The 57,671-nt window shown below is 38.0% G+C and carries 51 protein-coding genes (2 of these 51 running past the window's edge); 25 read left to right on the top strand and 26 right to left on the bottom strand.

Going from position 1 to position 57,671, the window contains the following annotated elements; all coding sequences use genetic code 11:
* On the top strand, positions 1–268 hold the 3' end of the coding sequence (locus IPM92_01430; protein MBK9107062.1) for a T9SS type A sorting domain-containing protein. It extends 1,175 nt beyond the left edge of the window; only the last 268 of its 1,443 coding nucleotides appear in the window; its start codon lies off the left edge, out of view; it ends in the stop codon at positions 266–268.
* A 103-nt stretch (positions 269–371) separates the two neighbouring features.
* Here the strand turns inward: IPM92_01430 and IPM92_01425 are convergent, their stop codons facing one another.
* Both IPM92_01425 and IPM92_01420 read right to left on the bottom strand, forming a co-directional pair.
* Positions 372–1,019 carry a PspC domain-containing protein gene (locus tag IPM92_01425; protein ID MBK9107061.1) on the bottom strand — a complete coding sequence of 216 codons (648 nt, stop codon included), beginning with the start codon at positions 1,017–1,019 and terminating at the stop codon, positions 372–374.
* Positions 1,012–1,353 carry a PadR family transcriptional regulator gene (locus IPM92_01420; GenBank protein MBK9107060.1) on the bottom strand — a complete coding sequence of 114 codons (342 nt, stop codon included), beginning with the start codon at positions 1,351–1,353 and terminating at the stop codon, positions 1,012–1,014. Before IPM92_01420 ends, IPM92_01425 begins: the two co-directional genes overlap by 8 nt.
* Before the next feature lie 199 nt (positions 1,354–1,552).
* On the opposite strand from IPM92_01420, the gene IPM92_01415 reads away from it, so the two are divergent.
* The 3 genes from IPM92_01415 (at position 1,553) to IPM92_01405 (ending at position 5,061) form a co-directional block, all read left to right on the top strand.
* Positions 1,553–2,419 carry a YegS/Rv2252/BmrU family lipid kinase gene (locus IPM92_01415; protein ID MBK9107059.1) on the top strand — a complete coding sequence of 289 codons (867 nt, stop codon included), beginning with the start codon at positions 1,553–1,555 and terminating at the stop codon, positions 2,417–2,419.
* An 8-nt stretch (positions 2,420–2,427) separates the two neighbouring features.
* Positions 2,428–3,330, top strand: coding sequence for an ROK family protein (locus IPM92_01410; GenBank protein MBK9107058.1), 903 nt, complete (start codon positions 2,428–2,430; stop codon positions 3,328–3,330).
* A gap of 162 nt (positions 3,331–3,492) precedes the next feature.
* Positions 3,493–5,061: a mucoidy inhibitor MuiA family protein gene (locus IPM92_01405; protein MBK9107057.1), complete on the top strand. Its 1,569-nt coding sequence runs from the start codon at positions 3,493–3,495 to the stop codon at positions 5,059–5,061.
* Positions 5,062–5,185: 124 nt separating this feature from the next.
* Here the strand turns inward: IPM92_01405 and IPM92_01400 are convergent, their stop codons facing one another.
* Together IPM92_01400 and IPM92_01395 are read right to left on the bottom strand one after the other, a co-directional pair.
* A complete protein-coding gene (locus IPM92_01400) occupies positions 5,186–6,784 on the bottom strand; it encodes a DUF1501 domain-containing protein (GenBank protein MBK9107056.1) in 1,599 nt (532 codons plus the stop codon).
* Between the two features lie 53 nt (positions 6,785–6,837).
* On the bottom strand, positions 6,838–8,502 hold the full coding sequence (locus IPM92_01395; protein MBK9107055.1) for a DUF1800 domain-containing protein: 1,665 nt from the start codon (positions 8,500–8,502) through the stop codon (positions 6,838–6,840).
* Positions 8,503–8,668: 166 nt separating this feature from the next.
* Between IPM92_01395 and IPM92_01390 the strand changes: the two genes are divergently transcribed.
* Positions 8,669–9,337 carry a hypothetical protein gene (locus tag IPM92_01390; GenBank protein ID MBK9107054.1) on the top strand — a complete coding sequence of 223 codons (669 nt, stop codon included), beginning with the start codon at positions 8,669–8,671 and terminating at the stop codon, positions 9,335–9,337.
* Here the strand turns inward: IPM92_01390 and IPM92_01385 are convergent, their stop codons facing one another.
* The 10 genes from IPM92_01385 to IPM92_01340 all read right to left on the bottom strand — a co-directional run bounded on the left by IPM92_01385 (position 9,338) and on the right by IPM92_01340 (position 22,468).
* A complete protein-coding gene (locus tag IPM92_01385; protein MBK9107053.1) occupies positions 9,338–10,522 on the bottom strand; it encodes an amidohydrolase family protein in 1,185 nt (394 codons plus the stop codon). It lies immediately after the preceding gene.
* 224 nt (positions 10,523–10,746) lie between these two features.
* Positions 10,747–11,865: a DUF1015 domain-containing protein gene (locus IPM92_01380; GenBank protein ID MBK9107052.1), complete on the bottom strand. Its 1,119-nt coding sequence runs from the start codon at positions 11,863–11,865 to the stop codon at positions 10,747–10,749.
* 44 nt (positions 11,866–11,909) lie between these two features.
* Entirely contained in the window at positions 11,910–12,407 is a 498-nt protein-coding gene (locus IPM92_01375; GenBank protein ID MBK9107051.1) for a transcriptional regulator, read from the bottom strand.
* 63 nt (positions 12,408–12,470) lie between these two features.
* The gene (gcvT, locus tag IPM92_01370; protein MBK9107050.1) at positions 12,471–13,580 is read right to left on the bottom strand and encodes a glycine cleavage system aminomethyltransferase GcvT; all 1,110 of its coding nucleotides are present in this window, start codon (positions 13,578–13,580) and stop codon (positions 12,471–12,473) included.
* A 17-nt stretch (positions 13,581–13,597) separates the two neighbouring features.
* Complete coding sequence (locus tag IPM92_01365) at positions 13,598–15,637, bottom strand: peptidylprolyl isomerase (protein MBK9107049.1); 2,040 nt, start codon at positions 15,635–15,637, stop codon at positions 13,598–13,600.
* Complete coding sequence (locus IPM92_01360; protein ID MBK9107048.1) at positions 15,624–15,977, bottom strand: hypothetical protein; 354 nt, start codon at positions 15,975–15,977, stop codon at positions 15,624–15,626. Before IPM92_01360 ends, IPM92_01365 begins: the two co-directional genes overlap by 14 nt.
* A 132-nt stretch (positions 15,978–16,109) precedes the next feature.
* Positions 16,110–18,734 (bottom strand): transglycosylase domain-containing protein, encoded by a 2,625-nt coding sequence (locus IPM92_01355; GenBank protein ID MBK9107047.1) that lies wholly within the window; start codon positions 18,732–18,734, stop codon positions 16,110–16,112.
* Between the two features lies 1 nt (position 18,735).
* Positions 18,736–19,815, bottom strand: coding sequence for a 3-dehydroquinate synthase (locus IPM92_01350; protein MBK9107046.1), 1,080 nt, complete (start codon positions 19,813–19,815; stop codon positions 18,736–18,738).
* Positions 19,815–20,267 carry a 3-dehydroquinate dehydratase gene (locus IPM92_01345; protein ID MBK9107045.1) on the bottom strand — a complete coding sequence of 151 codons (453 nt, stop codon included), beginning with the start codon at positions 20,265–20,267 and terminating at the stop codon, positions 19,815–19,817. The genes IPM92_01350 and IPM92_01345 overlap by 1 nt, the downstream gene beginning before the upstream one ends.
* Positions 20,267–22,468 (bottom strand): ATP-dependent DNA helicase RecQ, encoded by a 2,202-nt coding sequence (locus IPM92_01340; GenBank protein MBK9107044.1) that lies wholly within the window; start codon positions 22,466–22,468, stop codon positions 20,267–20,269. The genes IPM92_01345 and IPM92_01340 overlap by 1 nt, the downstream gene beginning before the upstream one ends.
* Positions 22,469–22,842: 374 nt before the next feature.
* Here IPM92_01340 and IPM92_01335 point away from each other — a divergent pair, with 374 nt between their 5' ends.
* From IPM92_01335 to IPM92_01310, 6 genes are all read left to right on the top strand, one after another.
* Positions 22,843–24,324 (top strand): aminotransferase class V-fold PLP-dependent enzyme, encoded by a 1,482-nt coding sequence (locus tag IPM92_01335; protein MBK9107043.1) that lies wholly within the window; start codon positions 22,843–22,845, stop codon positions 24,322–24,324.
* Positions 24,325–24,406: 82 nt separating this feature from the next.
* Complete coding sequence (gene rpsF / locus IPM92_01330) at positions 24,407–24,856, top strand: 30S ribosomal protein S6 (GenBank protein ID MBK9107042.1); 450 nt, start codon at positions 24,407–24,409, stop codon at positions 24,854–24,856.
* A 26-nt stretch (positions 24,857–24,882) separates the two neighbouring features.
* Positions 24,883–25,152: a 30S ribosomal protein S18 gene (locus IPM92_01325; GenBank protein ID MBK9107041.1), complete on the top strand. Its 270-nt coding sequence runs from the start codon at positions 24,883–24,885 to the stop codon at positions 25,150–25,152.
* Positions 25,153–25,169: 17 nt separating this feature from the next.
* Positions 25,170–25,616: a 50S ribosomal protein L9 gene (locus IPM92_01320; protein MBK9107040.1), complete on the top strand. Its 447-nt coding sequence runs from the start codon at positions 25,170–25,172 to the stop codon at positions 25,614–25,616.
* 233 nt (positions 25,617–25,849) lie between these two features.
* Positions 25,850–27,244 carry a gliding motility-associated C-terminal domain-containing protein gene (locus tag IPM92_01315; GenBank protein ID MBK9107039.1) on the top strand — a complete coding sequence of 465 codons (1,395 nt, stop codon included), beginning with the start codon at positions 25,850–25,852 and terminating at the stop codon, positions 27,242–27,244.
* Complete coding sequence (locus tag IPM92_01310) at positions 27,244–28,032, top strand: SDR family oxidoreductase (GenBank protein MBK9107038.1); 789 nt, start codon at positions 27,244–27,246, stop codon at positions 28,030–28,032. Before IPM92_01315 ends, IPM92_01310 begins: the two co-directional genes overlap by 1 nt.
* A 321-nt stretch (positions 28,033–28,353) precedes the next feature.
* On the opposite strand, the gene IPM92_01305 is transcribed toward IPM92_01310, so the two are convergent.
* Complete coding sequence (locus IPM92_01305; GenBank protein MBK9107037.1) at positions 28,354–31,416, bottom strand: glycosyl hydrolase; 3,063 nt, start codon at positions 31,414–31,416, stop codon at positions 28,354–28,356.
* Between the two features lie 206 nt (positions 31,417–31,622).
* Between IPM92_01305 and IPM92_01300 the strand changes: the two genes are divergently transcribed.
* From IPM92_01300 to IPM92_01290, 3 genes are read left to right on the top strand one after another with little or no spacing between them, the layout of a single operon-like run.
* Complete coding sequence (locus tag IPM92_01300; GenBank protein MBK9107036.1) at positions 31,623–32,939, top strand: hypothetical protein; 1,317 nt, start codon at positions 31,623–31,625, stop codon at positions 32,937–32,939.
* Between the two features lie 57 nt (positions 32,940–32,996).
* A complete protein-coding gene (locus tag IPM92_01295; protein MBK9107035.1) occupies positions 32,997–34,088 on the top strand; it encodes an AAA family ATPase in 1,092 nt (363 codons plus the stop codon).
* An 18-nt stretch (positions 34,089–34,106) separates the two neighbouring features.
* Positions 34,107–36,326, top strand: coding sequence for a hypothetical protein (locus tag IPM92_01290; protein MBK9107034.1), 2,220 nt, complete (start codon positions 34,107–34,109; stop codon positions 36,324–36,326).
* Positions 36,327–36,586: 260 nt separating this feature from the next.
* Here IPM92_01290 and IPM92_01285 read toward each other — a convergent pair whose 3' ends face one another.
* Positions 36,587–37,348, bottom strand: coding sequence for a segregation/condensation protein A (locus tag IPM92_01285; protein ID MBK9107033.1), 762 nt, complete (start codon positions 37,346–37,348; stop codon positions 36,587–36,589).
* 80 nt (positions 37,349–37,428) lie between these two features.
* Here IPM92_01285 and IPM92_01280 point away from each other — a divergent pair, with 80 nt between their 5' ends.
* Positions 37,429–38,136: an SAM-dependent methyltransferase gene (locus IPM92_01280; GenBank protein MBK9107032.1), complete on the top strand. Its 708-nt coding sequence runs from the start codon at positions 37,429–37,431 to the stop codon at positions 38,134–38,136.
* The gene (locus tag IPM92_01275; protein ID MBK9107031.1) at positions 38,133–38,822 is read left to right on the top strand and encodes a glycoside hydrolase family 16 protein; all 690 of its coding nucleotides are present in this window, start codon (positions 38,133–38,135) and stop codon (positions 38,820–38,822) included. The genes IPM92_01280 and IPM92_01275 overlap by 4 nt, the downstream gene beginning before the upstream one ends.
* Here IPM92_01275 and IPM92_01270 read toward each other — a convergent pair.
* A complete protein-coding gene (locus tag IPM92_01270) occupies positions 38,747–39,337 on the bottom strand; it encodes a polysaccharide deacetylase family protein (GenBank protein MBK9107030.1) in 591 nt (196 codons plus the stop codon). The genes IPM92_01275 and IPM92_01270 overlap by 76 nt on opposite strands.
* A gap of 128 nt (positions 39,338–39,465) precedes the next feature.
* Between IPM92_01270 and IPM92_01265 the strand changes: the two genes are divergently transcribed.
* Both IPM92_01265 and IPM92_01260 read left to right on the top strand, forming a co-directional pair.
* Positions 39,466–40,995, top strand: a complete 1,530-nt coding sequence (locus IPM92_01265; protein MBK9107029.1) for a glutamate--tRNA ligase — start codon at positions 39,466–39,468, stop codon at positions 40,993–40,995.
* A complete protein-coding gene (locus IPM92_01260; protein MBK9107028.1) occupies positions 40,992–42,419 on the top strand; it encodes an MBL fold metallo-hydrolase in 1,428 nt (475 codons plus the stop codon). Before IPM92_01265 ends, IPM92_01260 begins: the two co-directional genes overlap by 4 nt.
* A 415-nt stretch (positions 42,420–42,834) precedes the next feature.
* On the opposite strand, the gene IPM92_01255 is transcribed toward IPM92_01260, so the two are convergent.
* Genes IPM92_01255 through IPM92_01245 form a run of 3 tightly spaced genes read right to left on the bottom strand, consistent with a single transcriptional unit; the run spans position 42,835 to position 45,263 of the window.
* Positions 42,835–43,587, bottom strand: coding sequence for a metal ABC transporter ATP-binding protein (locus IPM92_01255; protein MBK9107027.1), 753 nt, complete (start codon positions 43,585–43,587; stop codon positions 42,835–42,837).
* On the bottom strand, positions 43,584–44,597 hold the full coding sequence (locus IPM92_01250; protein ID MBK9107026.1) for a zinc ABC transporter substrate-binding protein: 1,014 nt from the start codon (positions 44,595–44,597) through the stop codon (positions 43,584–43,586). Before IPM92_01250 ends, IPM92_01255 begins: the two co-directional genes overlap by 4 nt.
* Positions 44,598–44,600: 3 nt before the next feature.
* Positions 44,601–45,263: a metal-dependent transcriptional regulator gene (locus tag IPM92_01245; GenBank protein ID MBK9107025.1), complete on the bottom strand. Its 663-nt coding sequence runs from the start codon at positions 45,261–45,263 to the stop codon at positions 44,601–44,603.
* A gap of 54 nt (positions 45,264–45,317) precedes the next feature.
* Between IPM92_01245 and IPM92_01240 the strand changes: the two genes are divergently transcribed.
* Complete coding sequence (locus IPM92_01240; protein MBK9107024.1) at positions 45,318–45,893, top strand: nitroreductase; 576 nt, start codon at positions 45,318–45,320, stop codon at positions 45,891–45,893.
* A 274-nt stretch (positions 45,894–46,167) separates the two neighbouring features.
* Here IPM92_01240 and IPM92_01235 read toward each other — a convergent pair whose 3' ends face one another.
* The 5 genes from IPM92_01235 to IPM92_01215 form a co-directional block, all read right to left on the bottom strand.
* The gene (locus IPM92_01235; protein MBK9107023.1) at positions 46,168–47,478 is read right to left on the bottom strand and encodes a hypothetical protein; all 1,311 of its coding nucleotides are present in this window, start codon (positions 47,476–47,478) and stop codon (positions 46,168–46,170) included.
* On the bottom strand, positions 47,478–48,914 hold the full coding sequence (locus IPM92_01230; protein ID MBK9107022.1) for an MBOAT family protein: 1,437 nt from the start codon (positions 48,912–48,914) through the stop codon (positions 47,478–47,480). The genes IPM92_01235 and IPM92_01230 overlap by 1 nt, the downstream gene beginning before the upstream one ends.
* 88 nt (positions 48,915–49,002) lie before the next feature.
* Entirely contained in the window at positions 49,003–49,698 is a 696-nt protein-coding gene (rsmI, locus tag IPM92_01225) for a 16S rRNA (cytidine(1402)-2'-O)-methyltransferase (GenBank protein MBK9107021.1), read from the bottom strand.
* Between the two features lie 24 nt (positions 49,699–49,722).
* Complete coding sequence (gene purS, locus IPM92_01220) at positions 49,723–49,977, bottom strand: phosphoribosylformylglycinamidine synthase subunit PurS (protein ID MBK9107020.1); 255 nt, start codon at positions 49,975–49,977, stop codon at positions 49,723–49,725.
* Positions 49,974–50,675 carry a CDP-alcohol phosphatidyltransferase family protein gene (locus IPM92_01215; protein ID MBK9107019.1) on the bottom strand — a complete coding sequence of 234 codons (702 nt, stop codon included), beginning with the start codon at positions 50,673–50,675 and terminating at the stop codon, positions 49,974–49,976. The genes purS and IPM92_01215 overlap by 4 nt, the downstream gene beginning before the upstream one ends.
* A gap of 172 nt (positions 50,676–50,847) precedes the next feature.
* Between IPM92_01215 and IPM92_01210 the strand changes: the two genes are divergently transcribed.
* From IPM92_01210 to IPM92_01200, 3 genes are all read left to right on the top strand, one after another.
* Positions 50,848–52,938, top strand: coding sequence for a gliding motility-associated C-terminal domain-containing protein (locus IPM92_01210; protein MBK9107018.1), 2,091 nt, complete (start codon positions 50,848–50,850; stop codon positions 52,936–52,938).
* Positions 52,935–53,489, top strand: coding sequence for an LPS export ABC transporter periplasmic protein LptC (gene lptC / locus IPM92_01205; GenBank protein ID MBK9107017.1), 555 nt, complete (start codon positions 52,935–52,937; stop codon positions 53,487–53,489). The genes IPM92_01210 and lptC overlap by 4 nt, the downstream gene beginning before the upstream one ends.
* A 277-nt stretch (positions 53,490–53,766) precedes the next feature.
* Positions 53,767–54,999: an HlyC/CorC family transporter gene (locus tag IPM92_01200; GenBank protein MBK9107016.1), complete on the top strand. Its 1,233-nt coding sequence runs from the start codon at positions 53,767–53,769 to the stop codon at positions 54,997–54,999.
* A gap of 520 nt (positions 55,000–55,519) precedes the next feature.
* Here the strand turns inward: IPM92_01200 and IPM92_01195 are convergent.
* The gene (locus IPM92_01195; protein MBK9107015.1) at positions 55,520–55,942 is read right to left on the bottom strand and encodes an SET domain-containing protein-lysine N-methyltransferase; all 423 of its coding nucleotides are present in this window, start codon (positions 55,940–55,942) and stop codon (positions 55,520–55,522) included.
* A gap of 54 nt (positions 55,943–55,996) precedes the next feature.
* Between IPM92_01195 and IPM92_01190 the strand changes: the two genes are divergently transcribed.
* From IPM92_01190 to IPM92_01180, 3 genes are all read left to right on the top strand, one after another.
* Positions 55,997–56,929 (top strand): ribose-phosphate pyrophosphokinase, encoded by a 933-nt coding sequence (locus tag IPM92_01190; GenBank protein ID MBK9107014.1) that lies wholly within the window; start codon positions 55,997–55,999, stop codon positions 56,927–56,929.
* A 65-nt stretch (positions 56,930–56,994) separates the two neighbouring features.
* Complete coding sequence (locus tag IPM92_01185; GenBank protein MBK9107013.1) at positions 56,995–57,600, top strand: 50S ribosomal protein L25; 606 nt, start codon at positions 56,995–56,997, stop codon at positions 57,598–57,600.
* Between the two features lie 68 nt (positions 57,601–57,668).
* Positions 57,669–57,671, top strand: partial view of a hypothetical protein gene (locus tag IPM92_01180; protein MBK9107012.1) — the 5' portion only. The gene runs 777 nt beyond the window's last position; 3 of the gene's 780 nt are visible here — the first part of the coding sequence; the start codon lies at positions 57,669–57,671; its stop codon lies off the right edge, out of view.

Below are 57,671 nucleotides of genomic sequence, written 5' to 3'. Positions count from 1 at the left end.
TGATGTTCAAACTGTTGGTACAAACAATTCCACCGCTTCCGAAATATGGGTATATCCAAATCCGGCTCAAGATGTGTTGTATATTAGAAATTACCCTGAGCCATCCAACATTCATTTCAAATTGTTGAGCGCTGATGGTGTGGAGCTGATCAACAAAACACAAACAAGTAATGCTTTTATTTTACCCGATGACCTGGTTCGCGGCATTTATTTCTACACTATTACTGATCAAAAGAAAATACATACCGGAAAAATCTATAAAGAATAATTCAGGATGTTAAAATTTTCAGGGTAGACAGTTACTTTCTTAAAAAAAACGCACTGCAGTTAATCTTCCACAGTGCGCTATGATCAAACGAATAAAGGATCTTCTAATACCGCTTATGCCATTTTTTATTTTTCTTATTTCTCCATTTTTCGCGCCAGTCATCAAATCGATTGGTGATGTCGTCAAATTCCTCCTCCACTTTGTCGGCAATATTTTGAATGTTGATTGGTTTTCCTTTCATGGAAAGCCTGTCTGAGGGACTTATTGCCGAAGGCAAAACAAACATCATGATCAGATATAAAATGATTCCAAATCCCCAAAAACCAAAGAATACAAATGCTACCCGTACCCAGGTTGGATCTTCAATTCCAAAGTAATGCGCGATTCCCGAACACACCCCAGCAATCTTTTTATCATAAGGATCTTTGAATAACCTTTTACCAGTATAATAATTCCACGAATCGCCAGGGATCTCTTCATTTGAAGCTGTTGAATCGACCAGGTTTTCCACGGTACCCATAATTCCAATCATTTTTTCAACATGTTCAAGGGAGAGTATCTTTTGTGAGCCTAAATCTTCCAGCAGTAATTCTGCTATGCGAGATTCTATGTCCTGCATGATTTCTTTGTGGCCCTCTGATGCCACAAAATGTCTATCCAACTTAGACAAATAAGTGTCCAGTTTATGAAATGCATCCTCATTGATCGAAAAAGGATACCCACCGACATTGATGTATTGAATTTTATTCATTTTCTGATTTGTTTTGAATGGATTGATTGACACAATTTACAAAATGATCCCAGCTTTCAAGCATGACCATTAAAGCTTGTTTCCCGGATTCGGTGACCGTAAAATATTTCCTCGGCGGACCAGCTTGAGACTCCTTCCAATGGTATTCCAAATAAGAGCTGTTCTTCAGCCTGCTGAGGATCGGATACAAGGTTCCTTCTACAACAATCAGCTCTGAAGCTCTTAGTTTTTGGATGATGTCTGAAGGATAAGCTGCCTCCTGATTGATTATGCTCAGTATGCACATCTCTAAGACTCCTTTTTTCATTTGGGCTATGGCATTGTCTGTTTTCATCATGGTGCAAATATACTGCATAAACAAGTACTATGCTATACATAGTTCTAAATTATACCGAATAAACGACCAATCGCAACAAATGATCGCCAAACGGCCCTACATTCATCGATATAACTATAATAAATCCAATTAGTTAGCATTCATTTACCCGAATGAGCCCTTGCTTCTTTCAATTTCCATTATTTTTGAGCCTCCCATGAAGAATGTACCTAAGCATTTTGTTTTTATCATCAATCCCAATTCCGGAAGTCAACGATTGCGCGATTGGGAAAAACTCATATCCAGGTTTTTTGAACCCCAATCTTTCGAAATTTTATATACTCGCTATGCTGGTCATAGTCATAGCATTTTAGCTAATTACGAAAAGCGACCGGATCTATGCGTGGTTGCTGTTGGGGGCGATGGTACTGTGAGCGAATTGATTCCTGCTCTAATGCACATCGGCTGTGCAATGGGAATAGTGCCTACGGGTTCCGGTAACGGACTTGCTAGACACCTAAAAATACCCATGCAAGCTTCAAAGGCTTTGCAAAAGCTAGCACGTGGCGATATTCACTCCCTGGATGTATTAAATGTTAATGATAAATATTGTTGCAATACCTGCGGAGTCGGATTCAGCGCAATGGTGACGCGATATTTTGGAAGAGACGGCAATAGAGGTTTTTGGAATTATTTTAAACTCGCCTTTACTTTACATCAACAAAGCAGCACTTTTTCTGTGAACATAAATGGCGAAAGCTTTCAGGATGTTTGGGCTCTTGAAATTGCCAATTCTTCGCAGTTAGGCAACAATGCAGTCATCTCACCATTGGCTTCTGTCAATGATGGTATTATGGATATCCTGATTTTGAAAAAGCCAAAAATGTGGCAAGCTCCGTATATGATTTTTATGGTTTTTAGTAAAAATATTCTCAACTCCAAATTGAGCCAATACAGAAGAGCTGAAGCACTGGAAGTACAGTTCGAGGAAGAGCTTTACTACCACATTGATGGTGATTATCAGGGCCAATGTTCTCAATTACAAGTAAAAATGATCCCTTCAGCCATTCAAATTATTGCTTAACTTTCGACATGAGTCCATATTTAATAGGAATAGATCTCGGTGGCACAAAGATCGAAGCAGCCCTGATCGACGTGAATGGCCCTCTTCAAATCCTTGAAAGATTGCGCCTTCCAACTGAAGCGGATAAGGGATATGATCATATCCTTTTGCAAATTCAAAAAATACTTCATTCCCTTACTGATAAATATTCCTTCATACCCAAGCACATTGGGATAGGGACGCCGGGCATTATCGATAAAGACACCCAATTGATCAAAAACAGCAATACCCTGGGCTTAATCGGCAGACCCATGCAAAAAGACCTCGAAAAAATTTTAGGTTACGAAGTGCGGATGGCCAATGATGCCAATTGTTTTGCCATGGCAGAAAATCATCATGGCGCCGTTCCAGATTACATCAAAGATCCGGAAGTGGTATTTGGAGTCATTATGGGCACTGGTGTCGGGTCGGGAATTGTTGTGCGGGGAAAAGTCATACATGGTAAACATGGAATTGGTGGCGAGTGGGGACATAATATTCTCGATCCCTCCGGAGATTCCTGTTATTGCGGTAAAAAGGGATGTGTTGAAACTTTTATATCCGGACCGGCTTGTGAGAAATATTATCGAAAAATTTCTGATACGTCTGTTCCTATGGCAGAAATATATAAACGCTTTCTGTTAGGGGAAAAAAATGCAGTTGAAACGATCGAAAGATTGATCCATTATTTTGGAAAGGCGATGGCTACTGTTATTAATATCATAGATCCCGATATTGTCGTCTTGGGTGGAGGATTGGGAAATTTAGAAATACTCTACACCAGAGGAAAAGAAGAAATCAAACCCTATGTTTTTAATTACGAACTGAAAACACTTTTTGTAAAACCCAAATTGGGAGATAGTGCCGGGGTTGTTGGAGCTGCACTGTTATAGAAAAACTATGTTTTGTTTATCTTGAAGAAAACAAACCGGGTATAATGATGATAACAAGCTGCAAACAAGCCGGGAAGTGATTCAATTGTTATTTTCTTGCTAAAAAAACTCAAGTTTGGAATTTTATAACTGAATTTTCGTTAAGAATCAAATTGGAAATCCATGAAAAAATTATTTGTCCCTTTTATTCTTTTGAACATGTTAAATCTTGATGCTCAATCTGTAGTAACCAATCAAATCAAAGAAGTATCTGTGTTTTTACAAGGTGCGCAAATATTCCGGTCACTTGAATTAAAACTCAATGCAGGTGAACAGGAAATACGAATTAAAGGTCTTGCTACAAATCTCGACCCCAACAGTATTCAATTGCGTGCGGCAGGAGATGTGGTGCTTTTAGGAGTGAAGCATGAATTAAATTATATCAACGAACGCAAAAATGCAGCTGATGATATGATCAAAAAGAAAGAGCAACTCAAAGAAGAACTTATTAAAATTCAGCAGCAAATTTATATTTTACAATTTGAGAAAAATCTGCTCTTAAAAAATCAAGTGCAGGTAGTAAGTGTACCCAATTCCAATGCAAAATTGGAGGACCTCAAATTGTTGATTGAATTTCACAAATTAAAATTAGCTGATCTCCTTCCTAAAATTTCAGAACTTGAAAAAAAGGAAAAAATGCAGCAATCAGAAATTGAAAAAATAGATCGTCAGATTGCTGACTTACAAACTTCCCAGCAACCCAGTAGTGAAGTAGTACTTCAGCTTTTAAGTAAATCTGCAGGCAATCAAAACTTTACGATGAGTTACTACGTTTATGATGCCCGCTGGGAAATGCGCTACGACATTCATGTAAAGGATATTCAGTCGCCCATGGAAATTACTTATAAGGCCAATGTTTATCAAAATAGTGGCGAAGACTGGAAGAATATAAAGATTCAATTGTCTACCGCTAATCCACTTGAAAGTGGTGATCGTCCAATATTACAACCATGGTATCTGAGTAATCGCCCTCCGGTTGTATATCAACAAAAAAGATCAGCCCCTGAAATGGCACAAAATCAAGCTGCCGATCTGATGCAGGCACCAGAGGGTGTAGAGCAGTTCACCCAGGTGCAGGAACAACTTACGACAAGATCTTACAACATTGATTTACCTTATACCGTACTTTCAAATAATAAACCTTTCCATGTAACCGTGCGAAAAGCAAGTATAAACGCTAAATACATTTATTTTGCAGTTCCTAAACTAGATCCGGATGCATTTCTAACGGCTGAAATTTCTGATTGGGAAGACTTAGATCTCATGAATGGAGAAGCACAATTATTTCTGGAAAACACTTATCAGGGCAAAATATTTATAGATACCCGAAGCATTCAGGATTTTCTGAGATTATCATTGGGACGTGACAAAAATGTGATTCTGACCAGAACTAAAATCAAAGATTACTCCAAAAACAAATTCCTTTCTGATAAAAAAGAAATTACCAAGGGCTATGAGTTAGGCATTAAAAATAATAAGTCTACAAGTATTGAATTGATTCTGGAAGACCAAATTCCCGTTTCTACTCAAAAAGAAATTCAGATAGAAGCTGAAGATATTTCAGCAGCAACATTAGAATCAGAAACCGGAAAACTTCGTTGGAATTTAAAACTTTCATCAAAAGAAGACAAAAAACTCAAATTGAAATATGTTGTAACCTGCCCTAAAGATTTTGTGTTGAATCTGGATTAAATTCTGATGGTATTATAAAAAGATAACTCAGCTGAGTATCTGATGATTTGCCGGAATTAACCAGCATGCATGATTATAAATCTGCTTAAAATGGGCGTGTAAACTCCAGACTTTAAAAATCAAATCAAGGCAACACCACTATAAGTGGTTTGGTCTTTTGTGCAGATTTTTGCTGAACCCGCACATAATAATTTCCAGGACGATAATTTTCATTTTCAATATCAAAAGTATGAACACCTGCATTTAATTTTCCATTGAATATTGTTTTGATAACCGTGCCCATGGGTTCGATCAACTGGACCAAAGCATGGCCCTCCATACTGCTAAGTTGAATTTGAGAACGGGAATACAGAGGATTTCCCAATATCTGCAAATCTAATAATTCTTGCTCTGCGTTAAAATCATCTACTGCAGTGATACAATTTGATTTCTTTACTACCGGCAAAGCCTGATAATTCCTAAGCATGATTTCTGAAAGTGCAGGATCTTTTACGCAGAACCAATCTTGTAACACAGAAGTATAAACTGACCGGAAATCATATTGCATTGGAATATTATCAAATTCATTGACAGTTGCAGGAATAAAGGGATTGCTGCCCGTAACACCCGGTATTACATTTTTTCCAAAAATAAACATAGGTGCTGCAGCTCCATGATCAGTTCCCCCTGAACCGTTTGTGCCACTCAAATTGTCTTTGATCCTGCGTCCGAATTCACTAAAGGTCATACCTAACACTCGTTCGTCTAGTTTCATGGCTTCCAGGTCGCGTTGAAAAGCCAATGAAGCATCACTCAATAATTTAAGAAGATTTGCATGCATTCCATTATTTCTGTTGCTTGCATCAACTTGTTCTGAATGCGTATCAAAACCACCCAGACTAACAATATATAATCGCGTCTTCATTCCTCCTTTAATGACTCTGGCGATGACTTTTAAGGCATCCGCCAGATAATTACCTGTAGGATAGTTGGCGAGATTATTTCCTTTAAAATAAGCGGCTAGCAAAGCTTCTGCAAAAGATTCGGATTGGCGACTTATGGTTCTGATGAAATTGAGTTCTTTACCATAATTATTGTTAGGCGCCGGATCATTAATGCCCGACGGCCATAATCCAAAAATATCAGGATTGGATACATTCATTGCCATTTGTGCGTTGGGTCCCTGAAACAACAAAGGCAGATTACTTCCTACTTGAACTGCCAGGGGATCTGGATTTTGCGGATTTGGATATCCAAGTGGAAAACCCGGAAATTCAGTATTCAAATATCGACCCAGCCAACCAGTATCCAGATACTCATCTGCATTAGAACCGGTTGCCCAGATATCTGTTGATCTGAAATGCGAAAAATCTGGATTTGGGTATCCTACAGATTGGATAATCGACATTTTGCCCTCATTAAACAAGGTTTGAAATCCTGTCATTGAGGGATGTAGGCCCAAATTTGGAACGCCATTTAATTTTAAGATGTCTTTCGAATTCAAATAAATCGTCGGCCGTGCTTTTGCATAATTATCGTATTGATCGAGAGGTATGGTAGTATTAAGTCCATCGTTGCCTCCATTTAAATTAATGAGAACCAAAACATGGTCGGTATCTACATTGGGATTGACCAATTCTTGCAGCCATTGTGCATTGGAATATGCATTTACCGGTAGGCCATTCAGAACTGTTGGTATGACGACTCCGGATGCAGCTGATTGTATAAAATGACGACGTTTCATCTGTTAATTTTTAAAATAATAAAATTGGTAACTTAAACATCTTTGATGCGCTGTTATGATAAATGGTATTCTGCTTGCGACATGATCTCCCTGTATAATGCATTCAGTCTTGTCTCAACCGCATTACGTGCAACCGGATCTGAGGGATTCGTGTTGAAGCGGTCCCAGGCATCAGTCCAATAAGTTTCATTGGGGAAACCACTGACCAGATTATTTTTAAAATAATTGTAGGATGCATCTGATATTGGGTAATTATACAATACTGCTACTGCATCTCTTACCAATTGATCAGCAGAAAACGGGTTAGGTAATTGTGCAGTAAATATCGTTGGATCAATTTTCAACTTTATACCCAGAAAATCTATCCCATTCGGACTGGTTATATTTTCCGCTATTCTGTTCTTATTGGCTAGTGAATCGGCGTTGATCCAAATTTCATGAAATTGTGGTTGTTGATACCAGGCTTGCCATCCGGCTACAGCTGGAGGTTCACCGACATTTAATCCTTGATAAGATGCTAATGAAAACACCGCGCCCCATGCGACATATTGTTGTTGTAGGGTAGTGTTGTTGGTTGGTTCAGGAAATTGGACTGAAAATTCCCGACACATTCCGACTGCATAATCCAATGGATTTTTAATGACACAATTCAAATTGGCAACATCGTAAAAATGCTGAGAAGAAAATAATTTTTGAAGTACCGGTTTGATATTAAAGTTCTGTTGAATGAGAAAATCTGCAAGCGGTTGTATGACATTGTTCTCAACAGAATTATCAATATCATAGTAAACAAAGAAACGGTAAATTTTTCGGCAGATATGCCTGGCAGTCTCCCGATTTCCGAACAACATATCGATGAGTTCAGTTAGTTCTTGTTCACCTTGGCCTAAGAACTTCCCAGTAATTATTTTATTTCCATAAAAAGAGGAAAACACTTTAGTTGAAGTATCATGTTGGGTAAAATCAAAATAATAAGATAAAGGCATCACCAAAGGATTGATGCGAAAACCGGTTAAAATTTTGGCTGCAGCTTTGACATCGTTTTCTGTATATTTTGAATCAGGACCTTTACCAACTGTAAATAATTCCTGCAATTCTCTGGCATAGTTTTCATCCGGAGCCGCCTTAGAATTCAAATAACCATTCAGATATCTCAACATGGCAGGGTTTAGTGTTACAAGTTTGGCCAGGTCTTTAAAATTTCCTAAACAATGATCTCTAAGCAGCTTGTAATATTGATGCATTGCTTGTGCAAATAAGACCGTTTGGGATTCAATAGCAAAATGATTATGCCAAAAGAGCGTTAATTTTTCAGTAATGTTGGTATTTTGACGGATCATATTGCCTACCCACCAGGCTTTAAATGTATCTATCCTAGCTTGATAATACTGTGGCGGTAAGGCAGCATTAATGGGTGCATTTACGAAAGTCTGACCAAAGGGTACATCCGGATCGTCATTAAGACTTACTGCATAAACATTTAAGGGCGGTGATGGAATAGCATCAACTGTTAAGAGATCGTTCAAGGTAGTTGTAAATCCTTTGGATACTGCCAAGTTAATTTCCGGTCTTTTAACCCCAAAACATAGTCGTCTTAATAAATGAGCCGCTTCGCGTTGGGTCCACGGGCCTGTATAAGGATCCAGAGCTGCGGAGGGTGCCAGAGGTCTACTGGTCTGTTTCCGATTCCAAATTTGTAAGAATTCACTGCGTTCCATACCAAGAATTTAAGTTCAAAAATAATTCTCTAATTTAAGGATTCTCAATAAAATAATGTTAATTAATCGATTTGATCCAAATTAAATTTCTCAACTGCCGGGAATGCGTAACAATTTAATAAATTCAATATTTTATGTTATCATGGGGTTTGGGAACTAATTTGTGATGGCAAACGTTTCCTACCTTTATGCCGATTTAACAAAGCGGATCCTCATGTTAAGAATTGGAATTGTTCTCTTTTTCATCACCACTCTGGCTTGTAAAAAGCCAGAAGTAAAACCTTCAGAAATGGTCGGAAAATATTCAGTTCATTTGGAATTAGATCAAAAAAATTTTAATAAACAAGCTGTCAGAGATAGTATCACAGAAGCATTGACAAAAGCTAAAGATGATATTGCAAAAGTAAAAGAAGAAGTAGATGTGAAAATGGACACTGCATTTATTGATACATCAAGCTTTGAAGGCAAAATGGAATACTTTGCAAAATCTTTTGCAAAATCAATGGCCAGCTTCGGGAAAGATTTAGGAGAATTAGGAATACTCCTGGGTGAGGCTGCCGGCGACGTTGCAACGGGAGCTATGGATTTTACAGAAAGCCTGATTCAAAAAATAAAATTAGATATTGAACTATTGGAAAATGGCAAAATTGTTACCAGTTCAGACATTGCCAATAAAATTCAATTTGTAGGTTCTGCATGGGAAGTCCAAAATGATTCAATAACCTTTAAAGATGATCAGGGAGTCGTTGTACAAACCTATCAGATTCTGGAAAAGAGCCCTAAAGGATTTGTACTTGTCCATGACAAATACCGGTTGATTTTTAATCGCAAATAATCAGAAGATTTTATGGACTCTGGCAGTCTCGTTTATTTTAAGAGATCCTGCATTTTCATATACTTCCTGAATCCAATTGATCCCCGGCGTTTTATGCTTTTGTATACTGCCCATATGGGCATCCATGCCGAGTGCTTTTGCCCCATTGTAAGTTGCCCACTTTAAAACTGTTTCCAAATTCAACCATGCATTAAATTTTAAAAGAGTTTGCAACTCTGAAAGTATCGAAAGTTTCCAATTAGAACTTAAACTATCTGTTCCAATTGCTATTGTTGCACCCATTTCGATAAAGTTTTTATAATTTGGCAAAGCGTTTTCGATAAATAAATTGGCATTAGGACAAGTCACGAAATAACTTTGGGTATTCCATTTCATTAATCGTTCGATATGATGTTTTTCGGAACGGGTATTATGAACAAATAATACAGGCCTGTCTTTCGTCAAATGATCCATTAGATAATTCACAGAGTCCATTCCATTGGCCTCGAAAGCACTCATCGAAAATCCAAATGACTCCCAAAAATCGGGAAATCCACCAGACTTTGACAGAAATAACAAATCATCGTCCTCAGATTCCTGATTGTGGACACTCATAATGCTGTTTTGCGTATTGTTTATTGCAGCAATCTTTTTAAACAATCCAGGTGTAACGCTGTAGGCTGCATGTGCAACCATCGACTTAGGCAAATCACCGTAAGATTTATATACCTCAGCGTAATTTCCAAATAGGGATTCTGTAAGCGAGTTTTGCAAGAAATCAAAAGCTTCAATAAAAGTATAATATTTTAGTTTACTTATTTTTTTGACATCAATTGTGTCAGATTTATTTGAAATATCGCCAACTGCCACTATTCCCTCGCGATACATTTCCTGATCTGCTTCTACTATTGCTTTTTGAATTGCCTCCTTCTCTTCATCCCTGGTACTCACAACGTTTTTTAAAAAAGGAATCAATTTGGTTCCTGTTTGAAATTTACCCCGCAAATGAGACAGCTCCAAATGACAATGGGCATTTACAAAACCTGGAGTCAGGAGGCCCGGATAGTAGATGCATTCTTTTAATTCAACTTCGCTGCCTTGATAAAAATCGAGAATCTTGTATTGGTGATCGACGATCAATATATGATGTCGCTTAAATCCTTCAATACCATCGTGAATGTAATCCGCGGTTAATTTTAAATTCATTATTTACAATTAATTTGCAATGGTGCTTGAAACTTTAATCTTCCTTTTTTAACAATCTTTGTCAATCTCACGTGATCTGTTCTCATATGTATTAAACAATTATACTACTCCCATTTTACAGTTATAAGTAGTTAGTTGATTACTTGATCATGAATAAAATAATTATCCGGATGAACAGAATTTAAACCCGGATCTTTGGTGATGCCACGTAAGAGCATCATTGCTCATCCTATATCTAAGTCCTGCACGATAATACCATTTCTGATTCTCGGTTCAAACCAGGTGCTTTTAGGAGGCAGCACCATGTGATCATCCGCTACTTTAACAAAGTCGCGTTTCAACACCGGATAAAAGATGAAACCAACTGTGTCTTGTTTTGTCTGAAGGGTTTTTATAATAAGTTTTACAGATTTAACACCTTCTGAATATGCTATCCTGTCACTTGACCGTACGTTTTCAATATTCAATAAATCATGTAATAGCAACTCATTAAAAATATCGATATCAAATGCAATACCGTTTTTTTGCTTAAAGTACTGAATAACATCTTTGTTCCATTGAAATGCAAAACTCTTTTCCAGAGATACAAATACAATCTCATGTTTTTGCTTACTTTTTCTCGGCTTTTTAAGGGGAGTAATAATGGCATACTTACTCAGGAATTTAGACAATTCATGTATGTTGTAAAGATCTAAAGCCTTAATAATTCTATTGTAAGGAAAAATATTTAACTCTGTAAAATCAAACAATGCACACATGATATGGCTAAGACTCTGTTTTCCCAATTCAGGATTTTGCAATAAAAACTTTCCTATAGAAGCCATTCTGTGGTGACCATCTGCGATATAAGCTTTTTTAACTTTTGTTTTAAATTCTTTTTGGAACAGGCTTATTTTACTTTTGTCGTCTACTTCAAAGAATTCATGAATCTGGTCATCCTTTTCAAACTTGATTTTAAACTTTGGCTTGACGCCTAAAAAACATTTTGCGATAAGGTCTTTTATTTTTTTATTTTCATTGTATGCAATCAACACCGGTTTAATAATTGCTTGTCTTTCGATCATCAATTTACTGATATTGTCTTCTTGTTGGGTCAGGGTATTTTCATGCTTTTTTATCAGTCCCTTCAAGTAATCATGAATATCAACCGCAGCAATAATACCGTGATATAAACTCGTTTTGGTTTTAATTCTGTAAACAAAAATAGATTTTTCAGCACCAACCTGGTACATACCCTCTTTTTGGAAATCCGGATACAACCCACGGCATTGATCTACAAAATTTTCAACATCTGCTATTTTTGAATAATCCGGATGCAAATAATGAAAAGGTTTGATATTCACACTGTTCCAATTTAGAGGCCTAAAGTTCGCCAATTCATATCAAATCAAAGCATTTTCATAAGAGTATTATAGAACCAGTGAGAATCTGTGCGCGTCAGGAGTTCCAGGGCATGATCTGCCTTATATGTAAAGTCTTTAAGCTCGACCAGCATCTTTCTGAATTCCTTGCTTTTTTCGCATTTTTCTGTACAAGCGACGATTTCATCTAGCTCTTCAAGAATGGGATCCAACTCTCTTTTTTTGCGATGTATTAATATTTGTTTGAAAATTTGGTGCAGATTTTTTTCAGCTACATAATATTCGCACCTGCATCCTTCCCTGCAATCCTTATAGATCAAACCCCAATCCATCAATGTTTTTATATTCATGTGAGCATTTCCCTTAGAAATTTTCAGTTCTAAAAAAACCTGCTCTACATTTAAAGGCTCAACAGAGATTAACAAAAGAGCATGAATTTGTGCCATGGTTTTATTAATACCCCATTGTGGACCCAATCGCCCCCAGGTATCTAAAAATTTCTGCTTACACTCCAGGTACTCCAAGCCTAATTCTTTAAGCTACTAAGCAATGAAAGCAAAAAAGGTTTAAATTTTCATTAATAAAATTTAACGAATAGTATAAAAAGGCAATTTTGTGACCTTAGCTGCCAAGGACTTGCTTCCAACAGAAATAAAAATAGGACTTCCTTCTATTGCATATTCTATAGGTACATAGGCCATTCCAATTGGAATATTCAAGGAAGGTGATGAAGTGCCTGAAGTAACCACACCAATTTCATTACCTTGCTCGTCCAAAACCGGATATCCATGTCTAGGAACTCTTCGATCTGCTACTATAAATCCTACTAATTTTCTTTTCAAGCCGCTTTGTTTTTGCGCTTTCATCCAATCCTTTCCAATAAAATCAGCTTTATCTAATTTGGTTATCCAAGCTAAACCAGCTTCTAATGGTGAGGTGGTGTCATCAATATCATTTCCATAAAGACAAAAACCCATTTCCAATCTTAAAGTATCCCTGGCGCCTAATCCTGCAGGAATCAATCCATATTCACTTCCTGCTTCAATGATATGATCCCATAGTGTAGCTATTTGCGCATTTTCAGCATATAGTTCAAATCCTCCAGCACCTGTATAACCTGTAGCAGAGATGAGTATATTATCCATACCTGCAACACGACCTTTCTCAAAGTGGTAATATTTGATTTCTGATAGACTAACATCTGTTAGTTTTTGAAGAATGTCAATTGCTTTGGGTCCCTGAAGAGCGATTAAGCCTGTTTGTTCAGAGATATTTACCAATCGCGTATCAAAAGAATTTGCGTCATGGATCCAATTCCAATCTTTATCTATATTGGAAGCATTCACTACCAGCATAAATGCCTGTTCACCCTCATTGCACATCTCCTCAGATAATCTATAAACCAATAAATCATCAACGATTCCGCCACTTCTATTCGGTAAACACGAATATTGTGCTTGTCCAATCTTTAATTTGGAAACATCATTAGACGTAACTTTCTGTACCAGATCCAGGGCTTGTTTGCCTTTAACGATAAATTCGCCCATATGGCTAACATCAAAAATTCCTGCTCTATTTCTGACAGCATCGTGCTCTTCTTTAATACCTGAATAAGAAATAGGCATATTGTATCCTGCAAATTCAGCCATTTTCGCAGAAAGTGCAATATGCTTTTCAGTAAGTGGTGTATTTTTCATTGTTTATATTTTATTGATTATTTTATTTCAACATTTTGTATCACATCGCCCTGATAAATACTCCATAAAATATCATGCCCGCTCTTTAACTTACCCATGATACTATAACGTCCATCAAGATGAGGCGCTGGTGAATGTGTTATAAAGAACTGGGTTCCTTCTGTATCAGGTCCTGCGCTTGCCATTCCTATCATCCCTGATTGTTGGTAATTCATAAAACTAATTTCGCTTCGTATCGAATAGTCTAATGAGCCATAGCCATCTCCTCTGGGGCAGCCTGATTGTATTACAAAATTTGGCACGACCCTATGAAATGATTTGTCTTTATAAAACCCGTCATTTACAAGTTTGATAAAATTGAGAACGGAACCCGGAGCAAGTGAAGGATATATTTCTAAATGCAAATCACCTTTATTGGTAATCATTTTTACTTCAATTGTATCCTTGTATGCAGTCAAAACGTTCCAATCTATCGGCTGATTAAATGCAGGAGTGAGTGGATGAAAATTAGTTTGACTCCATTTTGCAATGGTTTCACTTAATTCATTATACGTTTCCATATCTCTGGGAAGTTTCAATTTCTGGCGTGCAAGAACCAACATTGAGTCTGCATTGAAATACTTTTTGGGAAAGATACTTTGCTTTTTAAAAATGGATGCGACAATCGCAAGTGTTCCAGGATCTGCTTTGTCGCATTGTTTATTGAAATAATCTCCCAGCAATCTATAAATTGGATTTGAAGATCCCTTAAAAATGAAATAAAAATCAGGCTTGTTGAGAATATTTTCAATCGCTTGTGCTATAGTCACTTCTACAAAAGGATGCTGCTTTGCATGACTGTATGAAAGAATGTTTGGCAATTCTTTAGATACTTGCGATAAAGCTTTAACATAAGCAGCCTTTTCGTATGGGTTCTTGGTCTGTGAAATATTAGTTTTTATGGTGTATAAAAGTTCATTTCGCGTGATCACCATAAAATTGGGAATATGTTTTAGTGCTGCTTGAAAGATTACAGCTCTTACCTGCCAAGGCAATGTTTTTTGCTCTGCTATTTTTTTAAGTTCTTCAAAAATCTCAGAGCTGCCTTTTGCTACCAGGTATTCAGCGGCTAGGGATGCAACTGCAACAGACGGATTTTGCACGGCTTTTAATGCAAAAAACTGAGCCTGAAGACTTGAATGGTTGCTCAAGCCTTTTAATAAATTGGCCTGAATCCTTATATCCAATCCTCTCGAATACAATTCCTCAATGGAGTTTAATGCAGTGTTGCCCGAAATTTTGGTCAGCGCGCTTACCAAACACATTCTTATTTCAGGGTCTTTTTCTTCATTGCACGCTCTTCTGATCGTTTCCAAATGATTGTTTAATTCCGAAAACTGAAAACGTTGCAGACAATGTGATGCGATTAATCTGGATTTGGAGTCAAAGCCATCATTTGTGGCCACTTTGATGATTTTCTCCAAAGCTTTGTCACAAAATTTATTGCGCAATCCAAATCTATAAAAAGCAAGCATTTGTCCATATACATGAAGTGTGTCATCAGGAGCATAACTCGAAATATCACATATAAACCTCAAGGTAGAATCTGTTCCACATTTTCCCAGAGCTTCCAAAATCATTGCATTTGTCAGATTAAACGGTCCCGAAGAATCAACCGGGATAAATGCATGAATGAGAGATTCTTCAGCAGATGAATGTCCGATTTGGCCCAATGAAAAAACAACAGCTTGTCTTACTTCCTCAACGGGATCCTTTAATGCTGATTGCAATTTTTCAATGGCAGAACTATCTTTATAGGAGGCAAATGAAATTGCCGCCAAATATCTATAAGAGGCTTTAGGGTGATTGAGAAAGAGAAATAATGAATCACTGTTTCTGTGATCCCGTGCATCGAAAATATTTTGCACATTCGGATCTTTGAGGGAATATTTTATTTGAGTTAAATCTTCCTCAATGGGCGGAAAACAGGAAACAACCAGCAAAGCAGGAAGTAAAATAAAAGCCAAAGCTTTAAATGTTCCAGAAAATTTCTCAATTAAAATGCTACTTGGTTTCATGCATTTTTGAAATTTTGTACACCCCTATTCCGGTGGTTAAACAAGTAAATATTTCGATACCACTGCGCAACATCCCCCAGTAATCCATCTGTTCTAAATTCCTCATAAACGGCCAAATAAAAGCGATCGATAATATAAAAGCCAATGTCATTCCGATTTTTTGAATGAGATCGCGCCGTTGATTCCATAAACCGGCTAAAACGATAAATAAAATGCCTGAAATGATTGGAGTCAATCCGGTATGCAGCACAAAATTATTGGCAATAAATCCGATCAATCCAATTCCAACAAGTGTTATACCATTCCAAATTAAAAGATCTTTTATCCTGAATCTGTTCATTTATGATACTACATTATTTAAGAAAATCAAATCCCATTTATTTGCAAACTTAGTTTAAAATCCATAAGGAGCAAAAGTCATTTTAATTCTCAACACTCTTATTACAGAACTTGTAAATTTATTTTTAACAATTTACTCATCTTCATAAATTTCATCCTTGCGGCTAGGGTTACTGCCTGGTACATTAGATTCTCCGCCATGGTGGGATTGCATGAATTTTTTAAAAGCTTCACAGTCCAACTCAATGCCTAAATCTCCCTTTGGATGTTTAAACTGAACATTGGGATTGTAACCTGATTCCGGATTGGCTTCCAGGCTTGAAATAAAATTTACAAAAAAAGGTTTTGCCATGACAGATCCTTGCCCTAAAGTTAAACTTAAGAATCGTATCCATGGATCTTCACCACCAACCCATGTACCCACCACAAGATCAGGTGTAACGCCCATATACCAACCATCAACATAATCATTGGTTGTTCCCGTCTTACCCCCATTAGGCGTTTTCAAACTATACGACCCCCCGGATCTTCTCAACAAATCCAACATAATATAATTATAATTTGGAGGAATAGCAACATTGTGAACCGTAGTATTTTTATAAATAATTTTACCATTTTTATCTTCAATTCTCGAAACGAAAAACGGTTTTGTGTATACACCTTCGTTGGCAAATGTGGTATAAGCCCCTGTCATTTCCATGACCGATAAATCAGGAGATCCCAAAACAATGGATGGGAATTTTGGAATCAGGTAACCACCATCTTTTCTTTTCAAAGAGGAATCTATCCCCATATTATGTAATAGACCCCTTATGGGTTCAACACTTCCCAGTAACATCACCAGTTTAACTGTAATCGAGTTTTTTGAAAGCGCCAATGCTCTATATAAATTCATACTTTCTCCACTAAAATCTTCTCCAGCATTTCCAGGTGACCAGGGCTCAGGCAAACCAAAATTTGGATCATTAGCCGGAATGGTGTACTGAATATCCTGAAATTCATTGCAGGGAGAAATCCCTTGCAAAGCAATGGCCGTGGTATACACAAAAGGTTTAAAGGTGGATCCTATTTGCCTTCGGGAATTTACGTGATCGTATTTAAAATACTTGAAATGGGTGCCGCCAATCCAGGCTTTAATTTCTCCGGTGTGCGGATCAACTGCCAAAGATCCAATTTGCAAATGTTTTCGATGGTATTTTATAGAATCGAGGGGACTCATAACAGTATCTTTTTCTCCTGTTGTATTGTAATCATAAACTACCATTTTTACCGGTGTGGTGATGGAAGTCTTTATTTCTTTTTCAAATGCTACCCAGCGTTTACTGAATTCCGGCCACAAAGCTGATTTTTTGATTCTCAAAGAGTAATCATATTGTGTTTGATTGATCACTTTTTTCTGCAATTCAGATTTTAGAAAACCCTTTTTCTTGTCTTCATTATAGAGCCGCTGTATGGTATTATCATTGATATCTATACTACCGATTTCAGATTCCAATTGTGAAACAAGGCTTGCATAGTATTTATTCCAAATGGCTTGATACCTTTCCGTTTCTCGGATCGATTGATTGAGGGACTCCTTTCTTATTTTCAGGATTGGATCTTCTGCATCATAAGTCCATGGATCTTGTTGGGTCCATACATTGAAATATGCCTTTTGGATTTTTTTCATGTGATCTCTTGCAGCCTTTTCTGCAGCATCCTGAAATGCTGGGTCTATTGTCGTATATATTTTTAAACCATCCAGAAATGGATTGTACTGACTACCGTCTGGTTTGCGATACCTTTCATCCTCAAATAAAGTTTTTAACCATTTAGCAAGTTCTGCACGAAAATATAAAGCTACTCCCTCCAAATGTGAATCTCGTTTAAACAAAGTAATGTCTATTGTTTTTTCTATTAATTGCTTGTAACTTTCTTTATTGATATGCCCATCTTCATACATCAATTCCAATACAGTATTTCTCCTGCCTAAAGCCAGTTTAGGAAATCTTTTTGGATTATATCGCGTAGGATTTTTTAACATCCCAATCAACATGGCCGCTTCTTCCGTTTCCAGATGTTTTTGGTTTTTACCAAAATAAGTTTGAGAAGCCGTCTGAACACCATTTGCTCCATACAAAAAATCAAATTTATTAAGGTACAATGCAATAATTTCTTCCTTCGTATACCTACGCTCCAGTTTTAATGCAACTAACCATTCTTTAAATTTTGTACGTATCAGTAAAAATTTTCTGACAAAAGTATTTTTTCCTTCGAGGGAAGGCCGTTCAAAAAGTAATTTCGCCAATTGTTGTGTGATCGTACTTCCTCCACCAGCCTCTTGCTGATTCAAAATGATGGTTCTGACAGCAACGCGAGCCAATGCCAGGAAATCTATTCCAGAATGATTATAATATCTGTTATCTTCAGTAGCCAGTAAAGCATTCACCAATTGCTTATTAATACTATCATAGGGTAGGAATTCTCTATTCTCTGTAAAAAATTTTCCGAGAATACTTTTATCACTTGCATATATAATCGAAGCTTGATTATAATTGGGATTCTCAAGATCTTCAAACGTTGGTAAATTATCAAATGACACCAGAATAAGGCATATGTAAAATAGGAAAAGTCCTCCAAAAAATAATTTCCAACATATATGTACAAATCGTGAAAACCAAGGTTTGTCTGTGGCGGATTTACCAGAGAAAATATCTGTAAACACAAACTCATGACGAAGTTTCTGAAGAATGCTTTTTAATTTTTCAACCCATTCCATATCATTGCATTAAAGTATAGGATTTATTGTGAAAATATTCCAATGAACTGGTAATTTCATCAAGATCCAGTTTTACATCTAAAGCTGGTTTACCAGGTTGTTCAAGCAAACTAAACAAGACTTGACTTTGAATATTTTTTTTATCAAAATGGATGTTTTTTAAAATACTTTCAATGCGTTCTTCATCCCAGGAAATATTTTTTACAAAAGGAATCAACATAGAAGTAATCCTTTCGAGAAATCCCGGTTTCCATTTAAACTTACGCGCTGATATAATAGACTCTGCAATCATGCCCATTGCTACTGCTTCACCATGCAGGATAGCTTGGTCTGAATCTAAAGTAGATTTTTCGATGGCATGCCCAATGGTATGTCCAAAATTCAATGCTTTCCGAATATGGATTTCGCTAGGATCTTGCTCTACAATATCCATTTTCGTCCGCATGGATTTTCTTATAAAATTTTGAAGGTCTTCTTCTGATAAAGGCCATTCCAAATTTTCAATATCCTGCCAATAAGGTGGGTCCTGGATCAATGCATGTTTAATAATCTCCACAAAGCCATTGCGCATATGTCTTTCGTCCAGACTGTTCAGGAAAAGAGGCTCAAGTACTATGACCTGTGGCGAATGAAACAAGCCAATTATGTTTTTAGTCATATGTAAATTAACTCCCGTTTTTCCACCAAAAGCGGCATCGGCCATTGCCATTAATGTGCTTGGAATATAAACACAATCAAGGCCTCTCTTAAATGTAGCTGCACAAAATCCAACGAGATCACATAAAACACCACCACCAAGAGTAATGATCAGGCTTTTTCGATCCACTGCCATGCCTAACCAATCGTTCCAAACTAGCATACAAGTTTCAATATCTTTATGCAATTCACCTGCAGGAATTACTGTGATCCCTTTTGGCGAAAGAGAAAGGTTACTTAATAATAAAGGCAAACATAATTTATTTGTATTTTCATCAACTACAATAAAAATGGAACTGTAATCCTGATGTTCAAGATACTCATTCAATTTTTCCCATGCACGGGCTTGAAAAATTCTAGAAATGACGACTGGTTTCATTTTCATTAACTGACCGGCGATGATGCCGTTGCATTTAAATATTCAAGTAATCGAAGACATGCCATACGATAAGATTCCAATCCATATCCGCTCAATTGAAAATAACATACGTCTTGAATCATTGATGTTTGACGAAAAGTTTCCCGATTTCTTACCGAACTTATGTGAACTTCTGCTATGGGAAAGTCCACGCTAGAGAGCGCATCCCGCAAAGCAACCGAAGTATGGGTGTAAGCTCCCGGATTTATAATAAGTGCATCTGCAGTCAATCTGAAGGATTGAATAATATCTACTAAGGCGCCTTCATGATTTGATTGGTGGTAACTGAATTTTACATTCGGCAGATCATTTTTTAATAATAAGAAATATTCCTCAAAGCTTTCACTTCCGTAGATCTCTATTTCCCTTATACCTGTCAGGTTTAAATTGGGCCCATTAATGATTGGAATTGTCCACATCAATTTACGATTTCGGACATGTACTTTAAACGAATGAGTCTTATTTCTTCAAAGGTGATATCATCTTCTTTCAATGCTTTGTAAGCATCCTCGAGAGAGTCAGAATCAGCATCTTTGAAATAGGTATAAATATCATCCTTTGAATATTCATCGACATTTTCATTGATATAATAATCAATGTTAATCCTGGTGCCTGAAGAAACGATCATATTGAGTTCATCCATCAGGTCTTCCATGTTCATTTGAAGATTTCGTGCAATGTCTTCCAAAGGTATTTTCTTATCAATAAATTTGATGATGTCAACTTTATTTTTGGATTTATCTGCAACCTGTCTGAAAATAAAGTCATCGGGTCTTTCGATTTCATTTTCCTCGACATATTTTCCGATAAAGTCAATGAATGCTTGTCCATATCGTTCTGCTTTGCCTCGATTGACTCCGGAAATTTTGCATAAATCATCAATATTGATCGGAAATCTCGTCGCCATTTCTTCAAGGGAAGGATCAAAGAAGATAACCCACGGCTTTACTTTATGCTTTTTCGCAACTTCCAATCTGATTTCTTTCAGAATATTAAAGAGATTCTGATCGAGTGCAGCGCCTTGGGATGGTCCGCCATCATCTTCAATTACAGTTGTGGTATCACTGTAATCGTGATTGATATTGATTTGCACCGGATGTGGTTTTTTCAGAAATTCTTCTCCCTTTTCACTCACGTGAAGAATGCCATACGTCTCAATATCTTTGATGATGTAATTTAATAAGATCCCTTGTCGGAATAAGGAAAACCAAAACAAGTTTCCTTTTTCCAAACCTTTATTGAAAAGTTCGTGATGATCGAGATCATAATCGAGAATATCTTTTGTTTTGACCCCGCATAAAAATTCAACCAGTGTTTTGATTCCAAAATTCTGATTCAATGCTTTGATCGCACTCAAAGCCAGAATCATTTCAGCTTGTGCTTCTATAAGTGGTTTTGGATTTCTACAATTATCGCACATGGATTTGCATTTTTCTGAGGCAAACTCTTCCCCAAAATAGTGCAAAACAAATTTTCTTCGACAAACGGCACTTTCGACATAAGCCTCCATTTCATCAAGTAGCTGAGCACCCATATCTCTTTCGGAAGCAGGCTTGTCGCGAAGAAATTTTTCCAAACGGAGCAAATCAGCGTTGGAAAAGAAAGCATAACAATCTCCTACCATACCATCGCGTCCAGCTCTTCCTGTTTCCTGATAATAATTTTCCAAACTTTTGGGTATATCAAAATGGATAACACATCGCACATCTGGTTTATCTATACCCATTCCAAATGCAATGGTAGCGCAAATCACATCAATTTGCTCCATGAGAAAATCATCTTGTACCTGGGTTCTGGCCTTTGCATCCATTCCTGCGTGGTAAGGTGATGCTTTAATCCCGTTTATTTGTAGAATTTGCGCAAGATCTTCGGTAGTCTTGCGAGCCTGTACGTAAATGATCGCCGATTCGCCGGGATGTGTTTTAATGATTTGAACAATTTGCCTGATCGCCTGATCTTTGCTTATTTTCGGCCTTACCTCATAGTATAAATTTGGGCGATTGAAGGAGGACACATAAATATGCGGTTCAACCATTTCCAAACTCTTGACAATGTCAATTTGAACTTTCGGAGTTGCGGTTGCTGTGAGAGCAATAATTGGGATGTGCTTGTTCAGCGAGTTGATCATATCCCTGATTCTTCGGTAGTCAGGTCGAAAATCATGTCCCCATTCTGATATGCAATGGGCTTCATCAACGGCAATAAAAGAAAGGTCTACTGAATTTAAGAATTCAATAGTCTCATCTTTTTGCAAAGTTTCAGGTGCTACATAAAGCAACTTCGTTTTACCAGCCGAGATATCATCTTTTACTTGTTTAATTTCAGACCGGTTAAGAGATGAATTCAAGAAATGAGCAATTTCATCTGTTTGACCGTAACCGCGGATAGAATCCACTTGATTTTTCATCAAAGCAATTAAAGGTGAAATGATGATGGCAGTACCTGGCAACATTAATGCAGGCAGCTGATAACATAAAGATTTACCGCCACCTGTCGGCATGATCACAAAAGTATCTTTGCCACCTAGCAAGCTCTTTATAATGTGTTCCTGGTTATCTTTAAAAGCTTCAAATCCAAAATGGTATTTGAGCGCATCAAAAACTGAATCTTTCGTCAACATAGTTTCTTCATACTATCCTCTTCAATAAAAAGAGAATTCCTTAGTTTTATAAATAATGAATTAGAAATATAAAAAATAAACTCCATATTCGACCAGTATTTTCCAAATTTAGAAACAAAATCTGTTTTCCTTGAAAAAAGCATCAAGGCAAATAGAAATCGCGTATGTCTGGTTGAAAGCTGGTAAATCAAACTTTCCTTAAGCAATCATTTTGAATACTAACACTAATTGTTTGAAGCAGCCCGTCGATTCTGTAGAATTCATTCTATTCCTAAGAGGTACGAAAATTACGATTATTTATTAAACCATATCATAGCATTTTCATTTTTTTACAATTCTTTTACAAAATTTTTGAAGCTAATTAATTCCGGGCAATGATTTCAGACACAACAAAAGAAGATTTACTATCCAAAATTGCAGCATTAGAACCCATTTCCAGGGTTTTAGAACCCGAAGAATCACAGCGCAATGAATGGATCCACCATATTTCTCAAAATACCAACTCATTTATTGACTCCCTAAAAGAAGGTAAAGCATTTCATATGTTCCAGAGTATGAATGGTTTACTCAATATTAACCCTGATCAAAATGACGGACAAGCACTTGAACTAATATTGGAAGAATTGGGTCGCGATATGTTAAATAAGGGTTTAAATCCTGCTTCAGGCGGTCATTTGGGGTATATTCCAGGTGGAGGTATATATGCGGGCGTCTTAGGAGATTACCTGGCTGCGCTCTACAATCAATACGCAGGAATATATTATGGTGGTCCAGGAGCTGTAAAGATTGAAAATGAGTTGCTTCGCTGGCTTTGCAGGATTATTGGATTTCCAAATGGGAGTCTTGGCAACTTGACCAGTGGCGGATCCATGGCAAATCTTATTGCAATTGTAACAGCACGTGAATCGCGACAAATCAGACCTGAAGAAATTCCTTCACTTTGCATTTACCTGACCGAACAGGTCCACCATTGTGTACACAAGGCAATAAGAATCTCCGGTTTAGGATTTGCGCATGTCCGTACTATACCCGTCAATCATGAATTTAAAATGAAAACCAATGATTTGAGACAACAAATTACCTCAGATCAAAACAAGGGTCTTATCCCATTTATGGTTGTTGGTACCGCGGGAACTACGGATACCGGTGCAATAGATCCTCTCGAAGAGCTGGCAGAAATTTGTGAAGAAAACAAAATTTGGTTTCATATTGATGCAGCCTATGGCGGGTTTTTTATTCTAAGCAAATTGAAAAATCCCGACGGAAAAGCTTTAAAATCAGCATTTAATGGGATGGAGAGAGCTGATAGCCTTGCCATTGACCCGCATAAGGGATTGTTTTTATCCTATGGCCTTGGCGCTGTTTTAATTAAAGACATGACTTCTTTATATAAGGCACATTATTATAAAGCAGCTTATATGCAAGATACCTTAACGAGTCAGGATGAACTCAGTCCGGCCGATCTTTCACCTGAATTGACCAAACATTTCAGAGGACTTAGGCTGTGGTTGCCCCTCCGCTTATATGGACTCAATCCGTTTATCGCCTGCTTGGATGAAAAGGTCTTACTATGCAGATATTTTTATGCGGAAATCGCAAAACTTGGTTTCCAGACCGGGCCTTACCCTGAGACTTCGGTATGCATTTATCGATTTTTACCCGAAAATGAAGATGCCAATTTGTACAACCAAAAGATTTTAGATTATGTCGTCAATGATGGCCGGGTTTTTATTTCTTCCACGACCATCCAAGGTGTTTTTTGGCTCCGGCTTGCAGTTTTGAGCTTCAGAACCCATTTGTCTACCATAGAAAAATGCCTCGAAGTGCTAAAATTGGCATTAATTAGTCTAAAATAACGTAAAAAATGTGTTCATTTTTGGCTAAATGTTGAAAACTGCTTAGCTTTGCAGCCCTTAAAAAAAATACATTTTATTAAATATGCGTCATTTTGAAGTAACCTTTATCGTAGATCCAGTACTGTCGGGCGATGAAGTAAAATCGACAGCTCAAACGTACAGGGATATGCTTGTGGCAGAAGGTGCAAGTATTATTCATGTCGATGAGATGGGTTTGAGGCCTTTGGCCTACCCCATTAATAAACGCAACACCGGGGTGTATTTCAGTATTGAATTTGCCTCCGAGACCGCCGGATACCTGGTAAAGGTAGAATTGGCTCTGAAACGCGATGAGCGCATTATGCGCTTTCTCACTGTAAAGCTTGACAAATATGGTGTCAAGTTTAATGAAGACAAAAGAAATGGAAAAATTGGCAAAAAAGTAAGAAAAGAAAGGCTTAAAACAGTTCCAGAGGGCGTTGACAGCCCACGCCTTGTCGTCGCGCCAAAAGTACCAGATGTCGTACCTGTCATCGTTGAAGAAGAAGAATAATTCACTAATCCTGCAATTCAAAAATAATTATGGCAACGCAAGACGAAATAAAGTTCTTAAGCAATCCAAATATAGGTCAAAAGAAATCTAAATACTGCCGTTTCAAAAAATTCGGACTGAAGCACATCGATTATAAAGATGATGCCTTTTTAATCCAGTTCGTTAATGAACAAGGAAAGTTATTACCCAGACGACTCACAGGAAACTCTCTAAAATACCAGAGAAGGGTTTCAACCGCTGTGAAACGTGCAAGGCATCTCGCTCTTTTACCGTTTGTAACCGATTTGTTGAAATAATTCAAATTCGAAAACTTATGCAAATCATTTTATTAAAAGATATGGACAATCTGGGAGACAAACACGATATCGTGAAAGTCAAACCAGGTTATGGAAGGAATTTTCTGATTCCCATTGGTGCAGCCCTTCTGGCGAATGACTCCAATTTGAGAAAATTGGCAGAAATGAAAAAACAGGAAGATGCTAAGGAAAATAAGAAAGTGAACGATTACAAGCAAATGGCAGATCAATTGGCCAATGCAACTATTAAAATTGGAGCCAAAGTCGGAAGTACGGATAAAATCTTTGGTAGTGTAACCAGTCTACAAATAGCTCAAGCTATTAAAGAACAATGCAATTTGGAGGTTGAACGCAAAAAAATTCATTTAGATGATGAAGTTAAAACCACCGGTAGTTATACCGCAACGATTGACTTTCACAAAGATGTTCACTGCAAAGTAAACTTTGAAGTCATCGCAGAATAGATTTTAGAATTCAAAAAAATACAAAAAAGTCCCGAAGATGAACATGTCTTCGGGACTTTTTTTTTGCCAAGCGACAGGTCCATATTTATGCACTTCGCGCAATGAAAGCCTTATTCATTTTAATATAAGAGATAATCAATATTGTCCATTTAGGATAAATATTTTATGTCATTTCAATTTTAGCATTTTTTCTTGAAAAATCACTACCTTAACTTTGTCAAATATTGAATGATATGCGTCAAATTTTTTGGTTCCTTATTTTAAATTTATTTTTTCATTTTGAAAATTACAGTCAAAATCTGATTCCCAATCCCGGTTTCGAGCAATGCGACTTATGCGATTCCCGGGGATTCAAAGAATTGGGAATTGGATTTGGTGCGAACGTGCCGGCTGATTGGAACTCGGCCACATACGGTTCGCCCGACATTTATTCGAACTTACCAAAAACCGGCAAACGACATGGTGGTTTTTTTACCGGGTTCAGAAAACACGAATATCTCGTCAATCATTTCACTGAATCTTTAAAAATGGGCGCAACTTATCGCTTCAGTTTTTGGCTTATGGCAAATCCTCAGAATTTGAATTATATCATAGACGAAATAGGTGTGCATATTCAAAAAGGGAAAGCCGTTTATCCGCAATCCGAACCTTTAAGGCAAATAATGCCCACTTTTAAAAGCCCTGATGAAGATTATATTGCCGGTAAAATTTATCGTCAATTTACTTTTGAGTACAAAGCATGTGGTGGCGAAGATCATTTCATTGTGGGTCGTTTTCAAGCCCTGGAAAAAATGGACACCTTTTTCGTTGGATCCAAAAGACCTGCTGATCCATATTTAGAAGCCATTTATTATCTCGTCGATGATTTTGAAATGATTGAAATCTCTGCTCCGGTTATTGCTGACCCGCTTCCATCCGAATTGGAACTATGTAAAGATTCTCTTAAATCACTGCGTATACACGATTTATATGCAGGTCTGCCCATAAAATGGAGCACAGGCGCAACTGGCCCCGAAATCCAGTTTAAAAATGAAGACCTCATTTGGGTAGAAATCATTTTAGATGATGCCTGTAAATCTATATTACGCGATACGATTCAGATTCAATATTTCAAAGATGTCAATATGAAAATCCTCAGTGCAGACAGTATTTGCACTGGCGATACCTTGGAATTGCAAGCAATTTGTAATGAAAAATGTTTTGATTTTATCTGGAATAATCAACAAACAGATCGCATTGCTAAAATAACAGCTCCAGGAATTTATACTGTTCGGGCAAAAACATTTTGTTATGATTTAATGCGTTCCAAGGAAATTTTTCCTTCTCATCGAATGGTACAAACTTTTGTCCAATTTCCAAATATCATAACGCGAAGTGGTTTACCTGAAAATCAAAATTTTAAAGCATTCATAAAACCTCAGCAACAACACAGAATTTACAATTTGGAATGGAGTATATTCAATCGCTGGGGAGAAAAAATATTTTCAAGCGAAGATCAAAATGCAGTTTGGCAACCTGCCGACACAAATCCAATTGATAGTTATTTATACATGTATAAAATAAATTATCAGGATTGTAATGCAGTCACCACAAAAATATTCAAAGGCAATTTTAATTTGATAGATTAATGTTAGTTATTGATTTAAGACCCTATCACGCATTGGTTTGTGGTGCCAGCAAAGGAATTGGAAAAGCTTGTGCATACGCCCTGGCCGAAGCAGGTGCTTCCATAACCGCAGTTGCCCGAACTGAAACAGAATTGGCAGATCTCATTGGAAAATTGCCATCAGGTCCGCATCAGAAACATAGTTTTCTTGTCATGGATTTAAATGATATTCCAGCATTAGAAAAAAAACTAAACGCACTATTGTTAGATCATTCCTTCCAAATTCTCGTCAACAATACTGGTGGCCCACCGGGCGGTCCGGCCCACACTGCAACTGTTGAAGCATACCTGCAAGCATATCAACAACATTTGATTTGCAACCATATTTTGGTCCAAAAAATTTTACCCGGTATGAAGTCTTCCTCTTATGGGAGGATCATTAATATTATTTCGACTTCTGTCAAACAACCTCTCGACAATCTTGGAGTTTCAAACACAGTTAGAGCGGCTGTTGCCAATTGGGCTAAAACACTTGCCAATGAATTAGCAAGCTTTAACATCACAGTCAATAATGTACTACCAGGCGCTACACAAACGGATCGCCTGCAATCTATTTTGGAAACTGAAGCTAATAATAAAAATACCACAACCGACAATATTGCTCAAAAAATGTTAGCTGCCATACCTGCCGGAAGATTCGGTCAGGCCACAGAAATAGCCTATGCCGTTGCCTTTTTGGCCAGCCCGCTGGCATCTTACATCACAGGAATTAATGTTCCAGTAGACGGTGGTCGTACCAAATGTTTGTAAGATTACAAAATTCCATTGAACTCAAGCCAGTACTTTCAAAGCAGAATACCTTAAACATTTCATTATCATATATGACTAACAATTGTTAGTTTATACCTAAATATATTGTTAAGTTTGTTCCAGATGAACACAAGTTGATATTTAAACTTTTCGTATAAATTGATATCTCGTTAGTTATAAAATTAATAAAGCCCACATTTTTCAATTAAAATATAACATACGTTTGTTAGTTAACGTAAATTCCCGGCGTGAAATTAATGACCTAAAAAGAATTACTTACTTAAGTAATAATAACATTATTTAAACACAAACAACCATATATTAAGGTTTCATAATTGGATTTAATTTTTCACTTTTGATGATTTTTTCTAATCCCAATTTGCTTTTAGCAAAGATCTCATTTTTTTGGGTATCTGCAGCATCTACCTCGCTTTGCAACTGAGATGCGCGATCACTTGAGAGGTTAGAAGGCCTGATTTCCTGCCAAGCTATAGCTCCATAGGCCTCTGAGATGCGCTCGCGCAACTGTTCTTCATCTGCAAAAATTGACTTCTGCTGTGTGGCCAGTAGGCTGGCTCTTAAAACTTCTAGTTCACGATGATATGCTTCCAAAAACTTACGGCTCTTGTCTTTTTTGGAATTTGCAATAAAGTCTTTCAATTGTTTTTGTTTATTGCTAATCTCTTCTACTATCCGTGCAAGTTGTTCGTGCATGTGGTAATACTTCATACATAATTCAAATTGCGCTTTTCGGTCTTCAATGGTATAATCCGGCCTTCCGGTATGGATCAATTCAAATGTATCTACTAAGGTTTTTTGACCGATGTTCAATTTGAATAGATAGTAACCGGGTAATACTCTTGGAGCAGCGAATGCAGAAAAATCTAATTTACTGCCTCCCTCTGCAACTCTACCGGGTTTCATGCGTTGGTTCCAGTAAATTTTATTGATCCCTTTGCGATTGCTGGGTGTCAAACTTTGAATGAGTTTTCCATTGATATCATAAATTTCAGCTTTGATTTCGCCTTTCATAATGCGATCTTTTAAATAGTATTTGAAAGGTTGAATCTCAACAGGATTGGGAGCCAGCCAAGCTCCTGCAAGAGCCATACTTCCTCCATATTTTCCAGATGAAGTTTTCATTTGTTTCTTATCGAACAATGCAATTTCTGTATCGGCCAACGATCCAGTCATTTCTCGCATTACGTTGATGTCGTCTAAAATATAAATTCCGCGTCCGTGGGTACCAATGACAAGAGCTGATTCTCTTTCCTGAATCTGTATATCCCGAACCAGTGCATAATCGGGAATTTTATTGCGCATTCTAAACCAGTTTTCTCCGGCATCCAAACTTGCAAACAGTCCCATTTCTGTGCCTAAAAAAAGTAAATTTTCATTTTCCGGATCCTCCTTGATGCGATGTGCAAATCCGGTAAACTCACTACTTTGAATCCGCTGCCAGCTTTTACCCAGATCTTTAGTTTTCAGGAGATAGGTATTATGATCTCCTGTGTTATGATGATCGAAACAAATATAAACGGTCTGTGAATCATGTCGAGACAATTCAATCCAACTTACCCATGCATGAAGGGGAATTCCTGATAATCTGATAGCAGGCGTCAAATTGTGCCACACTTTTCCACCATTTTTTGTATATTGAACATTGCCATCGTCTGTACCTACCCAAATCATCTGATCATCAAAAGAAGATTCAGCAATGTTATATATCGTGCAATGATTCTCAGCACTTGTATTGTCCAAACTCAGTCCTCCGGAATTTTCCTGATCTTGTTTATTTTTATCATTGGTTGTCAAATCCGGAGAAATCGCAGTCCAATTTCTTCCCTGATCTGTTGATTTGAATAGGTATTGGGAACCTATGTACAAATTCTGTTTATTTGCCATACCAGTTACGATAGGAGTATTCCAGTTCCATCTCAATTTTTCCTGTTCTTTGGTTTTTTGAGGTTTGATAGAATAGGTTTTAAAGTTGGTTAAATCTATTCTTACTGCATTGCCGCCCTGACTTTCAGCGTATGCAGTTTTCAAATCCAGGGGATCGGGTACTGTCCAAAATCCATCACCCCAATTTAAAGTTTTCCAATCTCCATTTCCAACGCCTCCAGGTCCTTCACTGGGTCCAATCCATGAACCATTATCCTGTAATCCTCCATAAATTCTGTAGGGTTCATGATTATCAACCGCTATCCTGTAAAATTGGCCAACCGGTAAGTTACCGCAAAACATCCAACTGGCTCCACGATCATTACTGATATACACCCCACCATCTGTTCCCAAATACATGTTGTCTGTATTTTTAGGATTGATCCAAAGTGCGTGATGATCGGCATGCACCCATCCTCCATCATAACTCGCTTCATTCCATGAATACCCACCGTCATCTGAATATGAGAATTGAAGTGCAGGTCTATAGACTCGTTTTGGATCGAAAGGATCAATCACCAGAGTAGAAAAATAAAATGGGCGTGAAACCACATTCATTGAAGCACTTTGCGATTTCCAGTTTTCGCCGGCATCTGCAGAAATATAAAGTCCGGTATTATTAGATTCAACAATTGCAAGAATATTCTCCGGAGCACTGGGTGCCAAACTCAATGCCACGCGACCGAAATCACCCTCCGGTAATCCTTTACTTAACTTGCGCCAGGTTTTTCCAGAATCCTCACTTTTATAAATTCCGGAACCTTTTCCTCCCGACACAAAACTATAAGCTTTGCGACGGAATTCCCAAAACGTAGCATAGACGATATTTGTTTGCGTTGGATGAATGGCTATATCAGCACAACCAGTGCGTTCATTCATGTATAATATTTTATCCCAGGTTTTACCGCCATTGATTGATTTATATAAACCTCTGTGTTGACTATCTGACCAAAGTGGACCTGGAGCAGCAACATAAAGAATTTGTGAGTTTAAAGGATCTACAAGAATTTTGGAAATATGTTCTGTACTATCTAAACCAATTTTTATCCAATTGTTGCCGCCATCAGTGGATTTGTACATTCCATTTCCAATAGAAACTGAATTGCGCATATTGCTTTCTCCTGTGCCAACATAAATAGTATCGGGATGCTTCTGATCAATGGCAATTGCACCAATCGATTGACAATATTTATCAAAAACAGGCTTAAAAGATACAGCAGCATTGGTCGTTTTCCATACACCTCCCCCTGCCGTTCCAATATACATGATCTTTGGTGTTGTATTCACGCCCTGGATGTCGGTAATTCTGCCACTCATCGTTCCTGGCCCCATAGCCCTTGCCTCCATAGCGCCAAAAGTGTAAGCATTAATTTTGGACTGCGCCTGTACGTTTATACTGACTAATATTGCCAAACCTATTACAACAAATTGCATTCTCATCTTGTATTATATTATTAAAAATGACTACAATGATAACTAAGAAAATGAGAAGCCCAAAAAACATTAACATTGGGCATTGCCGTTTTTAAAAATATTTTTTAATTAAAATAAATATTCATGTACGCGTGCGAATATTCCCTTAACAATCCTGCCCACCCAACCAAACTGCGATCTAAATGCTTACTTTTACATTTTAAATAAAGTCAATGTACAAGATTCAAAATTATATGATCAGGTTTGTCTGGCCTTTAGCAATATTGGCATGTTCAGGTACGATGCACAATCAACATGGGTTTATGATTGAAAATAAAGGCCTTACTTGCGATGCACAAAAACTAGACCAAGAGCGATTTATCATTTGTGGGGAATCATCTGCTTTTACTGGGTCAGCAACAGCTGGCAATAAAGATGGATTTTGTTTTATTCGAAATTTTAATAATAGTTCGACAGGGATTGGTTTTGCCTTAGGAAAATCTGAACAACAAGAACGAATTGAAAAAATAAGAATCCAGGATCGTCATTACTTTGTCAGTGGTTATTCTGGCGAAAACAAAAATAAGTTTGTTGCCAAACTCGACGACAAATTTAATCTGATATGGGCGCGAAGTTCTGATAGCATTCAATCAACTGATCAACCTGAATTGGCTGTCAATTTATCATCTCATATTTTACTGGCCGGGAAAAACTCTGCAGATGAATCATACCAAATACAATTACACCTTTTTAATGGCGACGGTGCTTGTTTGTGGTCAAAATCTATGCCTTCTGTAGAAATATTACAGGATATCTTGCCAACAAAAGATCAGAATTTTTTAATTAGCTTTAAACAAAAAGGGGCATATATTGATGGGCAGACGCGAAAGCGTTATATTATGAATTCATTTTATAAAATAAATACAGAAGGACAGCAAGTCTGGGCAGGAAAATTTCATATGGATGACGATCAGGTCCATCACAGTTATTTTACAAAAGTTGTTGAAGATTCTAAAACACAACTTTACTTTATAGGACATATCGCTTTTCAAGCCAATGTAGAAAATGCCTATATCGTAAAAACAAATTCAGATGGAAAAATTCTTTGGAGTAAATTTTATGTCGGTTTAGAAAATTATGTTTTCAAATCCGCAAGTATAGGAGAAGATGGAAAAATCTTTATTATTGGAGATGGTTATGGAAAAAATGGCGGCCTAGTTTATGCAAGCATACGCGAAGATGGACAGATTGAATGGGCCAGAAAATCAAAATCTGCCAATTACGAACAAGCCATTTCTGTAATCCCATCAGAAAATTCGTTTACGATAATCTGGGATAAGTTATTTACCATGGCCGGATTCAGTACAGATAAAAAGGGCAATGCCTGTTTGGGGGAAAATGAAGAACTCAAAGTCAGTGCTCAGGAATTTATGATCCAAATGGAACGATTCAAAGGAAGAATGGGTGATTTGCCTTTGCATGCATGGAAAGAATTGGATATGGAAACAAAAGTATTTGATCAAATTGCAGTAAAAAATTTATGCCCATAGATCCTGTCTAGTATCAAAACAATGATACCCAGTTTCTGAATAAAAGAATAAAGCTTCATGGAACACAATTATATAAGACTGCATGCAGAAGAAACTTATGCACATGAACTGAGTGCTTTACTTTTGGAAGACAAACGCGAAAAGCCCGCACACTGGAAACTTTCGCCATGGGCTGTTTTACATTATATTCTGGGCGGAAAAACTCAAAGCGGTATCGAAATCAGTCCAAAATACATTGGTGACCGAAAGCTTATCGAGATGGCCATTGCAAGCTTACTTTCAGACAGGGCATTGCTACTCTTGGGTGTTCCGGGCACCGCAAAAAGTTGGTTGGCCGAACACTTATCAGCAGCGATCTGCGGACATTCAAATCTCTTGGTACAAGGAAGTTCTGGAACAAACGAAGATGCATTGCGTTATGGCTGGAATTATGCAGAACTAATTTCTAAAGGCCCTAGCCAACAAGCACTGGTGCCAGGTCCGGTCATGCGCGCAATGGAATCCGGCCAATTGGTTCGCATTGAAGAACTCACCCGCATCCCTACTGAAATTCAAGATGCACTGATAAGTATACTTTCAGAAAAATTAATTCCAATTCCTGAACTGGGTATCGAAGTAAAGGCTCGTCAAGGATTTAATGTCCTTGCTAGCGCAAATGATATGGATAAAGGAATTTACCCACTGTCGTCAGCTCTGCAAAGACGGTTCAACACACTGGTGATGCCACTACCTGATAATCTGGAGGACGAAATGCGAATTGTTTATCAAAGGGTATCACAAATGGAAAAATCTTTAAATATTGACCTGGAAAAATTAAAGCAAATTCACACTGAAAAATTGCTGGTCATGTTCAGGGAATTGAGAAGTGGGATCACTCAGGATGGTAAACAAAAAATCAAAGCATCCAAAAGTGCATTCAGTCCGGCAGAAACAATCTCCATGCTTCACCATGCCCGTATTCAACATCATTATTTCTCCGATCAAGAATTCGGGCCAGCAGATATGATTCAATCCATGCTTCAAACGTTTATTAAAAATGACCCTGACGAAAAACTTACATTCATCGAATACAATGAAACTGTACTTAAAAAAAGGCCAGCATATAAAGAATGGTACGAATCCATTAAACAAAGTCTTAAAAACAACTAACAAACGTTCGTTATATTTATGTTGGTTGGTGAAATAAAAATTTTTGGGATCAGACATCACGGTGCCGGATCGGCCCGAAGACTTAAAAATGCTTTAAATTCCTTCCAACCTGATGCTGTTGTTATCGAACTACCTGCTGATTCTCAATCCCTCATCAGCGAATTGCAAAATGCAAAACATAAACCCCCGATTGCGTTCTTATATTATGATGTGGACCAAACCTCCAAATCTATATATCTTCCGATGGCAGTTTTTTCACCGGAATATCAGGCTCTTCTTTATGCCTTCGAAAATAAGATACCAATCCATTGTATGGATATCCCAGCAAGCGCTTCATTGCATACTAACTTATATTTTCGAAGGCAAGACTCCGATTCTGAAAATAAGTATCAACATATTACCAATGATCCTATAGGATACCTGGCAACTCAAGCCGGTTATGAAGATGCAGAATCATGGTGGGAGTCACATTTTGAGCAATGGCATGATCATGAAAAACTTTTTTCAATTGTTCAGGACCTTATGGGTGAATTACGTCGCCAAAGTAAGGGCATAGATGATTTCGAAACATTGGCGAGAGAACAATTTATGCGATGTCGCTTGAGAGAATGGATCCATTCAGGTCACACCAAAATTGCAGTAATTTGCGGTGCATGGCATGGCCCCGTATTGACTCCACATGTCCTTGAAAACACACACTTGGAAGGTGAACCCGACTTAAAACTAACAACTGTTCGCAGTTGTCTGATTCCCTGGTCTTATAAACATCTTAGCCTAAATCAAAATTATACCGCTGGAATTAAAGCTCCGCTATGGCATGAAAGCATGTACCTCAATAGCCAAAAAGCACCGGCGTCTTTTCTCACAAAAGCTGCTCAGGTATTGCGAAAGGAAGGATTTGCAATTTCACCGGCTTCTGTGATTGATGCCAATTATTTTGCAGATCAGCTGGCCTTACTTCGGGAATTACCTTGCCCGGGCCTCGAAGAACTGATCGAATCTTCAGTTCTTCATTTTGGCCATGGTATGCAACATAAAATAGAATGGTTCCGTGAAAAAATTATGTGCGGAGAAACGATAGGTCAAATTAATCTAAACCATCAGACGCTTCCTTTCGTCAAATTGTTTTACACCCAATTAAAAATCCTAAAACTGAATCGCTATTGGAAGGAAACACCCAAGGAAAGTTTGTTGCTGGACCTTCGCAAAGACAAACACTTGTTAATTTCTCAATTTTTACAGCTTTGTACACTGATGGAAATCCCATGGAATAAACAGTTACCGGTAGATTGGAATACCTTGGGAAGTTTTCACGAAAGTTGGACTTTCCAATGGCATCCGGATCTGGAAATGGTCCTCATCCAAAGAGGATTATTGGGAAATACTTTGGTTGATGCCTGCATTCAGTATATCAAAAGCCGTCTGCATCAAAATACTCCCATCTCAGAGATTGCACAATGGCTGGAGCACTCTTTAAAAGCTAACATCGAAGAACTTTGGCCATTACTTTCACAGGCATTGGATGATGCACTGATACAAAATCAGGACTACCTTCAGCTGACATCCTTAATACATCCTTTGGTGGCCATCCGGGATTTCGGGTCTTTGCATAAAACAGATATTCATTGGTTACTCAAGGTCCTTTCGAAACTTATCCCCAAACTTATCATATCACTGCCGGACAACACCAAATACATTCCTGATGATCGCGCCCGTAAAATGTTGTCAGCCATAATAAATCTGCAAAATTATTTTAATCGTTACCCGGATGATGAATCCTCTAAAGATTGGTATGATCAATTACAATCAATATCCGAAAATCGCGAATGCAACCCTCTTATAAGAGGAAAATGTTGGAGTCTGTTGCTAGAAAAAAACAAAATTCAAGAAGTGCAATTTCTGAACGAATTCCAACTTGAATTCTCATTACATTCCGAAATTCCAAGAGCTGCACTGTGGCTGGAAGGTTTCCTTCAGTCGCAGACTACATTGTTTTTAATGCATCCATCCGTGGTCAAAGCATTGGATAAATGGTTACTTGCAATTGATCCCAAACATTTTAAAAACTATTTACCTCTGTTGCGAAGATGTTTTTCTCAAATTTCTACAAGCGAACGTATGCGCATTTTCAGACTTGTTCATCATCAATCAAATCTTCCATCCCTTCGTTGGAGACTGAATGATTCCCGTAAAAATATCTTGCTCAAATCTTTAGAGAAATTAAGTTCTCCTGAATAAAATTAAACTTATAGTAAAATCAGAAGGGCGCTTCAATGATACAGCCTCAGATTTCATGGAAATTAGATTTATTCCTTTTATTTTTTAAAAATTTAAAGCAGATGCTTACAAATAAATCAATCATATTGAGGCATGTAAAATTGAACTGCAATTATTTTTGCATCACTTGATCATGATTATCATTGAACCCAGATGTAAAATAAAACCTGGTTTTTTTTAAAAGCAAAATACAATTTCCTGGTTGAAATGCAAGCCACTGATTACTCTTCTTCTGATAATTCTTCGACTTTCTTTTCTTCCAGCCAAAATTGATTAAGATGGTCACTTTTTATAAGGTGCAGTTGCTGGAGATTTACCAGCTCCAATATTCCCAAGAAAATTACGATTGCGTGTATTCGATTTTCACATGAATCAAACAAATTTTCAAAATGAACTTTTCCATTAACGCGAATACTTTCAATAATTCTGGCTTGTTCCTTTTCTATTTCGTATACGTAATTAAAAATGCGATGTACAACAGCTTTAGGTGTTTCGTTTAAACGGTCCATGACCCGTTGAAACACTTTCATCAAATTAAATAAATTCAAGGTTTCCCACTCTGCATCTACCAGCGCTTTTTGTGCTAAGGATTCGAATTCAGATTTCAAATTACCTCGTGGTATTCTAAAATATTGATCATCCTCCATATGGCTGAAGTCCTCTATAACTTCCCTAATCGATTTATATTCCAACAATCGCTGTACAAGTTCTTTCCGAGGATCAATTTCCTGATTATTTTCATCGAGTTCTTTACGAGGCAAAAGCATCTTAGCTTTAATTCGGATCAATGTTGCAGCCACCAGGATAAACTCACTGGCCAGATCAATGTTCATCTGCTCCATATGGCGGATGTAGTCCAGAAAATCCTGGGTAATCTTAGCTATTGGAATATCATAAATATCCAGCTCGTCACGCTCAATAAAAAACAGCAAAAGGTCAAATGGCCCTTCAAATTGCTGGAGTTTTATAGTATAGGTATTCATATCGTATCAAAAGGCTGGCGAAGTTAGCGGAAATGACTGTAATAGCCAACAATTGTTGCGAATCTAATTACCTTAGCTGCATGACCCAGTCATCCCTCCATCTCCTGCCCGTTGCCTTGAGTTGCGCTTCTATTAACCAGATGAGTAATGAAGCTATAGAGGCCGCTAAATCCTTGAATATGTGTGTAGTAGAGCGCGCTAAGACGGCCAGACATTTTCTTAAATCTATCCAACATCCCTTGCCTTTGGCCCAAATTGAAGTATGCGAAATTCCAATCACCGACACCCACATTTTTTTTAAGGATATCATCAGCAGAATTCTGGAAGGCCAAAGCTTTGGCCTGCTTTCAGAAGCAGGTATGCCATGCATTGCAGATCCGGGACATGAATTGGTTAAAATGGCACATCAAAAAGGAATTCCCGTTTGGCCATACGCAGGTCCTAATTCAATGCTGATGGCACTAATGGCATCAGGTTTTTCTGGTCAAAATTTTCAATTTCACGGCTACCTCCCTGCAAAAAAAGAAGCTTTGAGGGAACAGGTGATCAAACTGGTTACAATTCTTAAAAAAACTGGCGTGGCTCAAATTTTTATGGAAACTCCATACCGAAACAAACAAGTATTTGAAATTCTGTTAAGCCATGTTCCGGGCGATTTAGAATTGTGTGTAGCCAGCCAATTGGGAAATCCACAACAGTGCATTTATACGCGTCCAATTAGAGACTGGACGGAGGCTAACAGTAAATTGCATTATGATTTACCATCTGTTTTCATATTGGGCAAATGAAGAAATATTTTTACATCAGCCTGCTTTGTATTTTCAAATTAAACGCTCAACATCAGGATTCTCTTCTACAAATTAATGTAAAGGAATTGGATGTATGCTCAAAATCAGAGTGGAAGCTCGTGTGGGCAGATGAATTTAACGGTGATCAACTCGACAGAACCAAATGGTTTAGTTATTTTCCATTTACTGCAGATGGATCCGACTCTTGTGCAGCGTGCAGAGGTTTAGTGGGCGGAGAATTTATTTCAGATTCGAATTTGCTTATCAAAGATGGAATTTTACATATCATCGCCAAAAAGGAAAAAGCTTCGTGGTTTGGAAGAAATTTTGAATATACTTCTGGAAATATTTTTTCGATGTTGGGTTTTAAATATGGACGTTTCGAAATCCGGTGCAAATTACCAAAAGGAAAAGGATTCTGGCCTGCATTCTGGACTGCCGGTGATGGAGTTATAGAAGAAATAGATGTTTTTGAAAGTAAAGGGCATATCCAAACTCAAACCCAATCCAACTATCATCATTGTTACAATCAAAAAGGCTGCCAACAACCTAAATGGCATTGGACTGCAGATCAGGAGGAATGGAATGTATATGCCGTTGAATGGGATCCCTATTTTGTTAAATGGTATATGAACAAAAGGCTAGTACCAAATTTCAATTTTGTTTTTGATTTTATAGAATCGTGAAACACGACAATGGACCCTGGCAAGGTGTTGCGAATGACATTTTGATAACAAGCCTCCGCTGATAAATCCGGATCAAAATCTCCACTTAATACATCCCACATAATAATTTTGTAATGATGCTTTAAAATTCTTGTTTGTGATGGTTTAAGTCTTCCGTATGGTGGCCTGTATAAATTCGATCCGCAGGCTCTGGCTCCTTTGCGTACGTTGAGTATGTATTCCAAATTATCGGTTCCCCAGCCTGAAAGATGATTGAAGCTATGACTCCCTACAGTATGTCCAGCACGTATAATTTGAGCAAAAATTTCTGGATGCCTTTCAATATTCTGGCCTACACAAAAAAAACTGGCTTTGGCATGGAATTGCTCGAGTTGCTCTAATATCCAGGGAGTTACTTCCGGTATCGGCCCATCATCAAAACTCAGGTAAATTTCTTTATTAGACGTCTCTATTCTCCAAACCAGGTCCGGAAATATCTGCTGGAGAAACTTTGGGGTAAAACTCAAATAGACCATACTGGTTTGCTTCTCAATAAAGACGTATAAAGGTCACCAAACATTTGTTTTAGAGACCAATTATTTTCATGATTAACAATATCTTATGAAGAGTAGTGTGCATATTTGCATGCATTTTATAATTCCATATGGCTCAAAAAGAAATACGTCTGCGTTTTGCTCCGAGTCCAACCGGAGCTTTACATATTGGAGGCATCCGAACTGCCTTATACAATTATTTGTTTGCCCGGAAAATGGGCGGCAAATTTATACTACGCGTTGAAGATACGGATCAGGGACGATATGTCGATGGAGCAGAAAAATATATCCTGCGAAGTCTGGAATGGTTGAATCTGCTTCCAGACGAAGGTCCTGAAAATGGCGGCCCTTATCAACCCTACAGACAATCTGAAAGAAAACAAATCTATCGCGATCACGCTGAGATTTTATTGAAAAAAGGGAAAGCTTATTATGCCTTTGATACCACAGAGGCTTTGGATGCCTTGAGAAAATCAGGTGATGGAAATCAAAAATATGATTACAACACCCGAATCCAAATGCGCAATTCTACGAATATGAATGCCGAACAATTGTCAGCTGCATTCAAAGCAAACGAAGCTTATGTGATCCGTTTAAAAGTTCCGGAAAATGAAGAAGTTGTCATTCAAGATGCCATACGCGGACAAGTTCGATTTCATACATCAGAATTGGATGATAAAGTATTGATCAAATCAGACAATATGCCTACCTACCACATGGCAAATGTGGTTGACGATAAACTTATGCGCATTTCACATGTCATCCGGGGAGAAGAGTGGTTATCTTCAACAGCACATCATTATCTTTTGTATAAAGCATTTGAATGGGAAGAGGATATGCCACAATTTGCACATTTGCCTTTGATTCTCAAACCCACCGGAAATGGAAAATTGTCAAAACGCGACGGCGCCCAATTTGGTTTTCCGGTATTTCCCATGGATTGGAACAATGATGATGGAAGTAAACTTATGGGATTTAAAGAATTTGGATTTGAACCGGAAGCTTTGTTAAATTTTCTTGCTTTATTAGGTTGGCATCCGGGAGGAGATCAGGAATTGTTTAGTGTTGAAGAAATGATTCCTTTGTTTTCGCTAGACAAAATAGTTAAATCCGGTGCTCGCTTTGATTTTGAAAAAAGCAAATGGTTCAATCAACAACATTTGTTGCAAATACCTGAAGAAAATATTTGTGACCGTTTGATAGCAGTATTTAAAGATCATGGAATTGAATTATCATTGGCATTAAGTAAAAGCATTTATAGCATGTATAAAGATCGGGTCATTTTTTTCAAGGATTATTTCGAGCAAGCCAAGGCTTATTTTAAAGAAACGAATTCTTATGATGCAAACTTTATCCAGCAAAAATTTAAAATTGAATATTTGTCAGTCCTGAAAGCATTAAAACTAGAATTGCAAGATTTAGCTCTTTTCGAGGCCAACAATATTCATGGATTACTACAGGAGTTTATCAAAAAAATGAATATCAAACCAGGAGAATTATTTCCACTTCTCCGACTTGTGATGACAGGTATTCCAACAGGCCCCGATGTATTTAAAATGATGGAATTCATGGGAAAAGACAAGCTAAATCAAAGAATTGAACTATTTTCGGATTTTATAGATAAGAATCTTACTGTATGAAAATAAAATTTTGCGGAGCTGCCCGGGGAGTAACGGGTTCATGCCATTTACTGACACTGGAAAATGGTTATAAAATATTATTAGACTGTGGCTTGTTTCAGGGCGAAGATGAGATCGATGACGATATCAATTCGAGATGGCTCTTTGATCCTGCAGAAATCGACATTATGATCTTATCTCATGCACATATTGATCATTGTGGTCGACTTCCAAAATTAGTAAAAGATGGATTTAAAGGTCATATAATTTCTACACACGCCACTCGTGATCTAGCCGAAATCATGCTGATGGATACAGCTCATATTCAGGAACGGGATGCAGAGTATTTCAATAGAAAAATAGCAGAGAAAAGAAAAAAACACACCGGAGAAAAATTGAAGTACCGCGAGCCCATTTATAAATCTGCTGATGTGACCAATGCCATGAAACATTTTATTACTGTTTCTTATGATCGATGGGTAGAGCTTGCAAAAGGCATAAAATTATTATTTACAGATTCAGGTCATATACTTGGTTCCGCTGCAGTTAATCTCGTCATTCAAAAAGGCGGCGATGATTTGCGATTGGCTTTTACAGGCGACATTGGTAGACCCCATCGGCCAATCCTTAAAAACCCGCAAGAAATGTGGCCTGCAGACGTGGTGATCACTGAATCGACATATGGTGACAAACTTCATTTACAAAGGCCTGCAGAAAAGGAACAATTCATGCAAGTCATTTCAGATACCTGTGTTAGCCGCAAAGGCAAACTTATTATACCGGCATTTAGTCTGGGTCGCACACAAGAATTGGTTTATCTTTTATATCAATTGTGCAATGAAGCTAAACTACCGAATGTTCCAGTTTATGTCGATAGTCCTTTAGCAGTAAGTGCAACTGACATTTACAAAGCACATTCTGAATGTTTCGATGAAGAACTTTATGAATATATTTTAAAGGACCCCGATCCATTTGGATTTCGAAAATTAAAATATATTACAGACGTCAATGAATCTAAAAGTTTAAATAACAGTAAAGAACCTTGCATTATTATTTCTGCAGCCGGAATGATCAATGCAGGAAGGATTCAACATCATGTCTTTAACAATATAGAAGATCCCAAAAATACGATCCTTATTGTTGGTTACAGTTCTCCGGGTACTCCCGGCGGAAAATTACGCGCCCATGTTGATTCTCTCAAATTATTTGGAGAACTTAAAAAAGTAAATGCAAAAATTGAAATCATGGATTCATTTTCTGCGCATGGCGACCAACATGAAATGATCGAATATTTATCAAATCAAAAATCCAGTTGTAAAAAAATGTATCTGGTACATGGCGATTACGATGTCCAGCAAAAATACCAACAGATGTTACAAAGCCAACACTTCGTGCGTCCCGAAATTCCGGAATTTGGGCAGCTTGTAGAAGTTCATGGATCATAAGTTGTTTGATGAGTTGAGGATAATAGCAGGTAGGAGGAAGTCTGCTTGTCTGCTTGTCTGCTTGTCTGTTAGTCTGTTAGTCTGTTAGGCTGTTAGGCTGTTAGGCTGAAAGTCTGTTAGGGGGTTTGGCTTTATCAAACTGAAAACTTCTTAATGTAGGTTTGTAGGCATGGAGGAGGAAGTCTACTTGTCTGCTTGTCTGTTAGTCTGTTAGTCTGTTAGGCGGTTAGGCTCTATCAAACTGAAACCTTCTTTTTGGAGGCATATAGAAATCAACACACACTACCGAATGTTAGTTCAATAAATTTAAATTTCTCTTATCTTTATCAGTAAAAATAATACCATCATCAATCATCTCCCGACATCATCATGTTGTTGTTAAAAAGTAACATCTTCATGTCGGGACATCCATCATCTATCCTCCCCGCTTCATGTATTGAAACAAACTCGATTGGCTTGCATAGGTTGCCGAAATATTTTCTTTGGTAAAAACTTTATCTGTATCGCCATAGGCCATTAGTTTGTGATTGATGAGAATCACGCGATCGAAATATGCTTGAACACTATCGAGGTCGTGGTGTACTACCAAAATTGTTTTTCCCTCGGCTGCCAATTGCTTTAATATTTCGATGATCCTTTGTTCCGTTTTTACATCCACACCTACAAAAGGTTCATCCATCAAGATCATGTTAGCTTGCTGGCAAAGTGCTCTGGCCAAAAATACTCTTTGTTGTTGTCCTCCAGACAATTCACCGATCTGCCGGTTTGAAAGTTTCTGAATATCCAGCATCTCAATGGCTTGTTGAATGATTTCGTGATCGCGTTTATTGAATCGCGAAAATAATTTCTTATGTGAAAATCGTCCCATTGCTACGATGTCGTAGACGGTAGCCGGAAATTGCCAATCAACGTCATCTTTCTGAGGAACGTAAGCAATGGATGTCATACATTCTGCTACATCTTTATTCAAAAATCGGATGTGTCCGGCACTTATGGGAACCTGCATCAGGATCGCTTTGAATAAGGTCGATTTACCAGCACCATTCGGTCCGATCAATCCATAAATATGTCCGGCTTCGATCTTTAAATAAATATTTGACAATACACGCTTTTCGTCGTAAGCGACAGAAAGTCCTGATATTTCCAGTGAATATGCCTGTGCTGTCATATAGATCGCATGCGTTTAAGCAAAAAGTAAACGGCTAAAATAAGCAATAGAAAGAGCGGAATGAAAAAATAATAATTACTTGAGTCAAAACTCCAATTAGATTTGTGATGATTGGTGTCCAATTCAGTAGTTCCTTCTCTCTGACTCAAGGCATTAAAAATAATCTCAGCATTTGATCGCAACATTCCGATGTAGGTGTCGGCCATAGTGCCTTCATCTCCTAATGAATCCGCAAATAATTTACCTCCTATTTTTACTTTATTTTCCTTACTGATCTGTTCCATCAATTTCGGGTTAATCGTACTTTCAATAAATATGGCAGGTATCTTTTGATTTTTTATGAGCTGATTTACCCGCAAAAAGTCACCTGTTTGCACATCTGCATCAGTAGATGTGCCCAGCAAAGACTCTACCTCTAATCCATATCTGTTTCCGAAATAATGAAATGCATCATGCGACGTAATCAGCACCCGATGTTCCATTGGAATTTCCAGCACTCTGGAACTTATATAGTTATGCAAATCATCTAATTCTTGTAAATAAATATTCAGGTTGAATCGATATTCCTTTTCATGCAAAGAATCAATCGCTATCAACGCCGTTGCGAGATTGTTGGCATATGTTTTTCCATTAATGGGATCCATCCAAGCATGTGGATCAGTCGAATTCTTGAAATGCGGGTTGGTAATGGGCACAATGCCTTCAGTAAGAATTTTTCTGAAAGCTTTCGATTCAGAAGATTGTATTAACTTTTCCAACCAGCCTTCAAAAGTTAGTCCGTTGATGAGTATCAAATCTGCCCTGTGGACTTTTCGTAAATCTCCGGGCGTAGGTTCATACAAATGCGGGTCGGATCCAACCGGAACGATCATTTCTACTTCAATGAGTTCACCACCAATGACTTTAGCCATATCAGCCCACATAGAGGCAGTTGCTAAAACAACGGGTTTGGAAGCCATTGCAGAAAATGCAATCCAACAGGAAAACAAAAGAGTTAGGTGAATTTTCATATTTTAAGGTTTTACTATAATATCTAATGCGGTTTGATGACTTATCCAGGCAGATTCTTCCTGCTCCGCCCTGAGTTGAATGGATTGATCGTAAGATGTTTTATGGAGAATTTCGATGTGAGAACCCGGTTTTAATTTTATACTATCGAGGTACTGTAAAAATTCAGGTTTTTGCTGTCTGACACCTAATACCAGTACTTTTTTACCAGGCACTCCAACACTGGCAAGACTTACTTGCTGTCGATAAGTAAAACTTCCGTTTTCATTGGGTATAGGGTCTCCATGCGGATCGAATTTTGGATTGCCTAGAAAAGCATCCAGTCGCTCCACAAGTTCAATAGATTGTATGTGTTCCAATTGTTCAGCAACATCGTGTACTTCATCCCAATTAAAGCCCAATTTTTCAACAAGAAACACTTCCCATAAGCGGTGTTTTCTCAACAGCATTAATGCCATTTTTTGACCTTCTCGCGTTAAACTCGCTCCATAATACTTTTGATAGGTAAGCAGTTCTTTTTCCGCCAACCGTTGGATCATATCCGTAACCGATGCGGCCGTCGTGCCCATTTCCTTGGCAATTTCCTTAGTACCTGCCGATGCTTCAGGATTGTTCTGGATGATTTTGTAAATTGCCTTCAAATAATTTTCTTCGGAAACAGTTAGCATATTCTAAATTTAGGCAAATCTAAATATTTTTTAAGACGTATCAAAATATAATTTATGGACAGTCGATTTATTCTAATTTCAGACATTATCAGGGCGCGTAAGTCCGAATTTCCATCTACCTACAAATCAGGCAACATTGACCCAAAACTTATTGATGACTTGATTTCCAACGCATTATGGGCACCAAATCATAAAAAAACCGAACCCTGGAGGTTTGTAGTCGTATATGGCGAAAAGAAACAGGAACTATCAGATTTTATGGCAGAACATTACCTAAAAACCACACCTACCGACAAATTTGATATAGTAAAACAAAGAAAAGCTTCAGAAAAACCGCTCCAATCGGGTGCAATCATTGCCATTTGCATCCACCGAAGTCCTGAAGCCTTGATCCCTGCCTGGGAAGAAAGCGCCGCCGTCGCCTGCGCAGTTCAAAATCTTTGGCTGAGTTGCACTGCAATTGGACTGGGAGCCTATTGGAGCACTCCCGGCATCATCAAGAATCTAAATGAATTTCTTCAACTCCACGAACACGAGGAATGCATGGGTTTATTTTATATGGGCTGGTCAGGAAATCCTGGCACAGAACGCACTCGCAATAGTCTCGATCAGGTTAGGCGGTGGTTGTAATGACCTGATGAGATGAATAGAGTTTGAGCGTCTGGATGTCTGGATGTCTGCTTGACTGCTTGACTATTTGTCTATTTGTCTGTTAGTCTGTTAGTCTGTTAGTCTGTTAGTCTGTTAGTCTGTTAGTAAACAACACGAACTAACGTATGTTAGTTCTATAAATTTAAAATATTAATAAATTATTTTAAATATCATTATCAGTTAAAACTAAATCTATAATCTATAATCTATAATCTATAATCTATTATCTATTATCTTTAATCTTTAATCTATCTCACTTCCCATTCAACTCCTGCTCTACCATCCAGGTAGCATCCATTTTGATAATACTATCCACTGGCAACTTCAGTTTGATAGCCTTTTCTCTAATGTGTTGAATCCAGGCTGAATCTGTAGGGATATAATTCATAAGATTTTGTACCTTTTCATAAAAAGCTGAATTCCTAATACTCTTATCCAATAAAATGGCTTCAGCCGTTTCCAAAAAACCCCAACCCAGATTAGAAAAATTCGCATCGGTAGATATGATCACAACCAATTCACATTCGCTCAGATCATTTGCCATGTAATCGCGATTTCCTACTTTCATAGCCAGACCACCGGCTTCATAAACTTCATTATGATAATACCAAAATGGATTTCTTTTGAAACTTTTGTGAATGCCCAAATTGAATAAACTCCAATAATACGAATCGGCAATCACCAAAATATTTGGGAGCGCTTTCCCATCCGGCTTTTCAAATTGATATTCAGGGTAGGCATATAGAGGACCACGCATTGGAATTATTAGATTGAGTCCCTTTTCGATATCATTGTCATCAAATCGCGGTGTGGCCATCTTTATCTCTGTCCAGGAAATATCAGGTAAGTCCTTGTTGCGAATTTTTTCGATCGTATGAATCAAAGAATCGGCGACCAGACAAGCACCATAATGAGTCCAGTGTATTCCATATTTGGGATATAATAAATATCGCGAACTATCTTTTGCTTTTAGAAAAAATTGGTTGAAGTCGATGTAGTTCAGTCCATAATGTTCAGCAGCAGCTAACAAATGTTCGTAATTCGTCTCAGCTTTTGAATATTGAATGCTATCGGGTAAATATTCCGGGTAGAATTGCACTTTACTAGGGGCAAATACAAATAACAAATCTTTATCCCGTTTTTTGAGCAAGTCCCGGATAACACTTGCTCTATACATTCTATTGTAAATACTGTCTTTACCTACAAAATCAAAGCCGTAAAAGGCTCTTATATAATTATACTCATAGAGATAATTTTCCTTCCCCCTAATGACAGAACGCGCATGTACTTTATCGAACAAATAATAATCCAATTGATTATTCAATCGCACAAATGAATTCCTAAAGCCAAATTCATCATTCAACCAGGCTTCTTTGTATTGCTGGTATCTAGCTTCAAACCAATTGGTCCCCGTAAAAGTAATCAATGATTTTTTCTCTATACCTCCCGACAAATCTTTTTCCGAAATCCATTTCAAATCCCCTTGCAGCCAGGGAATACATAACAAAAGCAAAATGCCATAAAATAAAAACTTCAATTGATGCTGTTGTTCTCCCACTTTCATTAAAATCTAAAATAAATAAAAGGATTGAAACCACTTGAGCTGATCAAAGCAATACACAGACTTAACAATACCAGTGAAATCCCAGCCATGCTGTAATGCCTTCTTAAACTGTAGTTTTCAAAATAAATGAGTTGCTGAATCTTACTGCCCGATTTACTAAATGCAAAAAATGAAAACACCAGACATAAAGCTCCGTAAAAATAAAAAGACGAATCCGCTTGAAAACTATGATCAAATGAAAAATGAAACATGTTCTGAAGGTATAAAAAGGCCTTGTCGACTTCCTCTATTCTAAAAAACACCCAACCGATAACAACAATGACAAAACACCAAATGGTCCTGATGATTTTCAGCCATCCCGTTTCCATGCGTTCATAAATCTTCATTAAAAACATTCTTTCGAGGACCAACCAACATCCATGGTAAGCTCCCCAAATCACAAAACTCCATGAAGCTCCATGCCATAATCCTGATGCGAGAAACACAAGCCATAAATTAAAATACAATCTCGATTTGTTTGTTACTTGATTTCCTCCAAGCGGAATGTATAAATAGTTTTTCATCCAACTTCCGAGGGTCATGTGCCATCGTCGCCAAAATTCTGTGATGCTACCGGAAATATAGGGATTGTCAAAATTCTCAGGAAATCGAAATCCGATCATTTTAGCTATACCTATTGCCATGTCTGAATAACCACTGAAATCAAAATAAATCTGAAACGTATATGCAAGGATCCCTGCCCAGGCCATTGGCGTAGATAAACTCATAAAATCTCCAGCAAAAATTTCATCTGCATATTGTCCCATGTGATTGGCAAGGATGACTTTCTTTGAAAGTCCCAAAACAAATCTGTAAAACCCCCTTAATTTATAGTCATAGTTATCATGAGCCGACCGATCACTGATTTGATCCGCCAGATCGTGGTACCTGACAATGGGGCCTGCAATAAGTTTAGGAAATAATATGATATACGTTTGATAATCCCAAAAATGCCGGAGGGGTTTATGAATTCTTCGATATACATCAACAACATATGTGATGGTTTCAAAAGTATAAAATGATATTCCAATAGGAAGTATGAGTTTAGTCCAATGCACCGCTTCCATACCCATCCAGGATAAGAAAACATTGACATTGTCGATAAAAAAATTGGAATATTTGAAATAAAACAGCAATCCAAGATTCACAGATAGAGAAAGCAGCAACAATAATTTTCTCCTGATTTCTTGTTTAGATTGGTCCATCCATCGAACGAGATGAAAATCGAGGAAGGTCGTTCCCAGGATTACAAAAATAAATTTCGGAGCTCCCCAGCTATAAAAGAAAATGCTGAATGCGAGTATAACTATATTCTTATAGGCCTTCCCTACGAGATAATAACAAATCAGGAATGCCGGAAGAAAGTAGAGAATAAAAACGATGCTGCTGAATACCATATGCTCCGAACAAATGTAAGGGATTAATCAATGAACTGTAGCCTTGAAATCAATATTGGAATCCCACAGGTATCTGAGTAATGTTGAATCATTGCGATTTTCCACCAATTACGATTACCCATTCACCAACAATTTTTACAGATGCAAGCTTGGTTTTAATTTCACCAAGGGTACCCGTTATATATTCTTCATATATTTTTGATATTTCTTTGGTAAAGCAAGCTTGCCGATCTGCACCGAACCCATCCATCAATTCATCGATGCATTTGAGTATTCTGTGAGGCGATTCATAAAGAACCATTGTACAATCCAATTGGGATAGCCACTGAATCTGGCTGTTTCTTCCTTTCTTCTGAGGCAGGAAACCATTGAAAAAAAATTTATCGCAAGGCAGTCCTGAAGCTACTAATGCAGGCACAAATGCCGTTGCTCCGGGTAATGCAATTACCGGAATATTTTCGGCACGGCATGCCCTAACCAGCAGATAAGCGGGATCAGAAATGCCCGGAGTTCCGGCATCGGTCACCAACGCCATGCTTAAACCAGTTTTAAGTTTTTCGATAATCAATTGATAAGAACGATGTTCATTTTGACTGTGAAAACTCTTGAGTGAATTGTCTATATTAAAATGCTTGAGCAATTTATTGCTCACTCGTGTGTCCTCCGCAAGTATGAGATCTACCGAAGATAATATGCCCAATGCCCTTGGGGTCATATCAGATAAATTTCCAATTGGTGTAGGAACGAGATAAAGGCAGGGTTTCGGATCGCGTTGTTTATCCATTACATCTATAGAACCTGTAACAAATTATATTATTGTCATGGTAAACTGATAATGCTCTGTAATCGGGTTTGATAATAATTTTTTGCAACTGTTTTCTACTATTTCCTGAGCAAGTGACTCTGATTCTGCCTCCACAATCAGTTCTATATGTTTTCCAATTCTGGCATCTTTCACGCCCTGAATATCCAGATAATGGATATTGTTTACTACCGCTTTTCCCTGGGGATCCAGAAGTTCTTTATGTGGCATAATGTCGATGAATGCTTTATACGATTTCATAAGTGATGCGTTTGAAGATTTCTAAATGGATGAAACAAACTAAAGAGTATATGGATTAAAATGATCAGACTTAGAACCCCTGCACCCAACCAGAAGCTAAAAATGATACATATAAATTCAACAAAAAGTAATACTGCATTTTTTTGAAGCCATTCCCTGTAAAATTGGATTTTAATAATCTTTAAGCGACTTACCATCAATATCGAAAAAATGATAATTAAACTGAGAAACACAAAAGGTTGAAAAATCCAATTTAAACAGGAGTCTGTCTGTTGATACAATGCTAACAAGCCCGCAAAAAACAAACCATTGGCAGGTACAGGCAATCCCGTAAAATAATTGTTTCCTTGTTTGATATTGACATTGAACCGGGCTAAACGGAATGCCGCCATCAGGGTCAATAAAAATCCGAAAAAAGGAACCCACTGCATGACCGGATTTGTTTTTTCCAGGATGTGAAATGCAATCATCCCAGGCACTAATCCGAAACTCACAACATCTGAAAGTGAATCCAATTGCACTCCTAATTCACTGCTTTGTTGAAGTCGTTTTGCGACAAAGCCGTCCAGGAAATCGGCGAGTCCTGCCAAAACCATAAAATAGATACACCAATCGTAATTTCCTTTTTCAAGGCTGATCAGTGCACAACAGCCAAATAACAGATTACACGAGGTTAATAAATTGGGAATGGTAAACATCTACCCTGAATGAATCGCAAAAGTAATAGTAATTCACATCAGCTTTAGATTATTAATTTACAAAGTCAATCTGTTTTTTAATAATTTTGGGCAAGTTTTCCACATTTTAACACAAAATCAGGGTTTATAGTGTCTTTTTACTTATAAAATGCGTTATGAATCAAAGATCTCTATGAACAAGGTTTTTTTATCGTGCCTTTTTATTTCGCTTTCTTGGGCTCAATTATGGGCACAACCATCCAATGACAATTGCAACAATCCCATTATTATTGGGGATGTAACCAAATTTTGCAGCAAAACAGGAGAATATACAAACGTTGCAGCTACTCCTTCGGGATATGGTTCAGCGACCTGCTGGTCAAGTACAGGCAGAGATGTTTGGTTTCGTTTCAGAGCATTTTTTACAGATGTAAGCATCACAATCATTGGCACAAACAGGGGTGGAACTCCGGGTGGAACTTTGTCGGCACCAATGGTTGCTTTATATCGTGGAATTTGTGGTGGTACCATTTCTGAATTGGAATGTGGCGCAGCAACTATGGGAAATGGAATCGTCAATATCTACCAGGGCGGATTGGTGGTTGGTGCAGATTATTTTATCCGAGTCGATGGCATAAACAATGCCACCGGTACCTTTCAATTATGCATTAATAATTTTAATCCTCCTGCTAAAGCAGAACAGGATTGTCCGGCCTCTACCGTTTTATGCGATAAATCTCCTTTTGTGGTCCAAAGCCTGACCGGCAGCGGACTTTTTTCAGATGAAGCTTTCGATAGCTGTCTAGGTGACAACAATACCACCAATTCTGAATCTTCTTCCGTTTGGTATTCATGGGTAGCTGCAAACGATGGTAGCTTAACTTTTACTTTAAATCCCCTCAATCCGTCCGATGACATCGATTTTGCCATCTATGAGCTCCCAAGCGGCATTCACAATTGTGCAGACAAGCAAGTACTGAGATGTAATGCTACAGCGCCACCTTGCGCCGGCCCAACCGGGCTCAATTTCACCGATCCCGATATCACGGAAGATCTCAATTGCAACAGTGGTGAAAATGGTTACTGCAAATTTATCGATATGCAACAAGGTAAAGCCTACACTCTGGTCATTAATAATTTTACGAACACCGGTATTGGCTTTTCTATAGATTGGGGTGGCACGGGAGAATTTTTGGGACCAGTCGCAAATTTTGGCATTGAACCTCCGACGGGATTGCGCTGTGAAACCGATTTCATGGTTGTTGATTCTTCCTACATTAACCAGGGTACTATATTGCGATGGACCTGGAATTTTGGAAAGGATGCAATACCGCAAACTGCCAATGGAAAAGGTCCCCATTTTGTAAGGTACAGTTCAGTTGGTGAAAAATATATTACCATGACCATTGAAACGAGTACCGGTTGCAAAGTGACCGACATTCGTAGATTGATAGCTGAACCCTGTTGTGACGACTTGCCCACATTGACCCTAAAAATAGACAGCTTGCGCGATGTAACTTGTTTTGGTGATAGCGATGGCATGATAGCTATAAGCGGTGATCAGGGTTCTCCTTTTGAAGATATTATTGGTGGTGTTCCAATCACTTATTACCAATACAGCTTAAACGGACAGGATTTTAGTCCGACCAGTCGCTTCACAAATCTTCCGGCAGGAAAACATATCATCATTGTACAAGATCGAAAAGGATGTGTCGACACGATTGAAATAGACATTAAAGAACCCGAAAAAATTATTCCCAATGCCGGAAGCGATATTGAAATTGATCTTGGTGATATAATAGATTTAAATGCATCTGTGATCCCGGCTGGATTTTATCAATACCAATGGTACCGCGGAGATAGCATAGATTGTGTTAGCTGCCAAAATACAAATGCACTTCCATTTAATGACGGGTATTATGCCTTACAGGCAACCGACAGTAAAGGGTGTTTTGGAGTAGATAGTTTTTTTGTTCGCGTCCGAAAAAATTATGAAATTTATCCACCCAATGTTTTTAGTCCGAATGGGGATAATATCAATGATATCTTTTTTACAGGAGGTAGCAAATCGCTTTTAAATATTGATGAAATGCTGATCTTCGATCGATGGGGCAACCTCGTGTTCAGAGCAATAGATTTGATTCCAAAAAATCCTACGAGTGGCTGGAATGGAAGATCCGGAGATCAGAATTGCCTGCCCGGAGTTTATGTGTATCAAATCAAAGGGCGCTTCCTGGATGGCTTTGTAAAAACGGTAAGTGGAGATCTTACGCTTTTGCGATGAAAATTATTTCCAATTATTGCATTCTAATCGCGAGCCTTCTCTTATCCTGCCAGGAAGAAAAAAAAGAATTATCAGATCTGGATGCAGCGCAATTAAAAGATAAGGAATATTTTCAAAACGTCCATATCCGCTACAGTGATTCTGCTGAAATCCGAATACGAATCCAGGCTCCGGAAATGATCCGGTACATTGAATCCGGAAAACTGAAAGAAGAATTTCCAAAAGGATTTTTAGCCTATTTTTATAATAACAGCAATATAGCCAGCAATACATTGTCTTCAAAATATGCCCTTCGCGTCCATGCGGAGGGTAAAACTTACATGAAAGACAGTGTCGTTTTTTCCAGTGCCGGAGGTGAGCTTTTAAAAACAGCCGAGCTCGTCTGGAATGAAACCGCCGGCCGTCTCTTCACTGACAAATTTGTACGCATCATCCGTAAAAACGAAATCCTGCAGGGATACGGTTTTGAAACCGACCAAAATTTCCGGGAAGGAACGATCAAATCCATAGATGCGATCATTCCCTCCGAAAAGTTATTTAAGGAGGAGTAAAGACGGAATGTTTGAAGTACACGGTTTGACTTTTTGACTGCTTGACTGCCCGAGGACTTAGAATTAGTTTCTTGTTTGATCGGGTGTGTTTTACAACTTCGACCTGGAGACATCTACCAATGAAACGCATTGCAAAGCTTAAACTTTTATCAAATATGCTGACATTCCATTAGAATTTTAAACGATTTCCTTACATCCCCTCTAAGTTTACTTAATTATTTGCCTAATAGCCTACACACCTAAAAGCCTACAGGCTCTCTTTTCGTATCTTTGACCCATGTTGGGACTATACATCCTCCTGTTTATTTTATTAAGCTTGCTTTTTGCAGGAGCAGAGATTTCATTTCTATCTGCAAATAAATTTGCTTTAGACGTTTTTAAGAATAAAGGATTTGGGAGCAGCAGGATATTGACTGCATTGTACCTTAAACCCAACCAATTTTTAGCATCCATGTTGGTCGGTAAAACTTTAAGTATCGTAGTCCTCATTTACCTGCTCAGCGACATGTTGTTAAACACCTTGCAAGCGTTTGGGTGGAATCCCGTTTTCGTTTTATTTCTCCAAATTTCCATGATAGCGCCAGTCATACTCATGATCAGTGAATTTTTTCCAAAACTCGTATTCAGAACCTATGCCAATTTGTTTCTACAGAGTTTTGCCTATCCCATTTTTATACTGTCCAAACTTTTGTACGTTCCCTCGAAAATATTGTCCTTTGTCTCCAACCGTATCATCCGCAAACTATTTAAACAAACGTACGTTAGTACACCCAGCGACTATTCACACGACGACCTGGAAACCTATTTGGAAGGACCCATTTCGATATCAGAAGAAGATGTGGACACAGATATATTAAAAAACGCGCTCCATCTGAAACAGGTAAGAGTCAAAGATTGCATGGTTCCCCGTACTGAAATGGTGTATGTAGATGTATCCGATCCTATGGTAGAAGTCATAAAGGCATTCTCTGCCTCAAATTTATCCCGAATCATAGTTGTCGATGGCGATATTGATGATGTTTTGGGTTACATCCACCATCAGCAAATGTTTAAAGATCCTACAGATGTCCGATCCATCTTTATGGAGATTCCCTTTGTTCCGGAAACCCTGAACGTTTATGATCTGATGTTGAAAATGAACAAGCAGCATCTCTCAATTGCCTGTGTTGTAGATGAGTTTGGAGGTACAGCAGGAATCATTACACTTGAAGATATTCTCGAAGAAATTTTCGGAGAAATTGAGGATGAACATGATAAAGAAGATTTTTTTGAAGAGCGTCTTTCAGATCATGAATATTTATTTTCAGGAAGATTGGAATTATCCTATTTGGAAGATACTTACGCAATCTCACTTCCCAAAGGAGACTACCATACACTGTCCGGTTACCTCGTTGCTAGCTTAGAAAACATTCCCGAACAAGGCCTTTCCCTTGAACAAGATGGATACAAATTTACTGCGGAGCAAGTCAGCGATACGAAGATCGAAACCATCCGGGTGGAGAGGGTGTAGGAATTTAGGCTTGTAGGCTTGTAGGCTTGTAGGCTTGTAGGCTTGTAGGCTTGTAGGCTTGTTGTAGGCTTGTAGGCTTGTAGGCTTGTAGGCTTGTAGGCTTGTAGGAAAAAACAAGCCCTAACGAATGTTAGTTCAAATATTATTCAATTATTTTCAAATTATTACTCATAACTTTAGTTGCAACAAAGCTTGTCTTTTTGCACTTTGCACTTTAATCTTTAATCTTTTACATGTCCCGTAGGGACAAAATATTGGTAGCCTTTTAGGAAAATCATGAACTACCTGCCGCAGGTAGGCAAGAGTAGGATTATTGGTAAGCAGGATCGTCAGATAGAAAAAGACACGTACTAACGAATGTTAGTACAAAAAATGGAAATTATTTTTTTAATTTCTGAAATTTGCTCCTTCCGAAATCATCATCACCTGTTTACTGATTAATTTCTGCATCTCGGGACTCTTTGATCCTAGCTCCAGAATCCATTCCATCCAGTAAATCTCCTCCATCCGTAAAATCCTGTCATTTCATTTTTGCTTTTAACCGCAGCATCCGTTTTCCTTTTTTATCAAACCATAAGGCATCTTTGCAATTGGGATCGCCATGATAGTTAAATGTGATCTCTTTTCCTGCCGGAATATTTTTGATGGCATGTACCTCGATACAATCATTGTCCGGGTCGTAAATATATTCGGAGTTGGGGCTATACGAATGATTATAAAGTGATCCATAACCCAAAGCTATTGCTGCCTGTTCATCATTATCACCCCAAACGAAATAATAATCGTGCAATTCGGTGTGGTGGATGATGTCCACTTCATTCTCCGGAATAATGAGTATCGGACAAATTTCGATTAAAGCCCCTTTGGGTATGTCCGTTGCACAAAAAACAGCTCGCCCCTTGTTGCGAACATTTGCAATGTATAAACCTGCTAATCTCTGCATGTTGCTTTTCAATTGGCTGTAAAATTATTAGCTTTGCGCCAGTATATGATGCTCATGCAGGATGTTAAATTATTTTCCGGGACCGCTTCCCGGGCGCTTGCTGAAGATATTGCCGACCATTACGGCGATTCTCTCGGAAAATTGAACCTACTGCGTTTCAGCGATGGAGAAATGCAACCGGTTATTAATGAATCCGTGCGCGGTAGTTATGTTTTTCTCATTCAGTCAACATACGCGCCTTCCGAAAACCTTTTTGAGCTTTTGCTCATGATTGATGCTACCAAAAGGGCTTCCGGTGGTTACATCACTGCCGTTATCCCCTATTTTGGGTATGCCCGGCAGGATCGAAAAGATAAGCCCAGAGTACCCATTTCAGCAAAACTCGTAGCTAACTTACTTCAGGCTGCCGGCGCCAACAGAATTATGACCATGGACCTACACGCTGACCAGATCCAGGGGTTTTTTGACATTCCTCTCGATCATTTGAAAAGCGAAGCCATCTTTATGCCTTTTCTGGATTCCTATATGAAGGAAAATACGGTTTTTGCATGCGCAGATGTGGGCGGAGTAAAAAGGGCAAGGAGTTATTCAAAACATTTTGGAAAAGACCTGGTCATTTGCGATAAATACCGCAAAAAAGCCAACGAAGTTGAAAATATCACTGTCATTGGCGATGTGAAAGACCGCGAAGTCATCCTGGTCGATGATATCGTAGATACTGCCGGAACACTTTGTAAAGCCAGTCAAGCTTTAATAGACAAAGGTGCATTAGATGTTAAAGCCGTCTGTACCCACCCTGTATTATCGGGAAAAGCATTCGAAAACATTGAAAACAGTCGAATTTCGGAAATGATCGTAACCGATTCCATCCCTTTAAATCGCACAAGCTCAAAAATCAAAGTCCTCAATTCTGCCAAATTATTTGCTAAGGCGATCCGGAATACGCACGAACATCGCTCCATCGAGGCACTTTTTATTGATAAATAGCTGACATTTTCCATCTTTTTATATCTTTGCGCTCCCTAAAAGGGATTTTAATAAAATTTTGATTTATGGAAACCGTCGTTATCAACGCCAGCCCTCGAACAGACACCGGAAAAGTTGCATCTAACCGCTACCGCAGAGAAGGTGTTGTGCCTTGTGTCTTGTATTCTAAAGAAGGCAATTTGCAATTTAATGCTCAACCTTCTGAACTGAAAGCCTTGTTGTACACTCCAAAATTCAAGGTTGCAGAAATAAACTTCAACGGACAGACTCACCGTTGCATCTTAAAAGAAGTACAAACTCACCCTGTAACCGATCAAATTACACATTTGGATTTTCTAAAGCTCATCAAAGGTACTCCTGTAAAAGTGGAGGTTCCCGTGACTTTAAAAGGTGCCGCAGTTGGTGTTAAATCGGGTGGTAAACTGGTTCAAAGAATTCGCACCGTCCACATTAAGGCTTCTTCCGAAAACATTGTACCTGAAGTTTATTTGGACGTTACCAAACTCGATTTGGGTCAAACCATGAGAGTTCGCGATATCATCCCCGTTTCAGGTGTTGAAATCGTAAATCCAGCTAGTACGCCGGTTGTAGGTGTTGAAATTCCACGTGCTCTGAAAGGTGCCGCTGCTGAGGAGACCAAAGCCGCTGCTGGAGCTCCTGCTAAAAAATAATAATCCCTTTTTTATAATACAAAAGCCGGCCCAAAGCCGGCTTTTGTATTTTGTGGAAAACTTTAAACATG

The organism is Saprospiraceae bacterium (genome assembly GCA_016719615.1).
Classification (GTDB): Bacteria; Bacteroidota; Bacteroidia; order Chitinophagales; family Saprospiraceae; genus Vicinibacter.
The sequence above is the reverse complement of the archived record's forward strand: the minus strand, read 5'-3'. Positions and strand labels throughout refer to the sequence as shown.

Bases quoted from the DNA above. Each gene is read 5' to 3' on its own strand.
- gcvT (MBK9107050.1), bottom strand. From the start codon at position 13,580: ATGAAAAATACACCACTTACTGAAAAGCATATTGCACTTTCTGCGAAA.
- IPM92_01335 (MBK9107043.1), top strand. From the start codon at position 22,843: ATGATTTCAGACACAACAAAAGAAGATTTACTATCCAAAATTGCAGCA.
- IPM92_01400 (MBK9107056.1), bottom strand. From the start codon at position 6,784: ATGAAACGTCGTCATTTTATACAATCAGCTGCATCCGGAGTCGTCATA.
- IPM92_01275 (MBK9107031.1), top strand. From the start codon at position 38,133: ATGAAGAAATATTTTTACATCAGCCTGCTTTGTATTTTCAAATTAAAC.
- IPM92_01250 (MBK9107026.1), bottom strand. From the start codon at position 44,597: ATGAAAATTCACCTAACTCTTTTGTTTTCCTGTTGGATTGCATTTTCT.
- IPM92_01295 (MBK9107035.1), top strand. From the start codon at position 32,997: ATGGAACACAATTATATAAGACTGCATGCAGAAGAAACTTATGCACAT.
- IPM92_01190 (MBK9107014.1), top strand. From the start codon at position 55,997: ATGCAGGATGTTAAATTATTTTCCGGGACCGCTTCCCGGGCGCTTGCT.
- IPM92_01230 (MBK9107022.1), bottom strand. From the start codon at position 48,914: ATGGTATTCAGCAGCATCGTTTTTATTCTCTACTTTCTTCCGGCATTC.
- IPM92_01365 (MBK9107049.1), bottom strand. From the start codon at position 15,637: ATGAAACCAAGTAGCATTTTAATTGAGAAATTTTCTGGAACATTTAAA.
- purS (MBK9107020.1), bottom strand. From the start codon at position 49,977: ATGAAATCGTATAAAGCATTCATCGACATTATGCCACATAAAGAACTT.
- IPM92_01215 (MBK9107019.1), bottom strand. From the start codon at position 50,675: ATGTTTACCATTCCCAATTTATTAACCTCGTGTAATCTGTTATTTGGC.
- IPM92_01360 (MBK9107048.1), bottom strand. From the start codon at position 15,977: ATGAACAGATTCAGGATAAAAGATCTTTTAATTTGGAATGGTATAACA.
- IPM92_01300 (MBK9107036.1), top strand. From the start codon at position 31,623: ATGTACAAGATTCAAAATTATATGATCAGGTTTGTCTGGCCTTTAGCA.
- IPM92_01245 (MBK9107025.1), bottom strand. From the start codon at position 45,263: ATGCTAACTGTTTCCGAAGAAAATTATTTGAAGGCAATTTACAAAATC.
- IPM92_01270 (MBK9107030.1), bottom strand. From the start codon at position 39,337: ATGGTCTATTTGAGTTTTACCCCAAAGTTTCTCCAGCAGATATTTCCG.
- IPM92_01195 (MBK9107015.1), bottom strand. From the start codon at position 55,942: ATGCAGAGATTAGCAGGTTTATACATTGCAAATGTTCGCAACAAGGGG.
- IPM92_01390 (MBK9107054.1), top strand. From the start codon at position 8,669: ATGGCAAACGTTTCCTACCTTTATGCCGATTTAACAAAGCGGATCCTC.
- IPM92_01350 (MBK9107046.1), bottom strand. From the start codon at position 19,815: ATGAAAATGAAACCAGTCGTCATTTCTAGAATTTTTCAAGCCCGTGCA.
- IPM92_01240 (MBK9107024.1), top strand. From the start codon at position 45,318: ATGGACAGTCGATTTATTCTAATTTCAGACATTATCAGGGCGCGTAAG.
- IPM92_01290 (MBK9107034.1), top strand. From the start codon at position 34,107: ATGTTGGTTGGTGAAATAAAAATTTTTGGGATCAGACATCACGGTGCC.
- IPM92_01320 (MBK9107040.1), top strand. From the start codon at position 25,170: ATGCAAATCATTTTATTAAAAGATATGGACAATCTGGGAGACAAACAC.
- IPM92_01415 (MBK9107059.1), top strand. From the start codon at position 1,553: ATGAAGAATGTACCTAAGCATTTTGTTTTTATCATCAATCCCAATTCC.
- rpsF (MBK9107042.1), top strand. From the start codon at position 24,407: ATGCGTCATTTTGAAGTAACCTTTATCGTAGATCCAGTACTGTCGGGC.
- IPM92_01405 (MBK9107057.1), top strand. From the start codon at position 3,493: ATGAAAAAATTATTTGTCCCTTTTATTCTTTTGAACATGTTAAATCTT.
- IPM92_01305 (MBK9107037.1), bottom strand. From the start codon at position 31,416: ATGAGAATGCAATTTGTTGTAATAGGTTTGGCAATATTAGTCAGTATA.
- IPM92_01385 (MBK9107053.1), bottom strand. From the start codon at position 10,522: ATGAATTTAAAATTAACCGCGGATTACATTCACGATGGTATTGAAGGA.
- IPM92_01260 (MBK9107028.1), top strand. From the start codon at position 40,992: ATGAAAATAAAATTTTGCGGAGCTGCCCGGGGAGTAACGGGTTCATGC.
- IPM92_01235 (MBK9107023.1), bottom strand. From the start codon at position 47,478: ATGAAAGTGGGAGAACAACAGCATCAATTGAAGTTTTTATTTTATGGC.
- IPM92_01255 (MBK9107027.1), bottom strand. From the start codon at position 43,587: ATGACAGCACAGGCATATTCACTGGAAATATCAGGACTTTCTGTCGCT.
- IPM92_01420 (MBK9107060.1), bottom strand. From the start codon at position 1,353: ATGAAAACAGACAATGCCATAGCCCAAATGAAAAAAGGAGTCTTAGAG.
- IPM92_01310 (MBK9107038.1), top strand. From the start codon at position 27,244: ATGTTAGTTATTGATTTAAGACCCTATCACGCATTGGTTTGTGGTGCC.
- IPM92_01345 (MBK9107045.1), bottom strand. From the start codon at position 20,267: ATGTGGACAATTCCAATCATTAATGGGCCCAATTTAAACCTGACAGGT.
- IPM92_01340 (MBK9107044.1), bottom strand. From the start codon at position 22,468: ATGTTGACGAAAGATTCAGTTTTTGATGCGCTCAAATACCATTTTGGA.
- IPM92_01410 (MBK9107058.1), top strand. From the start codon at position 2,428: ATGAGTCCATATTTAATAGGAATAGATCTCGGTGGCACAAAGATCGAA.
- IPM92_01185 (MBK9107013.1), top strand. From the start codon at position 56,995: ATGGAAACCGTCGTTATCAACGCCAGCCCTCGAACAGACACCGGAAAA.
- IPM92_01395 (MBK9107055.1), bottom strand. From the start codon at position 8,502: ATGGAACGCAGTGAATTCTTACAAATTTGGAATCGGAAACAGACCAGT.
- IPM92_01425 (MBK9107061.1), bottom strand. From the start codon at position 1,019: ATGAATAAAATTCAATACATCAATGTCGGTGGGTATCCTTTTTCGATC.
- IPM92_01265 (MBK9107029.1), top strand. From the start codon at position 39,466: ATGGCTCAAAAAGAAATACGTCTGCGTTTTGCTCCGAGTCCAACCGGA.
- rsmI (MBK9107021.1), bottom strand. From the start codon at position 49,698: ATGGATAAACAACGCGATCCGAAACCCTGCCTTTATCTCGTTCCTACA.
- lptC (MBK9107017.1), top strand. From the start codon at position 52,935: ATGAAAATTATTTCCAATTATTGCATTCTAATCGCGAGCCTTCTCTTA.
- IPM92_01210 (MBK9107018.1), top strand. From the start codon at position 50,848: ATGAACAAGGTTTTTTTATCGTGCCTTTTTATTTCGCTTTCTTGGGCT.
- IPM92_01285 (MBK9107033.1), bottom strand. From the start codon at position 37,348: ATGAATACCTATACTATAAAACTCCAGCAATTTGAAGGGCCATTTGAC.
- IPM92_01280 (MBK9107032.1), top strand. From the start codon at position 37,429: ATGACCCAGTCATCCCTCCATCTCCTGCCCGTTGCCTTGAGTTGCGCT.
- IPM92_01200 (MBK9107016.1), top strand. From the start codon at position 53,767: ATGTTGGGACTATACATCCTCCTGTTTATTTTATTAAGCTTGCTTTTT.
- IPM92_01355 (MBK9107047.1), bottom strand. From the start codon at position 18,734: ATGGAATGGGTTGAAAAATTAAAAAGCATTCTTCAGAAACTTCGTCAT.
- IPM92_01315 (MBK9107039.1), top strand. From the start codon at position 25,850: ATGCGTCAAATTTTTTGGTTCCTTATTTTAAATTTATTTTTTCATTTT.